At 70.6% G+C, this 55,615-nt stretch carries 54 protein-coding genes and 3 pseudogenes (2 of these 57 cut by a window edge); 33 read left to right on the top strand and 24 right to left on the bottom strand.

What is annotated here, in order from left to right:
* The 9 genes and pseudogenes from AB0M82_RS26590 to AB0M82_RS26550 all read left to right on the top strand — a co-directional run.
* A protein-coding gene (locus tag AB0M82_RS26590) for a TIGR02680 family protein (RefSeq protein WP_364727064.1) crosses the window boundary here: on the top strand, window positions 1–4,133 show its 3' portion. The gene continues 103 nt to the left of window position 1, outside the view; the window shows 4,133 of its 4,236 coding nt (coding positions 104–4,236); its start codon lies off the left edge, out of view; it ends in the stop codon at window positions 4,131–4,133.
* Window positions 4,126–5,349 (top strand): DUF2399 domain-containing protein, encoded by a 1,224-nt coding sequence (locus tag AB0M82_RS26585; protein WP_364727062.1) that lies wholly within the window; start codon window positions 4,126–4,128, stop codon window positions 5,347–5,349. Before AB0M82_RS26590 ends, AB0M82_RS26585 begins: the two co-directional genes overlap by 8 nt.
* A gap of 405 nt (window positions 5,350–5,754) precedes the next feature.
* Window positions 5,755–6,149: pseudogene (locus tag AB0M82_RS26580) on the top strand (23S rRNA (adenine(2503)-C(2))-methyltransferase RlmN); the annotation flags it as partial.
* Window positions 6,150–6,182: 33 nt separating this feature from the next.
* Window positions 6,183–6,449, top strand: a complete 267-nt coding sequence (locus tag AB0M82_RS26575) for a hypothetical protein (protein WP_364727060.1) — start codon at window positions 6,183–6,185, stop codon at window positions 6,447–6,449.
* 272 nt (window positions 6,450–6,721) lie between these two features.
* Window positions 6,722–6,946: a hypothetical protein gene (locus AB0M82_RS26570; protein WP_364727059.1), complete on the top strand. Its 225-nt coding sequence runs from the start codon at window positions 6,722–6,724 to the stop codon at window positions 6,944–6,946.
* 60 nt (window positions 6,947–7,006) lie between these two features.
* Complete coding sequence (locus tag AB0M82_RS26565; RefSeq protein ID WP_364727057.1) at window positions 7,007–8,854, top strand: RiPP maturation radical SAM C-methyltransferase; 1,848 nt, start codon at window positions 7,007–7,009, stop codon at window positions 8,852–8,854.
* 14 nt (window positions 8,855–8,868) lie between these two features.
* Window positions 8,869–9,495, top strand: a complete 627-nt coding sequence (locus tag AB0M82_RS26560; protein ID WP_364727056.1) for a DUF5825 family protein — start codon at window positions 8,869–8,871, stop codon at window positions 9,493–9,495.
* Window positions 9,492–10,742, top strand: coding sequence for an MFS transporter (locus AB0M82_RS26555; protein WP_364727054.1), 1,251 nt, complete (start codon window positions 9,492–9,494; stop codon window positions 10,740–10,742). The genes AB0M82_RS26560 and AB0M82_RS26555 overlap by 4 nt, the downstream gene beginning before the upstream one ends.
* A 66-nt stretch (window positions 10,743–10,808) precedes the next feature.
* On the top strand, window positions 10,809–11,312 hold the full coding sequence (locus AB0M82_RS26550) for a YcxB family protein (protein ID WP_364727052.1): 504 nt from the start codon (window positions 10,809–10,811) through the stop codon (window positions 11,310–11,312).
* A 30-nt stretch (window positions 11,313–11,342) separates the two neighbouring features.
* Here AB0M82_RS26550 and AB0M82_RS26545 read toward each other — a convergent pair whose 3' ends face one another.
* Window positions 11,343–12,023: a TetR/AcrR family transcriptional regulator C-terminal domain-containing protein gene (locus tag AB0M82_RS26545; protein ID WP_364727051.1), complete on the bottom strand. Its 681-nt coding sequence runs from the start codon at window positions 12,021–12,023 to the stop codon at window positions 11,343–11,345.
* Window positions 12,024–12,096: 73 nt separating this feature from the next.
* On the opposite strand from AB0M82_RS26545, the gene AB0M82_RS26540 reads away from it, so the two are divergent.
* Window positions 12,097–13,206, top strand: coding sequence for an FAD-dependent monooxygenase (locus tag AB0M82_RS26540; RefSeq protein WP_364727049.1), 1,110 nt, complete (start codon window positions 12,097–12,099; stop codon window positions 13,204–13,206).
* Between the two features lie 10 nt (window positions 13,207–13,216).
* On the opposite strand, the gene AB0M82_RS26535 is transcribed toward AB0M82_RS26540, so the two are convergent.
* Window positions 13,217–13,660: a MerR family transcriptional regulator gene (locus AB0M82_RS26535; RefSeq protein ID WP_364727048.1), complete on the bottom strand. Its 444-nt coding sequence runs from the start codon at window positions 13,658–13,660 to the stop codon at window positions 13,217–13,219.
* Between the two features lie 24 nt (window positions 13,661–13,684).
* On the opposite strand from AB0M82_RS26535, the gene AB0M82_RS26530 reads away from it, so the two are divergent.
* Window positions 13,685–15,052, top strand: coding sequence for an MFS transporter (locus AB0M82_RS26530; RefSeq protein WP_364727046.1), 1,368 nt, complete (start codon window positions 13,685–13,687; stop codon window positions 15,050–15,052).
* On the opposite strand, the gene AB0M82_RS26525 is transcribed toward AB0M82_RS26530, so the two are convergent.
* Window positions 15,027–15,311, bottom strand: a complete 285-nt coding sequence (locus AB0M82_RS26525; protein WP_364727044.1) for a ubiquitin-like small modifier protein 1 — start codon at window positions 15,309–15,311, stop codon at window positions 15,027–15,029. The genes AB0M82_RS26530 and AB0M82_RS26525 overlap by 26 nt on opposite strands.
* Before the next feature lie 2 nt (window positions 15,312–15,313).
* Window positions 15,314–16,396, bottom strand: coding sequence for an exo-alpha-sialidase (locus tag AB0M82_RS26520; protein WP_364727042.1), 1,083 nt, complete (start codon window positions 16,394–16,396; stop codon window positions 15,314–15,316).
* A 171-nt stretch (window positions 16,397–16,567) separates the two neighbouring features.
* On the opposite strand from AB0M82_RS26520, the gene AB0M82_RS26515 reads away from it, so the two are divergent.
* Window positions 16,568–16,939 (top strand): YciI family protein, encoded by a 372-nt coding sequence (locus AB0M82_RS26515; RefSeq protein WP_364727041.1) that lies wholly within the window; start codon window positions 16,568–16,570, stop codon window positions 16,937–16,939.
* Window positions 16,940–17,027: 88 nt separating this feature from the next.
* Window positions 17,028–17,915, top strand: coding sequence for a M48 family metalloprotease (locus AB0M82_RS26510; RefSeq protein ID WP_364727040.1), 888 nt, complete (start codon window positions 17,028–17,030; stop codon window positions 17,913–17,915).
* Here AB0M82_RS26510 and AB0M82_RS26505 read toward each other — a convergent pair.
* The 3 genes from AB0M82_RS26505 to AB0M82_RS26495 are packed head-to-tail and all read right to left on the bottom strand — an operon-like array spanning window position 17,905 to window position 19,534.
* A complete protein-coding gene (locus tag AB0M82_RS26505; protein ID WP_364727039.1) occupies window positions 17,905–18,867 on the bottom strand; it encodes an NAD(P)-dependent alcohol dehydrogenase in 963 nt (320 codons plus the stop codon). The two genes, AB0M82_RS26510 and AB0M82_RS26505, sit on opposite strands and share 11 nt — an antisense overlap.
* Entirely contained in the window at window positions 18,864–19,088 is a 225-nt protein-coding gene (locus tag AB0M82_RS26500) for a helix-turn-helix transcriptional regulator (protein WP_364727037.1), read from the bottom strand. The genes AB0M82_RS26505 and AB0M82_RS26500 overlap by 4 nt, the downstream gene beginning before the upstream one ends.
* Complete coding sequence (locus tag AB0M82_RS26495) at window positions 19,082–19,534, bottom strand: hypothetical protein (RefSeq protein WP_364727036.1); 453 nt, start codon at window positions 19,532–19,534, stop codon at window positions 19,082–19,084. Before AB0M82_RS26495 ends, AB0M82_RS26500 begins: the two co-directional genes overlap by 7 nt.
* A gap of 103 nt (window positions 19,535–19,637) precedes the next feature.
* Here AB0M82_RS26495 and AB0M82_RS26490 point away from each other — a divergent pair, with 103 nt between their 5' ends.
* Window positions 19,638–19,988: a YciI family protein gene (locus AB0M82_RS26490; protein WP_364727035.1), complete on the top strand. Its 351-nt coding sequence runs from the start codon at window positions 19,638–19,640 to the stop codon at window positions 19,986–19,988.
* Window positions 19,989–19,993: 5 nt separating this feature from the next.
* Window positions 19,994–21,238, top strand: a complete 1,245-nt coding sequence (locus AB0M82_RS26485; protein WP_364727034.1) for an RNA polymerase sigma factor — start codon at window positions 19,994–19,996, stop codon at window positions 21,236–21,238.
* A 48-nt stretch (window positions 21,239–21,286) separates the two neighbouring features.
* Here the strand turns inward: AB0M82_RS26485 and AB0M82_RS26480 are convergent, their stop codons facing one another.
* Window positions 21,287–21,916 carry an enoyl-CoA hydratase/isomerase family protein gene (locus tag AB0M82_RS26480; RefSeq protein WP_364727033.1) on the bottom strand — a complete coding sequence of 210 codons (630 nt, stop codon included), beginning with the start codon at window positions 21,914–21,916 and terminating at the stop codon, window positions 21,287–21,289.
* Entirely contained in the window at window positions 21,913–22,512 is a 600-nt protein-coding gene (locus AB0M82_RS26475; RefSeq protein WP_364727031.1) for a helix-turn-helix domain-containing protein, read from the bottom strand. Before AB0M82_RS26475 ends, AB0M82_RS26480 begins: the two co-directional genes overlap by 4 nt.
* Before the next feature lie 53 nt (window positions 22,513–22,565).
* On the opposite strand from AB0M82_RS26475, the gene AB0M82_RS26470 reads away from it, so the two are divergent.
* Window positions 22,566–22,919, top strand: coding sequence for an arsenate reductase family protein (locus AB0M82_RS26470; protein WP_364727030.1), 354 nt, complete (start codon window positions 22,566–22,568; stop codon window positions 22,917–22,919).
* Here AB0M82_RS26470 and AB0M82_RS26465 read toward each other — a convergent pair.
* Complete coding sequence (locus tag AB0M82_RS26465) at window positions 22,916–24,136, bottom strand: threonine synthase (RefSeq protein WP_364727028.1); 1,221 nt, start codon at window positions 24,134–24,136, stop codon at window positions 22,916–22,918. The two genes, AB0M82_RS26470 and AB0M82_RS26465, sit on opposite strands and share 4 nt — an antisense overlap.
* A 30-nt stretch (window positions 24,137–24,166) precedes the next feature.
* Here AB0M82_RS26465 and AB0M82_RS26460 point away from each other — a divergent pair, with 30 nt between their 5' ends.
* The 4 genes and pseudogenes from AB0M82_RS26460 to AB0M82_RS26445 all read left to right on the top strand — a co-directional run bounded on the left by AB0M82_RS26460 (window position 24,167) and on the right by AB0M82_RS26445 (window position 26,424).
* Complete coding sequence (locus tag AB0M82_RS26460) at window positions 24,167–24,955, top strand: DUF1295 domain-containing protein (protein WP_364727026.1); 789 nt, start codon at window positions 24,167–24,169, stop codon at window positions 24,953–24,955.
* The gene (locus AB0M82_RS26455) at window positions 24,952–25,764 is read left to right on the top strand and encodes a carbon-nitrogen hydrolase family protein (protein ID WP_364727024.1); all 813 of its coding nucleotides are present in this window, start codon (window positions 24,952–24,954) and stop codon (window positions 25,762–25,764) included. The genes AB0M82_RS26460 and AB0M82_RS26455 overlap by 4 nt, the downstream gene beginning before the upstream one ends.
* A gap of 140 nt (window positions 25,765–25,904) precedes the next feature.
* Window positions 25,905–25,949, top strand: a pseudogene (locus tag AB0M82_RS26450) (hypothetical protein); the annotation flags it as partial.
* Window positions 25,939–26,424: a transposase gene (locus AB0M82_RS26445; protein WP_364727086.1), complete on the top strand. Its 486-nt coding sequence runs from the start codon at window positions 25,939–25,941 to the stop codon at window positions 26,422–26,424. The pseudogene AB0M82_RS26450 and the gene AB0M82_RS26445, both read left to right, overlap by 11 nt.
* A gap of 162 nt (window positions 26,425–26,586) precedes the next feature.
* On the opposite strand, the gene AB0M82_RS26440 is transcribed toward AB0M82_RS26445, so the two are convergent.
* From AB0M82_RS26440 to AB0M82_RS26420, 5 genes and pseudogenes are all read right to left on the bottom strand, one after another.
* Window positions 26,587–27,816, bottom strand: a complete 1,230-nt coding sequence (locus tag AB0M82_RS26440; protein WP_364727021.1) for a DUF222 domain-containing protein — start codon at window positions 27,814–27,816, stop codon at window positions 26,587–26,589.
* 386 nt (window positions 27,817–28,202) lie between these two features.
* Window positions 28,203–28,448 (bottom strand): annotated as a pseudogene (locus AB0M82_RS26435) (DUF6444 domain-containing protein); the annotation flags it as partial.
* Window positions 28,449–28,744: 296 nt separating this feature from the next.
* Window positions 28,745–29,491, bottom strand: coding sequence for an SDR family oxidoreductase (locus AB0M82_RS26430; protein WP_364727019.1), 747 nt, complete (start codon window positions 29,489–29,491; stop codon window positions 28,745–28,747).
* A gap of 95 nt (window positions 29,492–29,586) precedes the next feature.
* On the bottom strand, window positions 29,587–30,507 hold the full coding sequence (locus tag AB0M82_RS26425) for a LysR family transcriptional regulator (protein ID WP_364727017.1): 921 nt from the start codon (window positions 30,505–30,507) through the stop codon (window positions 29,587–29,589).
* The gene (locus tag AB0M82_RS26420) at window positions 30,507–31,757 is read right to left on the bottom strand and encodes a cytochrome P450 (RefSeq protein WP_364727015.1); all 1,251 of its coding nucleotides are present in this window, start codon (window positions 31,755–31,757) and stop codon (window positions 30,507–30,509) included. The genes AB0M82_RS26425 and AB0M82_RS26420 overlap by 1 nt, the downstream gene beginning before the upstream one ends.
* Window positions 31,758–31,802: 45 nt before the next feature.
* On the opposite strand from AB0M82_RS26420, the gene AB0M82_RS26415 reads away from it, so the two are divergent.
* Entirely contained in the window at window positions 31,803–32,531 is a 729-nt protein-coding gene (locus AB0M82_RS26415; RefSeq protein ID WP_364727013.1) for an alpha/beta fold hydrolase, read from the top strand.
* 240 nt (window positions 32,532–32,771) lie between these two features.
* Window positions 32,772–36,011: a tetratricopeptide repeat protein gene (locus AB0M82_RS26410; RefSeq protein ID WP_364727010.1), complete on the top strand. Its 3,240-nt coding sequence runs from the start codon at window positions 32,772–32,774 to the stop codon at window positions 36,009–36,011.
* A 97-nt stretch (window positions 36,012–36,108) separates the two neighbouring features.
* On the opposite strand, the gene AB0M82_RS26405 is transcribed toward AB0M82_RS26410, so the two are convergent.
* Window positions 36,109–36,894, bottom strand: coding sequence for a methyltransferase domain-containing protein (locus AB0M82_RS26405; RefSeq protein WP_364727008.1), 786 nt, complete (start codon window positions 36,892–36,894; stop codon window positions 36,109–36,111).
* Between the two features lie 28 nt (window positions 36,895–36,922).
* Here AB0M82_RS26405 and AB0M82_RS26400 point away from each other — a divergent pair, with 28 nt between their 5' ends.
* A complete protein-coding gene (locus AB0M82_RS26400; RefSeq protein WP_364727006.1) occupies window positions 36,923–38,395 on the top strand; it encodes a PLP-dependent aminotransferase family protein in 1,473 nt (490 codons plus the stop codon).
* A gap of 262 nt (window positions 38,396–38,657) precedes the next feature.
* A complete protein-coding gene (locus AB0M82_RS26395) occupies window positions 38,658–40,415 on the top strand; it encodes an MFS transporter (protein ID WP_364727003.1) in 1,758 nt (585 codons plus the stop codon).
* Window positions 40,416–40,479: 64 nt separating this feature from the next.
* On the opposite strand, the gene AB0M82_RS26390 is transcribed toward AB0M82_RS26395, so the two are convergent.
* Entirely contained in the window at window positions 40,480–41,577 is a 1,098-nt protein-coding gene (locus AB0M82_RS26390) for an acyltransferase (RefSeq protein WP_364727000.1), read from the bottom strand.
* 330 nt (window positions 41,578–41,907) lie between these two features.
* On the opposite strand from AB0M82_RS26390, the gene AB0M82_RS26385 reads away from it, so the two are divergent.
* Window positions 41,908–43,443: a hypothetical protein gene (locus AB0M82_RS26385; protein ID WP_364726998.1), complete on the top strand. Its 1,536-nt coding sequence runs from the start codon at window positions 41,908–41,910 to the stop codon at window positions 43,441–43,443.
* A 741-nt stretch (window positions 43,444–44,184) separates the two neighbouring features.
* Here the strand turns inward: AB0M82_RS26385 and AB0M82_RS26380 are convergent.
* Window positions 44,185–44,841, bottom strand: coding sequence for a peptidylprolyl isomerase (locus tag AB0M82_RS26380; protein WP_364726996.1), 657 nt, complete (start codon window positions 44,839–44,841; stop codon window positions 44,185–44,187).
* 26 nt (window positions 44,842–44,867) lie between these two features.
* Window positions 44,868–45,125 (bottom strand): DUF2631 domain-containing protein, encoded by a 258-nt coding sequence (locus AB0M82_RS26375; RefSeq protein WP_043786955.1) that lies wholly within the window; start codon window positions 45,123–45,125, stop codon window positions 44,868–44,870.
* A gap of 94 nt (window positions 45,126–45,219) precedes the next feature.
* Between AB0M82_RS26375 and dxr the strand changes: the two genes are divergently transcribed.
* The 4 genes from dxr to AB0M82_RS26355 all read left to right on the top strand — a co-directional run bounded on the left by dxr (window position 45,220) and on the right by AB0M82_RS26355 (window position 49,362).
* On the top strand, window positions 45,220–46,422 hold the full coding sequence (gene dxr, locus AB0M82_RS26370; RefSeq protein ID WP_364726993.1) for a 1-deoxy-D-xylulose-5-phosphate reductoisomerase: 1,203 nt from the start codon (window positions 45,220–45,222) through the stop codon (window positions 46,420–46,422).
* Window positions 46,423–46,425: 3 nt separating this feature from the next.
* Entirely contained in the window at window positions 46,426–47,640 is a 1,215-nt protein-coding gene (locus AB0M82_RS26365) for a site-2 protease family protein (protein ID WP_364726990.1), read from the top strand.
* Between the two features lie 118 nt (window positions 47,641–47,758).
* Window positions 47,759–48,910, top strand: coding sequence for a flavodoxin-dependent (E)-4-hydroxy-3-methylbut-2-enyl-diphosphate synthase (gene ispG, locus AB0M82_RS26360; protein WP_364726988.1), 1,152 nt, complete (start codon window positions 47,759–47,761; stop codon window positions 48,908–48,910).
* Between the two features lie 53 nt (window positions 48,911–48,963).
* Window positions 48,964–49,362, top strand: coding sequence for a hypothetical protein (locus AB0M82_RS26355; protein ID WP_364726986.1), 399 nt, complete (start codon window positions 48,964–48,966; stop codon window positions 49,360–49,362).
* Here AB0M82_RS26355 and AB0M82_RS26350 read toward each other — a convergent pair.
* Window positions 49,351–49,605 carry a hypothetical protein gene (locus tag AB0M82_RS26350; protein ID WP_003057586.1) on the bottom strand — a complete coding sequence of 85 codons (255 nt, stop codon included), beginning with the start codon at window positions 49,603–49,605 and terminating at the stop codon, window positions 49,351–49,353. The two genes, AB0M82_RS26355 and AB0M82_RS26350, sit on opposite strands and share 12 nt — an antisense overlap.
* Before the next feature lie 79 nt (window positions 49,606–49,684).
* On the opposite strand from AB0M82_RS26350, the gene AB0M82_RS26345 reads away from it, so the two are divergent.
* Window positions 49,685–50,491: an AraC family transcriptional regulator gene (locus AB0M82_RS26345; RefSeq protein WP_364726984.1), complete on the top strand. Its 807-nt coding sequence runs from the start codon at window positions 49,685–49,687 to the stop codon at window positions 50,489–50,491.
* Window positions 50,488–50,880: a VOC family protein gene (locus AB0M82_RS26340; RefSeq protein WP_364726982.1), complete on the top strand. Its 393-nt coding sequence runs from the start codon at window positions 50,488–50,490 to the stop codon at window positions 50,878–50,880. The genes AB0M82_RS26345 and AB0M82_RS26340 overlap by 4 nt, the downstream gene beginning before the upstream one ends.
* A 41-nt stretch (window positions 50,881–50,921) precedes the next feature.
* Here the strand turns inward: AB0M82_RS26340 and AB0M82_RS26335 are convergent, their stop codons facing one another.
* A complete protein-coding gene (locus AB0M82_RS26335; protein WP_364726980.1) occupies window positions 50,922–51,128 on the bottom strand; it encodes a DUF4177 domain-containing protein in 207 nt (68 codons plus the stop codon).
* 100 nt (window positions 51,129–51,228) lie between these two features.
* On the opposite strand from AB0M82_RS26335, the gene AB0M82_RS26330 reads away from it, so the two are divergent.
* A complete protein-coding gene (locus tag AB0M82_RS26330) occupies window positions 51,229–52,083 on the top strand; it encodes a GNAT family N-acetyltransferase (protein ID WP_364726978.1) in 855 nt (284 codons plus the stop codon).
* Between the two features lie 77 nt (window positions 52,084–52,160).
* Window positions 52,161–53,018, top strand: a complete 858-nt coding sequence (gene map / locus AB0M82_RS26325; protein WP_364726976.1) for a type I methionyl aminopeptidase — start codon at window positions 52,161–52,163, stop codon at window positions 53,016–53,018.
* A 1-nt stretch (window position 53,019) separates the two neighbouring features.
* Here map and AB0M82_RS26320 read toward each other — a convergent pair whose 3' ends face one another.
* The 3 genes in view from AB0M82_RS26320 to AB0M82_RS26310 are tightly spaced (at most 26 nt apart) and all read right to left on the bottom strand, a layout consistent with a single transcriptional unit that may run on beyond the window.
* Window positions 53,020–53,823 (bottom strand): ABC transporter permease, encoded by an 804-nt coding sequence (locus tag AB0M82_RS26320; protein ID WP_364726975.1) that lies wholly within the window; start codon window positions 53,821–53,823, stop codon window positions 53,020–53,022.
* A complete protein-coding gene (locus AB0M82_RS26315; protein WP_364726973.1) occupies window positions 53,823–54,779 on the bottom strand; it encodes an ATP-binding cassette domain-containing protein in 957 nt (318 codons plus the stop codon). The genes AB0M82_RS26320 and AB0M82_RS26315 overlap by 1 nt, the downstream gene beginning before the upstream one ends.
* Before the next feature lie 26 nt (window positions 54,780–54,805).
* Window positions 54,806–55,615, bottom strand: the 3' portion of a protein-coding gene (locus AB0M82_RS26310) for a DUF4097 family beta strand repeat-containing protein (protein WP_364726970.1). 33 nt of this gene lie beyond the right edge of the window; the window shows 810 of its 843 coding nt (coding positions 34–843); the start codon falls outside the window, past its right edge; the stop codon is at window positions 54,806–54,808.

Raw genomic sequence — 55,615 nt, 5'->3', positions numbered from 1 at the left:
TGCGGGTGGGGATCGTCAACCTGTGGGAGTACGACAACGCCGAGTTCTGGTTCGCCGATGGGCGCTTGGTGCTTCGCGGAGGAAACGGTGCGGGGAAGACCAAGGTCCTGGAGCTGACCACTCTGATGCTTATGCGTGGTGAGATTGTGGCGTCGGTGCTCGACCCGTTCGGTTCGCAGCATCGCTCCATGCGGTTCAACCTGCTCCCCACCGGCGAGGGCGACGACCCGCGCGAACCCGCGGACGCCGGCCTCGGCTACGCCTGGGTCGAGTTCGGGCGCCGGGAAGAGTCCGGGCAGGCAAGGTTCTTCGTCTGCGGTATGGGCGCCAGCGCTCGTCGAGGTTCCGGCACAGTGAGCCCGTCAACCTGGCATTTCGTCACTGCCCAGCGGCCCGGCAAGGACTTCACGCTGCTAGCTGGCGGCCGGGCGATCGAGCAGAAGGACCTGAAGAAGATCGACGGGGTGTCGGTGCCGCCGAGTGCCGCCGCCTACCGCGCCCGGCTAGCGGATGAGCTGTTCGGACTCTCGATCGAGTCCTATGACAACGTCACGGAGCTGCTCAAACAGCTGCGTAAGCCCAAGCTGGGCGAACGGCTCAACCCCACCAGCCTGGCGGAGACTTTGCGAGAGGCGCTGCCTCCGTTGGCCGGGCACGAGATCACGCAGCTTGCCGAGGGGTGGGAGCACCTCGAACAGCTGCGCCGTGCCGTCGAGCAGACCGAGCAGGCGGCGACCGAGGTCGCGAAGTTCGTCCGCTCCGGATGGAAGCCGTGGGCCCGCATCGTCCTGCGTCGGCGCGCGGACGAGCTCACCGGCGCGACGACGATCTTGGACAATACGACCCGGGCCAAGAACGAGGCGCAGAAGACGCTCCGCACCAAGCAGGACCAGGTGGCGACGGCGGAAGTCGACCACCGGAAGTCCACTCAGGAGCGGGAAAAGGGCAATGTCGAGCTGCGCGAACTGCTGGAGTCCCAGTCCTATCGGGACGCCAGCGCGGCTGCTTCTCGAGTGGAATCGTTGCGTACGACAACACGTGATCTTCAGGCGCAGTGTGCGGCCGCTCGAAAACGTCTCCTTCATGAGGAACACGAAGTCAAGCGGACGAAAGCCTCCGTCGAGAAGGCTCGAAGTGAGGTCGAGCGGGTCGGTTCGCAAGCGCTGGCGGCCGGTGAGGAGCTCACGAAGGCCGCTGGTTCGGCCGGGTTGGACGAATCGGTGCGGCGGCATCTGCCGGATCGGGACGTGGAAGCGTTGACTGCCGACTACGGGATCCGCCAGGAGAGGTTCGCGCACCTTCGTGACCTCCGAACGGCGTTCGACAAGGCGGCGAATGAGGCCGAGCGGTCCGCCCAGGCCGTCGAGCAAGCCGATCGCGCATTCGCGACGGCGACGGAGGCCGAAGTGAAGGCGAGGGACAAGGTCGCCGCGCAGGTCGAGCTCCTGCAGCGGCGGATTCGGGACTGGGCCGAGGCTGCCACGGTTGCACACTGCGAGCCCGCCGCCGTGGAGTCGTGGTGTGACTCGGTCACGGAGCTGACGGTCCTCGACGAGGAAGTCGGTGTCGCCCGGCCGGGTTCGTCGATCGTCGACGACCTGCGCGAGCATGTCGACAGGGTTCGTGGCAGCCTCGTCAAGCAGCGGGAAGAGCTCCGGCTTCGCCAAGCTCCCTTCGCCGAGCGGCGGGCGATTGCCGAGGCACGGCTGATCGATGTACAGGGGCGTGCTGAAACCGTGCCGGACGCTCCGTCGCTGTGGCGCAGAAGGGACCGGCCAGAGCTCTCCGCCGGTCTCGGAGCTCCGCTCTGGCGCCTGGTCAACCCGGTGTCCGGCGTCGAAGACGAACAGCAGGCATTGGTCGAAGCGGCGTTAGGCGCGGCGGGCGTGCTCGATGCCTGGCTCACGCCGGACGGGAATCTTTCTACAGTAGAAGGAAAACTGATCGCCGACGTCCAGCCTGTCGCAGTCGTGGCCGAGCAGAGCCGGACCCTGCTGGAAGTGCTGGAACCGGATCCGGCGGGCGGGGTGGATGCCGCCGTCGTGCGCCGAGTGCTGCAAGGTATCCGGTGGTTCGACACCCGGCCAGACGAAGCGTCCGGGGACTGGTTGGCCGCAGACGGCAGCTGGCGGGTCGGTGGGCTCACCGGCCGAGCTGAGGCGGAGCACTCGGCATCCTATCTGGGGACAGCGGCGCGCGAAGCGGCCAGGCAACGGGAGATCACCCGGCTCACTGACGAGCTTTCCAAGCTGGACGCGCAGCTGGCAGGGCTGGCCGACGCACTGGAACGGGTGACCGAGGCGCTGCAGACTTTGGACACCGAGCGACGAGCGATCCCGGTGGACACTGAACGTGAACTGAACTCCGTCGTGACCATGCTGGCTGAGCGTGCTCGACACCGGGTTGCCTGCGCCCGGGAATCGAAGCAGCTGCAGGACAAACACAGCGAAGCCCTCACTCGTCGCGATGACGCGTGGGCGGGGTTCGCCGACTACGCCGGCACACACCTGTTCGGTCTGAACGATATCGACAGTCAGGCAAAGGCCTTGGGCGAGTTCGCGAGACTGCTGGGCTCCCTGAGAGGTCTGTTCGATTTGCTGGACGCGCGGGAAGATGCGCTGGACGTCGCCGAAGACGGGCTCACCAGGCAGGAAGCCGACCGCGAGACCGCCGCGGACGAGGTCGCCGGATTGACCGGGAAGCTGGAGGAGGCTGAAGTGCGCCTACGTACCGCGGAGTCGGCATTGGGCGGTGACAGCCAGACGGTGCTTCGGCGCAAAGACGTACTCGACGATGAGATCAAAGCGCTCGGTGCGAAGATCGAGCAGCTGTCCAAGTTGTTATCTGATGCGAAAGTCGCGGTGGGCCGAGCCGAAGAGGTCCTCAAGGGGCACGAAGAGCGACGCCATGACGCCGAGGAGAGCCGGGATGCCGCGATGGCGGCGCTGTGGGTGGCGGTGGACGCCCGGCTGACCGAGCCGCTGGACATTGTGCCGCCGGAGCGGCGCACCGTGCAGTCCGCCAGGGAACTGGCGACGACCGCGCGGCGGGTGCTCACCGTCCAGGCGGAGGCCACCGACGAGGATCGAGCGTGGCGACGCTGCTTCCAGCAGATGCAGGATCTGCGCAGCAAGCTGCTGCCCAACCGGGATGCCCGAGTCGCCGATGACGAGGATACCGGCGGTATCCAGCGGGTTGCCGTGCTGGCCGAGCCCGCCGCCGGATGGCAGGCACCTGATCTGGCCGCGGACGCCTTGGCTCAGCGTGTCCAGGCCCAACGGGACGGTTACGACGCGGAACAGCAGCGCGTACTCACCACGTTGCTCGGGTCGACCTTCATCGAGCATCTCAAGGAGCGGCTCGACTACACCGCGCACACGTTTGCCCGCATCAACGACCAGCTGGAGCGACACCCGACCCGCCACGGAAACGTGGTCAGGGTGCTCTGGGAGGCGGACCCGGCGGATCCGGACGCGAGTGCGGTCGTCGCCGCGCTCGGCAGGGGGTACGCGGAACTGTCGACCGCGCGGCAGGACATGATCAGAGGCTTCCTGGCCCGCAAGATCGACGAAGCGCGCAGCGAGGCGACCGCGGGCGGCGCCCCTGACTGGAAGGAGGAGCTCGCCCAAGCGCTCGACTACCGCGGCTGGTTACGGCTGTCCCTGCAACGCCGGACCGGCGCCGGGACTCCATGGTCGACGTTCGACGCGGCCAAACATGGCGCCAAGTCCGGCGGAGAGAAGGTCGTGCTGCTTTCCCAGCCGCTTTTCGCGGCGGCGGTGGTCGCCTACGACGCAGCCGGTCCGCTCGCGCCGCGCTGGGTGTGGCTGGACGAGGCGATGACCGGGGTGGACGCGGCGATCAAGGCTTCGTTCATGGGGCTGACCGTGGATTTCGAGCTGGACGTGATGCTCACCGCGCACGACGAATGGTGCAAGTACTCGACCGTGCCCGCGGTCGCAGTCTACGACCTGTACCGGCACGAACACCTCCCCGGAGTCGACGCGATGCCGTATCTCTGGTGCGGCGGCGAGCTCACTGCAGTCGATGTCGATCGACTCGGTGTCGCTTCGGATGAAGGAAAAGTGCCATCGGAGGGGCTCTTCGGCGACTTCGGCGGTGAGGATGCCTGAACTGCCGTCGGGTTTGGTGGCGTGGGCTCGCCGGGCAGGTCCGGCGATTGTCCTGGAGGCGGTCCGGCACCGTGCCAGGCGCGGTTTCGGGACTGAACGGGGAGCGCTTCGTCTGGCGTTGACCCCGGTACAGCGCACCGAGGTGGCGCGGTTGCTGGGGACCCGGTGGGACGTGGGCGGCGGGCCGGTGCGACTGCAGGATCTTGGCGCGACGCTCGCGGAGCACGGGTTGACCGTGCGCGAGTTCGTTGAAGCCCTAGACGGCAAGCCGCTGGTGGACCAGCGCAAGTTACGGGAGGACAGGAAAGCCGCTGCCGGCGCGGACGTTGCCAGAGCCGTCGAGCTGATGACGGCGTCCGGTGTGGATCCCGTCGTGGTGCAGACGTGGTTGGCCGATCCTGGTCTTCCGCGCGCTGAAGGCGGTGGCCTGCTCATCCTGGTTCAGCAGGCCGTCCGAGTCATGCGACGACTGCCGCTCGAGCCTCGGCAGAGACTTGCCCAACTGGCAGCCTCCGAGTTCTCGAACGCGCACGCGCTGGACTACCGGGAAGAGCTCGGCCGCGCCGTGTCCAGGTTGATCGCTCTGATCCACGGCCTGCCTCGGCCGATGCGCGCCGGGCGGGACTGGCGGCGTGCCTGGGCAACCGTGGGGGTGCTGTGCGATGAAGTTTCGTCGCGCGTGCTGACGCTCAACCTTCCACTCTCAGGTGACGCGGCTGCCGTGCGCTGGACGACCGTGGCCGAGGGGGAGCCCCTATGGCTGTCGTTACGGTCGATCAACGGAACCTGGACGGCTCCCGCCGGTACGGCGGTCTTTGTCTGTGAGAATCCGACCGTGCTCGAAGCGGCCGCGGACGAATTCGGGTCGAGATGCCCGCCCCTGGTGTGTACGGACGGCATTCCGGCGATCGCCGCGCTCGACCTGGTCTCCGGCCTGGCTGCCGCAGGGTGCGAGTTCGTCGTCCGTGCCGACATCGATGAGGCGGGGTTCGTTGTCGTGGATCAAGTCCGTGCCGCCGCGCCCGGCGCAAGGACGTGGCGTTTCGACTGCACGACTTACGCGCAGTACCTGGGGCTTGACGAGACCGGCGACTTGTCAGGCGGCACGGAGGCGGCTTTGCTACGACTGCGCGATCTCCATGCTCAGCACCACGTTGCGCTGCACGAGGAGGCTCTTCTCGATCACCTTCTGGCTGACCTGGGGGCCGTCGGGTGACGCTTCGGCAAGACCTCCTCGGCGATCCAGATGACATCCCCGACTGGGCGGCCCGCCTGCCGGTAGCCCAGAAGGGCCGGCTCCTGACCAGGGTCCTACAGGGGCGGGCCCGGGCGAGCGCGGCTCGAATTACGGAGCCGATTCCACCGCGAGACCGCCCATACCACCCGTTCCACCCTGCCGGTCCGTGGCTGAACTGCTCGACGCCGCTGCACGCCGACGAGGCTGATGGTCAGCGTCTGTTGGCTGCTCTGCGGGCCACAGAGTAGGTACGAGGGGTTCAGCTGCGCGTCGGCTGACAAGGGCCCTCGCGCGTGATCGATTCACTACTTTGGATGATCGTGGACTGGATCCGGTAGTCATCGCTGCACCGTTTCTGCAGATGAGCCGGTAGTTTGTAAGACAGTAGGCATGGGTGAGGCGCTCGCCAACTACAAGCGGGTGGTGGCCGCGGTGCGGCGGATCACGGATCCGGCTCCTGGTGGTTTGGGGATCGGTCAGCGTTCGGTGACGGTGTCCACGGTGGGATTGGCGCCGGCGATCCGGAAGCTGGCGGGCGAGAAGATGCAGGTGCGTCTGGCGGTGTCGTTGCACACGCCGGATGACGAGCTGCGGGACACGTTGGTGCCGGTGAACGCCCGTTGAACCCGACGCCGGGCAGCAAGTGGGACGCGTCGCCGAAGCCGGTGGAGCGGGAGTTCGTGCGGCTGGTGAACGCCGGCGGTGTTGCCTGTACCGTTCGGGATACTCGGGGCCAGGAGATCGCGGCGGCTTGTGGTCAGCTCGCGGCCGAAGGCTGAGTTGTTCGTTTCGATGATGGAGTGTTTGTCGTGATGTATGCCCCCAGCCTGCTCGACCCGGCTGCGGAATCGTTGAAGCTCTCGGACTTCACCGGTGCGACGGACCTCGCCCGCGAGGCGCGGACGTTGCTGGGTGAGCGGTTCAGTTCGGTGACGTTCATGTACGTGCTGATGCGCGCGTACGAGGTGGAGTACACGGCGGCGTGCGACGCGGCGCGGTGGCACGAGTTCCACGGTGGGCCGCGGGCGTTGTCGGACGCCGACCTCGAAGCGTTGCTGGCTCCGTGGCTTGACCGCTGACCTGGTTCAGCTGATCCGCGTGCTGATGCGCGCGTAGAAGGTCGAGTACACCGCGGCGTGCGACACCGCGCGGTGGCACGAATTCCACGATGAACCGGCTCCGTGGCTTGATCGCGGATCATTGCGATCTGCTATCCATGGAGGTCCTCGGTCGAGGAAGCGCTTTACCGACGAGGCTTGCGCAATTATCCTGTAGCTACGGGGCGGACAGCGGCCGATTTCTTCGGTGCGTCCCCACGTTTTCGGAATTCGTATCGAAACGAGGGGTAAAGATGAAATCCTCACCCGCTACGCCGCTCACGGCGACGAACCTCGCGCAATCCGATGATCGTCCCGGCGCTGATCGCGACGGCAGGTCTTCCGTCGCGCGGGGTCCCGCGCTCACCGCGACGCCACTGGCCGAGCGTGACGAACGCGGCGGCACCGGCCGCGGCGTGACCATGTACAACGAAGCCGGAAAGGCCGACGCCGGTTCGACCGCCGCGAAACCGCACTGACCGGCGGAACAGGCGTTTCCGATGCCCCGCGGGCCTGTTCCCCGTACCTGCCTGGTGTCGATGCCGTGGCACTCGCTGCACCGCCCCTCCCTCGCACTCGGCGTACTGCGCGCGGCGTGCGCACGGGAGGGGCTTCCGGTCCCGGTTTCCTACCATGGCAGTCTCGTCTTCGCCGACATGATGCTGCGGGCCGGTCTGACCGTGGGCGACTACGCGCAATTGGCTGACACCGGGTTCCACCATTCGCTCGGTGAATGGATCTTCGCGGGTGCGCTCAACGGACCCGATTTCGGCTATGCGGGTATGCGGGATCTGGCCCGCCGCGCCGGCCTGCCCTTCCGCATCGCCGCGGCGGTTCGTGAGCTCGCGGACGAATTCGCCGATCAGGCCGCCGACGCGATTCTCGCCCACGAACCGGCACTGGTCGGCTTCAGCGCGACCTTCAGCCAGACCATCGCCAGCCTCGCGGTGGCCCGGCGGATCAAGGACCGGCGGCCCGGCGTGCGGATCCTGGTCGGCGGTTACTCGACCGACGGCCCGATGGGCGTGGCGCTGCACCGGGAGTACCCGTTCGTCGACTACGTCCTGCGCGGCGAGGCCGACGTGACCTTTCCGAAACTGCTGCTGGCCCTCGCCGAATGCCACGCGACCGGAACCCGCGACGGCCTCGACGACGTGCCCCAGCTGTGCTGGCGTGACGACGACGGCGCCACCCGGGTCAGTCCGGGCCCGTCCCGGCTGGTCTCGCCGACGTCGATCACGACACCGGACTACGACGACTGGTTCGCCGCCGTTCCCGCTGCTGTCGCGGCTCGCGTCGAACCGGAGCTGGTCGTGGAGTCCTCCCGCGGCTGCTGGTGGGGCGCGAAACACCACTGCGTCTTCTGCGGCCTCAACGGCACCGCGATGACCCACCGGGCCAAGCCCGCCGAGTCCTTTGTGGACGAGGTGCTCGAGCTGGTGCGCCGGCACCGGATCCTCGACGTCACCACGATCGACAACATCCTGCCGAACGAGTACTACCGGTCGGCGCTGCCGGAGCTGGCCGGCGCCGGCCACGACCTGCGCATCCACTACGAGATCAAGGCCAACGCGCGGATCGAGGACGTGGCCGCGCTGCGGGCGGCCGGGGTGTGGGACGTCCAGCCCGGCATCGAGAGCCTGGTCGACGACGTACTGCACCGGATGCGCAAGGGCGTCCGCGGGGCACACAACGTGCGGATGCTGCGCGACGGCGCCTCGGCCGGGCTCAACATCACCTGGAACTGGTTGTACGGGTTTCCGGGCGAACGCGTGGCGGACTACGCCGCGGTCGTGGCCCAGCTGCCCGCCCTGGTGCACCTGCAACCGCCCAGTGGCGCGGCACGTATCGCCCTGCAACGGTTTTCGCCGAACTTCGACGACCCGCGGCAGGGCTTCACCGAGCGTCGCCCGGCGGCGGGGTCGCGCCTCGTCCACGACATCGACGACCCGGAGCGGCTCGCCGAGCTCGTCTACTCCTTCGACACCCCGGACCAGGGACTCACGGCCGAGGAGGTCACACCGCTGGTCGACGCGCTGGCCGCGTGGACCGCGGGCTACGCGGGGAGCGCGCTGATCGCCCGCACCATCGGCGACGTCGTGGTGATCCGAGACCGGCGCCACGGCTGGGCGCCGGCCGACCACGTGCTCGAGCACCCGCGTGAAATCGCGGCCTGGCGAGCACTGGAAACCGGCCGCGCCCCACTCCGGGTACTCGCCGATCAGAACCACGAATGGGACCCGGACGACTTCGACCGCTGGCTTCGCCGGCTCGGGGAGGCCGGCCTGGTCTTCACCGACGGCACCCTGTGGATCACCCTGGCCACCTCGCCCACCGTGGCGCGGAAGACCCACCTGCCGTTTTCGGTTCGCACGCCGTCCGCATGAGAAGAAGGAGCCACATGCGTACCCTGGCCGCTCCGCACCCAGCGTGGCCCGAAACGGTCGAGCTCGACCTCGGCCGGACCGACGCCGATCCCAGCGCCGTCCTGCGTGTCGTGGCCGAACTGGCCGGGCGTGCGCAGCGGCTGCGGCTGCCGGAGCCGTTCGCCTTCGGCGAATTCGCGCACCGCGACGCGACGATGGTGCGCTTGCTCGCCGCCGCCGCGGCGGCGTTCGTCCCGGTGGACTGGATCTTGCGGGAGTCGTTGCCGGACACCATTCCCGAACGCGCGGTGTGCCATCTGCCGCCACCACGGAACGAACTCGGCCGCCGCTGGCGTGAAGCCCACGACGTGGGCATCTGCACCTACCGGTACGGCCCCGGGTTCGTCCTCATCCACGACACCCGCCCGGGCGGGCCGCTCAATCGCGTCCACGTCGAAGCCGGCTGGGTCGACACGTTCCGGACCCTGGCCGGCACGGACCGGCCGCCGGCCGGCGGGGCCGCGGCGGATCTCGTCGACCAGCTGGCGGCCTACCAGCTCGCCCTGCGGTTGGACGACCGGTACGCCGTCGTACTGCCCTACCACGCGGATCGGCGTCCGCCACCCGGCCGGGTGGCCCCGGCGGGGAAGCCGCGCCCATGACCGACGCCTCGCCGGAGGTGTCGACGTCGGCGGCCGGACTGCGCGGGCATCGCGCGTTCCGGTTCCTGTGGACCGCCGACGCCGCCTCCCAGCTGGGTACCGCCGCCGCGACCGCGCTGGTGCCCCTGCTCGCCGCGACCACCCTCGGCGCCACTCCACTGCAGATGGGACTGCTCACCGCGGCGGAGACCGTGGCGTTCCTGGTCATCGGCCTGCCCGCCGGCGCCTGGATCGACCGGACCCGCCGCCGTCGCGCGGTGCTCGTCGGCGCCGACCTCGTCCGGGCCCTGCTGTTCTTCGGGCTTCCGGTCGCGGGCTGGACCGGTGTGCTGGACTTCGGGCAGCTGCTCGTCACGGCTGTTCTCGTCGGCGTCGCGACCGTGTTCTTCGACGCCGCCTACCAGGCGTACCTGCCGGTGGTGATCGGGCTGGAGAATCTGGAAACCGGCTACGCGCGCCTGCAGATCACCCTGTCGGTCGCCGCGGCCGCCGGGCCCGGCATCGGTGGCGTGCTCACTCGCTTGATCGGTGCCGCCTCCGGGCTGGTGCTCACCGGGGCGGGCTACCTGGCTTCGGCCGCGCTCGTGTCGCGCGTCCGGGCCGACGAGCCGCCGATACCGCCGCGGCGGAAGATGCTGCTGCGCACCGAGATCGCCGAGGGTCTCCACTACATCGTCCGCCACAGCCAGCTCCGCTCGCTGGCTGTCGCGAGTTCCATCGCCGCGTTCTTCACCGCGGGCATCGTGTCCATGGAAGTCCTGTTCTTCACGCACGACCTGCACCTGGACGCGGCGGGTGCGGGCGTGCTGCTGGCGCTGTCGGGCGTGGGCAGCGTCATCGGAGCCGCGACGACCGGCCGCTGGACCCGCCGCATCGGGGCGGCTCGCGCCAACTGGCTGGTGCCGGTGCTGACGTGGCCACCCCACCTGCTGCTCCCGCTCGCCCAGCCGGGCCCGATCGGCCTGGCCCTGGCAGCGACGGGAATCGTCATCCACGCCGCCGGCGGCACGACCTACAACGTGATCGTGATGACCCGCCGCCAGCACCTGACACCGGACGCACTGCGCGGCCGCGTCCACACGAGCATGCGCGTGCTCATCTGGGGAACCATGCCACTCGGCGCGCTGGCCGCGGGGGTCTTCGCCGAGTCAGTGGGTACGCGCGCGACCCTGACCGTCGCCGTCGCCGGAATCCTCGTCGCGATCGTGCCCGCGGCCTGGTCCGCCCGCGAACACCCGGCCTCTTGACGTCCCGCGGGAGGGGGCAGGACAGGCAAGGCCATTGCCGCGCGATCGGCTAACTATGCTGCGGCGGTGCAGATCTCGATGACGGTCCCCTACGACGAGGAACGGCTGCGGCGCACACTCCGGTTCATCCTCCGTCCGCAGCTGAAAACCGTCCGCGTTCTCGGCGGAGTGGTGACCGTCCTCGGCATCGCCCTGGTGGCGCTGGACCCTGCGAACCCGATGTCCTACGCCATGGTGCTCCTCGGGTTGCTGTTCGTGACAGCGATCGCGCCGATCACGCTGGCCCGCTTGATGCGGATGCAGTCCGGCGTCATCAAGGACGGATGCCACATAACGCTGGACGACGAGTGGGTCACGGTCGCCTACCCGCTCGCCGAAACGCGGTTTCGGTGGGCCGGTCTCGACCGTGTCATCGAGACCCCCGAGGTCTGGTACATCATGTTCGGCAAGATCCAGGCGACCACCATCCCGAAGACGCCGATGACCGGGGAGCAGCAGGTCGAGTTCGCCGCGTTCGTCACCAGATTGCCCGCCTCGATCGGCCGGTCCCCGTCCCGGAACCGTCGTTGACCAAGGCCCGGAAAGCCGCGCGCCGCTGAACTACTGCGCGATGCGGGCTTCGATGCCGTCGAGCAGGCAGTCGAGGCCGATCCGGAAGGTCTCGTCGGCGTTCAGGTGGGCGGCGTCGCGCACCACCGTCTCCAGCGCCGGGTACCGGCCGGTGGCGAAGGCCCGTTCCAGATACGGCCCCAGTAAGGCCTGCCAACGCTTCTTGTCCAGTCCGGTGGCCCGCTCGGCCCGCCGCTCGGCGATCTCCCGGCGCACCGCGCCGATCACGTACGCGTTGACCGCACCGGCCACCGGCATGACGGCGTCGACGTCGACGCCGCCGAGTGCGGCCGCCACGATCTCGCCGCCGGCCAGCGCGTTCGGCCCGAGCTGGGGGCGGCCACCCAGGAGATCGGCGAGCCATTCGTGCTCGTGAGCGGCGTGCCGGGTGGCTTCGGCGAGTGACCGCAGCACCTCCCGCCAGCCGTCTCCGGACGGCCGGATCTCGGCGTGGACGGCGTCGACCATCAGGTCGAGCAGCTCCTGCTTGCCGTCGATGTAGCCGTACAGCCGCATCGGGCCGACCTCCAGCGCGGTGGCGACCTTGCGCAGCGACACCGCGTCCAGACCGTCCGCGTCGGCCAGCCGGATCGCCGCCCGGACGATCCGCTCCCGGCTCAGCGGGGCCGGCGTGGGCCGTTCCGGGGGCTCTGGCCTCTCCCACACCAACATGCCGTTGACAATACAACGCATCACTGCGATACAGTGTATTGATCAGTACGGTGTATCGAAGGAGGGGGCGACCATGACCATCGCCATCGTCGGAGCCGGTCTCGGGGGCCTGGCGCTCGCCCGTGTGCTGCACGTGAACGGCATCGACGCCGTCGTGTACGAACGCGAACCGTCGCGCGATGCGCGCGATCAGGGCAGCATGCTCGACATCCATTCCGGGCAGCGCGCGCTGCGCGAGGCCGGCCTGATCGAAGGGTTCCACGCGATCGCCCGCGGGGAAGGCCAGGACATGCGGCTTCTGGAGTCGGACGGCACCCTCCTGCTCCAGGAGGACACGCCCGACGACGCCCCGCTCCTGCGGCCCGAGGTCGACCGCGCCGACCTGCGCGACCTGCTGCTGGACTCTCTTCCCGAACACGCGGTGCGCTGGGGGCACGCGTTCGAATCCGCCGGCAACGGCGTGCTGCGCTTCGCCGACGGCAGCAGCGCGACCTACGACCTGCTGGTCGGCGCCGACGGCGCGAACTCCCGGGTCCGTGCCCTGCTCACGGACGCCCGGCCGGCGCACATCGGCCAGAACGTCGTCGAGGTCGGCATTCCCGACATCGACCGCACCCACCCGGACCTCGCGGCGATGGTGGGGCGCGGCAACTACTGGGTGCTCGGCGACGGAAAATCGCTGGCGGCGCAGCGCAACGGCGACGGCCGCGTGCGCATCGGCATCAGCTTCTACAACACCGGCGAGGACTGGTTCGCCACCAGCGGGATCCCGTTCGACGACCCGGCCGCCGCCCGGGCGCGGCTGATCGACCTGCTCGACGGCTGGGACCCACGGTTCACCGCGCTGATCGCGGCCTGCGACGACACGGTCGTGCCGCGGTCGATCACCACCCTCCCGATCGGCCTGACCTGGCCGTCGGCGCCGGACGTCACGCTGGTCGGCGATGCCGCGCACCTGATGCCGCCGACGGGGGAGGGGGCCAACATGGCGCTGCTCGACGGCGCTCTGCTCGCTCTCGCGCTGGCCGCGCACCCGGACGACTACCCGGCCGCCGTCGAAGAATACGAACGCGAGATGTTCGAACGCACCAGCGCCGCCGCCCGGATGTGCGCGGACATGAAGGAACTGCTGATGTCGCCGGACGCCGCCCAGCGAATGCTCGAGTTCTTCCAGCCGGGCTGATCGGTGGCCTTCAGCCGCTTCCTGGCAGCGGTTCGGCCGGCGCCCACAGGCCGTCCGCGTCGCCCGCTTCCAGGCGGCCGCGGTACACCCCGATCTTGCGGTCGATCAGCTCCAGGTTCTCCCGCAGCTCCGCCAGCCGCGCCAGTACCTCGAGGCGATGCTCCTCCAGCAACGCCAGCCGCTCCGGCTCGTTGCCCTGGCCGGCCGACACCAGCTCCGCGTAGCGGCGGATCATCTTGATCGGCATGCCGGTCGACCGCAGCTTCGTGCAGATCTTGATCCAGTCCAGGTCCAGCTGCCGGTAGCGGCGACGGCCACCCGAGGTGCGGTCGACCCGCGTGACCACCAGGCCCGCCCGTTCGTAGTAGCGCAGCGTGTGCGCGCTGACCCCGGTGCGGCGGGCCGCGTCCGCGATGGTCAGGCCCTCCGCCGGGATCGGGTTGACTTCGAGCACGCTCTAAATCCTAGCGTCGTTCGCATGAATGTTCCGACCTCGCGCCGCCCGGCGCTCGTGCTCGCGATCTGCTGCGCCAGCATCCTCGTCGTGGTGATGGACATTTCCATCGTCACCGTCGCCCTGCCGTCGATCCGCCGTGACCTGGGCGCCTCCGTCTCCGGTCTACAGTGGACGGTCGACGCCTACACGCTGGTGCTCGCCGGGTTCCTCGTGCTCGCCGGGTCGACCGCTGACCGGATCGGCCGCAAGCGCGTCTTCCAGTGCGGCCTCGTCGTCTTCGGCGCCGGGTCGCTGCTGTGCGGCCTGGCTCCCGGCATCGGCTGGCTCATCGCGGCCCGCGCGGTGCAGGCCGTCGGCGGCACCATGCTCAACCCGGTCGCGATGGCCATCGTCGTCAACACCTTTCCCGTGCCGGCCAAGCGCGCCCGCGCGATCGGCGTTTTCGGCTCGATATCCGGGCTCGCGCTGGTGATCGGGCCGATCCTCGGTGGCGCGCTCGTCGACGGCCTCGGCTGGCGGGCCGTTTTCTGGGTCAACGTCCCGATCGTCGCCGTCGCGTTCGTCGCCACCTCGCTGTTCGTGCCCGAGTCCCGCGCGGCCCGGGCGCGCCGGTTCGACCCGGTCGGGCAACTCCTCGTGCTGGTGGTGCTCGGCAGCGTCGTCTACGCCCTGATCGAGTCGCGCGCGCTGGGCTGGACGTCGCCGGCGATCCTCGGCCTGTGCACGCTCGCCGCGCTCGGCGTGGCGGGCCTGCTCGTCCACGAACCGCGCCGGGCCGACCCGCTGCTCGAGCTGCGCCTGTTTCGCGGCATCGCGTTCAGCTCGGCGATCCTCATGGCGGTGCTCGCCCTGTGCGGGTTCGGGATCTTCCTGTTCGCCGCCACCCAGTACCTCCAGGACGTCCGCGGGATGACACCGCCGGCGGCCGGGTTGTGCCTGTTCCCCGTCGGGCTGCTGGTCCTCGTGCTGTCCCCGCACACCGGACGGCTGGTCGGCACGCGGGGCCCGCGGCTGCCACTGGTCGTCGCCGGGGTCGCGCTCGCGGCGGGCGGCGTCGCGGCGGCGTGGCTCGGCCCGGCGACGCCGCTGCCCGTGGTGCTCGCGACCTTCGCGCTGTTCGGCGTCTTCCTCGGCACGGTCAATCCGCCGATCACCAACGCCGCCGTCTCCGGGATGCCGGGTTCGATGGCGGGGGTGGCCGCCTCGCTGGTGTCCACCGGCCGGCAGACCGGCACCACGTTGGGTGTCGCGATCGCCGGCACCGCCCACGAGGTGTGGTGGCTGGTCGCCGGGCTCGGTGCCGGGTTGCTCGCCCTCGCCCTGGCCGGCACCGGACGCCGGGCCACGGCACTGTCCGAGGAGCTCAGCCTCCCGCGACCGACGGGATGATCTGCACTTCGGCGGCGTCGCGGAGCACCGTCGCGGTGCCGTCGCGGCGGCGGCACTCCTCGCCGTCGACGTAGAAGTTGACGTACCGGCGCAGCCCCGCCTGCTCGTCGCGCAGCCGCCGTTCCAGCGCCGGGTAGCGCTCGGCGAGCACGTCGAGCACCGCGCCGAGCGTGGCAGGCTCGCCGACTTCGACGTCCAGCCGGGACTCGCCGCCGGCCTTGTCCCGCAGCGTCCCGGGCAGCAGCACGGTGATCCGCACGGTCACACCGTCGCGGCGCGGACGCACAGCACGTCGGGCAGGTGCGCCGCGACGAGCTGCCAGCTGTCGCCCTCGTCCCGGCTGGCGTAGACGTCGCCGGCCCGCGAGCCGAAGTACACCCCGGCCGGTTCGGCGTCGTCGGCGCACATCGCGTCGCGCATCACCCCGGCCCAGTACCCGTCCGGCAGGCCGGGGCCAACGGCCTCCCACGACTTCCCGGCGTCCTCGCTGCGGTACACCCGGCACCGGCCCTCCGGCGGGAACCGCATGGCGTCGGCCACCAGCGGGAAGGTGTAGATCACCTCGGGCCGGTGCGGGTGGACGACCACGGGGAAGCCGAAGTCGCTGGGCAGCCCGTCGGCGATGGACTGCCAGCTGGCCCCGCCGTCGTCGCTGCGGTAGACGCCGTGGTGGACCTGCGCGAAGAACCGGTCCGGCGCGTCCGCGTGCGTCGCGACCTTGTGCACGCACTGGCCGTATTCGGGGAACGGGTCGGGCACGTGGACCGCCTTGATGCCCGTGTTGCTCGCCTGCCACGACTCGCCGCCGTCGTCGGTCCGGTAGACGCCGCCGGTCGACATCGCCACGGTGATCCGGTTCGGTTCCGTGGGGTGCGGGAGCACGGTGTGAATCGCCTTGCCGCCGCCCCCGGGCGTCCAGTGCTCCCGGTGGGGGTGGTCCCACAGGCCGCGGACCAGCTCGTAGGTGCGGCCGCCGTCGGTGGAGCGGAACAGGGCCGACGGCTCGGTGCCGGCGTAGACGACGTCCGGCTCGCTCGCCGGGCCGGGCGCGAGCTGCCACGCTCTGGCGAGGGATTCGCCGGTGTCCGGCGGGAACGCGATCGGGGCGTGGTCCGGTTCGTCCCAGGTCTCGCCGAGGTCGTCACTGGTGGCCACGCTCGGCCCGAAGTGCTCGCTGGTCACCCCGGCCAGCAGCCGGGGGGCGGCGCGGCGCGTGTCGATCCCGACCGCGTACACCTCGGTCATCGGATGAACAGGCCCGGTCACCTCCCAGCTCGTCCGGTCGTCCGTGCTGGTCGCCAGCCACAGACCCTTGCGCGTGCCGATCGCGAGCAGGACAGACATCCGACACCTTCCCTCAAGTGACCCGTGTCACAAACGGACAGTACTCTGCCACGGAAAATCCGCCCGGGAAAAATGTCGAGCGTCGCGTGCGGCTGATCGACGCGGTGATGAAGGCCGGTCACCGCGCCCGGGAGTGAACCGGGCCCCGGCCGAGAACACCAGGGAGCAGACATGCGTTTCCTCATGATGCACCGCCTCGACGAGCGTGAGCCGGAGGCGTGGAACCCCAGCCCCGACTTCGTCAAGACGATGGGCGCGTTCATCCAGGAGTCGGTGGACAAGGGCATCCTGATCACGGCGGAGGGCGTCCACCCCTCGGAGAGGGGCGCGCTGGTCCGCAAGCCCCGCGGCGCGGCGATCCGCGTCACCGACGGGCCGTTCGCCGAGGCCAAGGAGGTCATCGGCGGGTTCGCGCTGATCAACGCCGCGGACCGGGCGGAGGCCGTCGAGTTCGCCAAGAGCTACGTCGAGCTGTTCGACAGCGAGATCGAGGTCGAGGTGCGCGAGGTCGTCGAGTTCGACGACCTGCCGCCGCAGGAGTGACCGCGGCCGGTGGCGACGCCGGTTGTGCTCGGGCGCGTCGCGGGCCAGGGTGGTGCTGCTGTCGGCCACCAGGCGCGGGGGAGTGGACGTGATCGAGGACGAACCGGCCCGGCCGCGCCTCCGGTCGCGACCGGACCTTTCCGCGGTGCTGGCCGTCGTGCTGGCGCTGCCGGGCGTTGCCAGCAGCCTGGTGGTGCTGACGCTGATCGGGAAGCTGGCCTGGCCCGAGTACCTCTGGGTGGTTCCGGTCGCCTGGGTGGTGGCCGGCGCGATCACCTTCGTGCCCGCCTTCGAGCACTTGCTGCTGCCGCCGATGTTCGGGGTGCAGCGGCCGACCCCGCGGCAGCGGGACCAGCTCGCCCCGAGCTGGCAGGCCGTCTGCGCGGCGGCGGGCGTGGACAGCTCCCGGTACCGGTTGTGGGTCGACCGGTCCCGGGAGCTGAACGCCTTCGCCGCGGGCGGCCGGGCGGTCGCGGTGACGCGGACCGCACTGGACCTCGAGGCGCCACGCCTGGAGGCGATCCTGGCGCACGAGCTGGGCCACCACCTTTCCGGGCACACGGGGGTTTCGCTGTTGATCGCGTGGCTCGAGCTCCCGGCCCGGGTCCTGGCCCGGCTGGTGCGCCTGCTCGCCGACGCGCTGCCCCACGTCGCCCGGGCGTTCGGTGCGTTCGGCCGGCCGGTGGCCGCGCTGCTCGGGCTGGGGATCCTCGCCGTGCTCGCGTTCCTCGACCCCTGGCTGCTGCTCGCGCCCCTGCTCGGCCCGGTCCTCGCCTGGTCGAGGCGGCGCGGCGAGTACCGGGCCGACCGGATGGCGGCGCAACTGGGATATGGCCCGGAGCTGGTCGCGCTCCTCAAGGAGTGGATCGTGCGGCACCGCGGGGACGAGCGGCGGTGGTGGGACCGGCTGCTGTCCGGCCACCCGGCCGACATCGACCGGGTCAAGCGGCTGAAGGACTTCGGCGTCAGACCGTGAGCACGACCTTGCCCGCGGAGTGTCCTTCGTGGACATAGCCGATCGCGGTCACCGCGTCGGCGAGCGGGTACGTGCGGTCGAGCACCGGAGTGAGCCGTCCCGCCTCGATCGCTTCTCGCAGCACCTCGAGGTCCGCGCCGCGGACCGTCGAGACGAGTCCCCGCAGCTGGTGCCGCACGAACGGGTTCAGCAGCGCCGCCCGCAGCACCCGCTGGACGCCGCCCAGCCACTTGCCGCCTTCGCCGCCGACGATCACGAGCGTGCCGCCCGGCGCCAGCGCGCGGCGCAGGTGGGTCAGCGAGCGCAGGCCCGCCGTGTCGAGGACCAGGTCGTACTGCCGCTCGGCGAAGTCCGCGCGTGTGTAGTCGACGACGTGGTCGGCGCCGAGCGTGCGGACCAGGTCCGCCTTGCCGGGGCCGCACACCGCGGTGACCTCCGCGCCGGACGCCTTGGCCAGCTGCACGGCGAACGATCCGACGCCGCCCGCCGCGCCGATCACCAGCACGGTCTGGCCCGGCTGGACGCGACCCGCGTCGCGCACGCCCTGCAGCGCGGTGCAGCCGGAGACCGCGACGGCCGCCGCCTGCTCGAACGAGAGCCGGGCGGGTTTCGCCGCGATCAGGTTCTCCCGGGCGATGGCGTACTCGGCGAACGAGCCGGTGCAGGTGCCGAACACCTCGGCACCGGCCTGGAACTTCGTGACGCCGTCGCCGGTTTCCTCGACCGTGCCCGCGAAGTCGAGGCCCCGCACCGGGGTCTTCGGTGCGCGCAGGCCGAACCCCAGCAGGCGCAGCAGGTACGGCTGCCCGGTGGCCAGGTGCCGGACGCCCGGGTCGACGCCGGCCGCGTGCACGCGCACGACCACCTCGCCGGCCCCGGGCGCCGGTCTGGCGATGTCCCGCAGCTCGAGGACGTCGGGGTCGCCGTAGCGGTCTTGGACGAGGGCTTTCACGGGGTCTCCTCCGGGTAATGGAACACGTCTTCGAGCGGAACGCCGAACACGCGCGCGATCTGGAAGGCCATCTCCAGCGAAGGCGAGTAGCGCCCTTGCTCGATGGCGATGACGGTCTGGCGGGTGACGCCGATCCGGTCGGCGAGGTCGGCCTGGGTCAGCCGGCCGTGCTCGAACCGGAGGGCGCGGAGCGAGTTGGTGACGCGGGTCGGTTTCACCACGGCTGGAAACCCCGCCGGTAGGCGAAGATCCGGGCGACCGACCCGAGGATCGCCGAGAGCGTGAACGCCAGATAGACGGCGTTGGCGATCCAGAAGTGCGGCGCCCGCGCCATCGCCAGCAGCAGCGCGGCGACGGCGCCGATGACGACGAACGAGTGGCCGACGTACTCGCCGAACCGGCCGATTTCGTGGTCGCGCTGGTCCTTTCCGCTGTCCTTCGAGATCACCGCGGCGAGGATGCTCAGCACGATCGACGCGACGATCGACGCCCCGACCGTCCAGAGCAGCGCCGCGACGTAGGGGACTTCGGCCAGCGGTCGCTCGCCGGCCCGGCCGAGGACCACCACGAGGTACACCGCGTAGCTCACTATCGCGGCGATCCCGAGGATCCAAGCTCGCTTCTCTTCGTGGGTCACCGCGTCAAGGTAAAACAAACTAGACATCATGTCAAATTTTCTTGACATGAGAAAATCTTCGGCGAGGGTGTCCAAGGTGGCGCCGGCCGTTCGTAGTCACCGCGTACGGCAACCGAGCCACAGGAGGATCCCCGTGAAGTACCTGATGCTGATCAACGCCGCTCTCGACGCCGACGGCGAGGCCATGGGCGGCTGCACGCCCGAGGACTGGCAGCTGTTCGACAAGACCGTCAAGGAGTCCGGGGTCTACGTCTCCGGGAACGCGCTCGCCGACTTCACCACGGCCACCACGGTGCGGGTCGACGAGCGCGGCGAGCGGGTCGTCACCGACGGGCCGTTCGCCGAGTCCCGGGAGGTGCTCGGCGGCTACTTCGTCGTCGACGTGCCGGATCTCGACGTCGCCCTCGACTGGGCGGCGCGCTGCCCGGGGTCCCGCGGCGGCGGCTCGATCGTCGTGCGGCCGCTCGCTTCGTACGGGGACTGACGGCGGTGACGGGGCGGGCGGCTGCATCGATCGAAGCGGTGTTCCGGGAGGAGCGCGGGCTGCTGCTCGCCGCGCTCGTCCGCCGGTTCGGCGATCTCGACCTGGCCGAAGAGGTGACGTCGGAGGCGATCGAAGCCGCGCTGGTGCACTGGCCGGCGGACGGCGTGCCGCCGAAGCCGGGCGCTTGGCTGATGACGACGGCGCGGCGCAAGGCCGTCGACCGGCTGCGGCGCGACCAGGCCTACGCGGCCCGGCTCGCGGTGCTGCAGGTCGAGGCCGAGCGGGCGCCCGCCCCGCCGTCCGCCACCGGCGGCGACCTGCCGGACGAGCGGCTCCAGCTGTTCTTCACCTGTGCCCACCCGGCGTTGCCCGCCGAGGACCGCACGGCGCTGACGCTGCGCTGCCTCGCCGGGCTGACCACGCCGGAGGTGGCGCGCGCGTTCCTGGTGCCGAGCGCGACGATGGGCAAGCGGATCGTGCGGGCGAAGAACCGGATCCGCACGCTGCGGATCCCGTTCCGGGTGCCGGACGCGGACGAGCTGCCCGGGCGGCTGCCGGGCGTGCTCCAGGTCGTCTACTCGATCTTCACCGAGGGGTACGCGGCGAGTTCGGGGCCGGACCTGCAGCGGCTCGACCTGGCGGAGGAGGCGATCCGGCTGGCCAGGATCCTGCGCCGGCTGCTGCCCGGTGAACGGGAGGTCGCCGGGCTGCTGGCGCTGATGCTGCTGGTCCACGCGCGCCGGGACGCCCGCACGGGCTCGGACGGCGACCTGGTGCTGCTCGACGACCAGGACCGCGGCCGCTGGGACCGCGCGATGATCGAGGAGGGGGCCGCGCTGGTCGAGGTCGCTTTGCGCGCGGGCCCGCCCGGGCTGTACGGCGTCCAGGCCGCGATCGCCGCGCTCCACGACGAGGCGCCGGACGTGGCGAGCACGGACTGGCCGCAGATCGTGGCGCTCTACGACGTGCTGCGCGGGCTGGCGCCGTCGCCGGTGGTGGAGCTGAACCGCGCCGTCGCGGTGGCGATGCGCGACGGCCCGGCGGCGGGCCTTTCACTCCTCGACGCCTTGGCGGACGAACCCCGCCTGCGGGAGTACAGCCCGTTCCCGGCGGCTCGGGGCGACCTGCTCAGCCGCCTCGGCCGTCACTCCGAAGCGGCTGAGGCTTACGGGGAAGCGCTGGCGCTGGCCGGAACCGAGCCGGAACGCGAGCACCTGCGCCGCCGCCTCGCCGAGATCGCAAGTCCGTGAATGTCGCATTGAGAGACTCTGAGTCCCTCAATGCGACATTCACGGCTTTCAAGCCGGGGTGCGCAGAGCTGTCACCGCCGGGGCGAACATCGTCGCCTTGATCGTGCCCAGGATGCCGCGGTCCTTGCCCGCCAGGGCCCGCACCCGCTCGCTCGCCACCTTCACGACCTCGCCCTCGGCCGCGATCTCGTCCACCAGACCGGTTTCGAGCGCTTCCGCACCGCCGAAGCGCCGTCCCGTCGTCATCGACGCGATCGCCGCCGACGGCGTCAGCTTGCCCTGGATCAGGGCCGCCATCCCGGGGGTGAACGGGATGTTGATGTCGGCTTCCGGGAAGCAGAAGAACCCCCGGTCGGCGCGCATCACGCGGAAGTCGTGCGCCATGGCGAGCATCGCGCCCGCGCCGAAGGCGTGGCCGTTGACCGCCGCCACCGTCGGCACCGGCAAGGTCAGCACCCGCGCGAACAGCTCCTGCACGTCGGCGACGTACTGGGATGCCTGGTCGCTGTGCGCCGTCAGCCATTCGAGGTCGAGGCCGTTCGAATAGAACCTGCCGCCGCCGGTCGTCACCAGCGCGCCCTCGACACCGTCCAAAAAGGAATGCACCCGTTGCAGCCAGTCCGGCGAGAACCGGTTTTCGTCGTCACCCAGGCGCAGCACGGAAACGGGGTCGGTCACGGTCGGTCCTTCTCTCGAGGGGGCACGGTCAGCACGGCCCGCACGGCGGCGGCGAGCCTTTCCCGTACCAGGGGGTCGGTGATGTCCCGCCGGAACAGGGCGGTCGGCAGGTCGACGACGCAGGTGGTGACGACCTCGACGGCCAGGCCGTCCCCGCGGTCCCACAGCAGGCGCGCGAGCCGGACGAGCAGCGCGACCAGGCGTTTGTCCAGCGCGTGCAGGGCGTCGGCCAGCTCGTCGGGCAGCTCGGGGCCGAAGAGCCGGTCGGCCTTCACCGTGAGCAGCATCCGCGCCGCGGCGGGACGGCGGGTCGCGAACACCGCGGGCGTGCCGGCCGCCGCCACCACGGCGTCCACGGCGTCCGGCGCCTGGTCCACCAGCTCGGTCTGCAGGTCGAGGAACGCCGTCGCCGCGCGCAGCCAGACCCGGGCCAGCAGTGCGCTGAGCGAGCCGAAGGCGTGGTAGATCGTGCCGTTCGGCACGCCCGCGGCCGCGGCCAGCCCGCGCACCGTGACGTTCCCGGCGCCGGACTCGGCGACGAGCCGCTCGGCGACGTCGAGGAGCGCGTCGAGGTCGTGAACGCGGGGGCGGGGCATGCCGCGACAGTAACAGAACGAATGCTCCAAAACCATGGCGGTAAGCTGCCGCTGTGGAGATCTGGATCAACCCGGCGTGCGCGAAGTGCCGGTCCGCGGTGTCGATGCTGGACGAAGCGGGCGCGGAGTACACCGTGCGCCGCTACCTCGAGGACCCGCCGACGGCGGCGGAGCTGAAAGACGTGCTGAAGCGCCTCGGTCTCGAGCCGTGGGACATCACGCGCACCGCCGAGCCGATCGCGAAGGAACTGGGCGTCAAGGCGTGGGGTCGCGCCCCGGCCGACCGGGCTCGCTGGATCGCGGCGCTGGCCGAGCACCCGAAGCTGATCCAGCGCCCGATCATCACGGCCGACGACGGCACCACGGTCGTCGCCCGCGACCCCGAAACGGTGCGGTCGGTCCTCTAGGGGATCGCGTCGGTCTTCGCGAGCAGCGGGACGTCGAGCGGCACCGTCTCCGGGTACTTGAGCCCGGCGCCGGTGTTGAGCACGACGACGTCTTCGTCGCCTTCGAGCCACCCCGACTCGCGAAGATGCCTCAACGCGGCGAAGCACGCGCCGCCTTCCGGACAGACGAAGGTGCCTTCGCGTTCGGTGAGTTCCCGTTGCGCCGCAATGAGTTCCTCGTCGGTGACGGCGACCGCGGTGCCGCCGGTGGCGTACACGGCGTCGAGGACCAGGAAGTCGCCCAGGGCCTTCGGCACGGTGATGCCGAAGGCGACGGTGTGCGCGTCGGCGACCGGTGCGCTTTCGCGGGCGCCGCGCTCGAACGCCGTGACGATCGGCGCGCACCCGGTCGCCTGCACCGCCACCAGCCGTGGCAGGGCGCCGGAAACCCAGCCCAGCTCACGCAGTTCGAGCAGGGCCTTGTAGATGCCGATGATGCCGACCCCGCCGCCGGTGGGGTAGAGGATGACATCGGGCAGCCGCCAGCCGAACTGTTCGGCGATCTCGTATCCCATCGTCTTCTTGCCTTCGATGCGGTATGGCTCCTTCAGCGTCGAGACGTCCTGGACGCCTTCGCGGCGCTGCACCGCCGCCGCGACGAGCTTGCCCGCGTCGCCGATCAGGCCGTCCACGCGGTACAGCTCGGCGCCGGCGGCGACGCACTCGCGCATGGTGATCGGCGGCGCGTCGTCCGGCATCGCGATCAGGCTCGTGAGTCCGGCCCGGGCCGCGTACAACGCCCATGCCGCGCCGGCGTTGCCGTTCGTCGGCATGCCGATCCCGCGCACGCCGAGCTCGGCCGCGCGGGAGACGCCGACCGCGGCGCCCCGCGCCTTGAAGGTGCCGGTCGGGACCAGGCCCTCGTCCTTCATCCACAGCCGGGAAAGCCCGAGTTCACGGCCGTAGCGCGGCAGCCGCAGCAACGGCGTCATGCCCTCACCGAGGCTCACGACGTGTTCGGGCGACCGCACCGGCAGCACCTCGTGGTAGCGCCACAGCGTCGGCTCCCGCCCGGCGATCTCCTTCGGTGTCACGGCTTCGCGGACGCCGGCGAGGTCGTACCGCGCGAGCAGCGGCGCACCGGCCGGGGAGAGACCCTGGACGACGTCGGCGTCGAGGCGCTCGCCGGTCCGGGAGCATTCGAGGTGGCTGAGGAACGAATACGGCGACACGCGCATGACAGCGATCGTAGGTCCTATTGTGACGGCATGGACGCGCTGCGGGTCTGCCTGTACGTCTTCGCCGGGGTGACGCTCGGTACCTGGCTGCTGTCGGTGCTGACCAGGGAGTACTCCTGGGTCGACCGGATCTGGTCGCTGGTCCCGATCGCCTACGTGGGGATCTTCGCCGGCGCGGCCGGGTTCGCCGACGCCCGGCTGGACGTGCTGTTCGCGCTGGTCACCTTGTGGGGCGTCCGGCTGACGTTCAACTTCGCCAGGAAGGGCGGCTACGCCCGCGGCGGCGAGGACTACCGGTGGGCGGTGCTGCGCGAGCGGATGGCGCCGTGGCAGTTCCAGCTGTTCAACTTCTTCTTCATCTCGCTCTACCAGAACGCGATCCTGTTGCTGATCACGCTGCCCGCGTACACCGCGTTGGAGCACCAAGGCTCATTCGGTGCCGCGGATGTCGTGGTCGCGGTGGTCTTCGCCGCGTTCCTCGCCGGGGAGACGGTCGCCGACCAGCAGCAGTGGGCGTTCCACCGGGAGAAGCACGCGGGCCGGGCCCCGGCCCGGTTCCTCCAGACCGGGCTGTTCCGCTACTCGCGACACCCGAACTTCTTCTTCGAGCAAGCGCAGTGGTGGGCGGTGGCGGCGTTCGGCGTCGTCGCGGGCGGTCCGCAGTGGACCGTCGTCGGCGCGGTCCTGCTCACCCTGCTGTTCGTCGGGTCGACGCGGTTCACCGAGAGCATCAGCAAGGGGCGCTACCCGGAGTACGCGGACTACCAGCGGCGGACGTCCGCGGTGGTGCCGTGGTGGCCGAGGGCGGTGCGAGGGTGACCGTGGTCGCCGCCCTGCAGATCGCCACGGGTGTTCCGCTGGAACGGATCCTCGCTTTCGAGGACGAGATCCGCGGCGCCGCATTGGTGGTGCTGCCCGAGGCCGTCCTCGGCGGGTATCCGCGCGGGGAGCCGTTCGTCCGGTACTTCCGTTCGTCGGTGACCGTGCCGGGGCCCGAGGTGACGGCGCTGGCCGGGCTCTCGGCGCGGACCGGGGCGAGCCTGGTCGCCGGCGTCATCGAGCGCGACGGCTCGACGCTGTACAGCACGGTGGTGTTCCTGGACCCTGTGCTGGGATTGGTCGCCAAACACCGGAAGCTGGTGCCGACCGCGCGGGAACGCCTGGTCTGGGGCCGCGGCGACGGCTCGACGCTCCCGGTGGTCCCGACGGCGGCGGGCCTCGCCGGGGCGGCGATCTGCTGGGAGAACCACATGCCGCTGCTGCGCGCGGCGATGTACGCGAAGGGCGTGGAGATCTGGTGCGCCCCGACAGTGGACGACCGCGACGTCTGGCAGGCGTCGATGCGCCACATCGCGAACGAGGGACGGTGTTTCGTGATCTCGGCGTGCCCATATGAGACCTCGGGCGACGACCCGTTCCGGGGCGGCAGCGTGATCGTCGGCCCGCTGGGCGACGTCCTGGCCGGCCCGCTGCACGGCTCGGAGGGCTTGCTCACGGCGACGATCGACCTCGAGGACGTCGTCGCCGCACGCCACAGTCTCGACGTCTCGGGGCACTACGCGCGACCGGATGTCTTCGCGCTGACGGTGGACGAGCGGCCCCAGGACGGCGTCACCTTCCTGCGGTGACGACAACGGGCTTTTGTCATGGCCCCGCGGGCTGCGGGCGACTACTGGCCAGGCTGGACCGCCGCTCAGTGGGCGGTGTTGGAGCCGTTGCTGCCTGCCCCGCCGCGGTCGGGTCGGCCGCCGTCGTGGAGTAGGCGGCAGTGATCGACGGGATCCGATGGCGTGTCCGGACCGGTGCGCCGTGGCGGGACATGCCGGCGTTGTACGGGCCTTGGGCTGCGGCTTATCTGGGGGTGCGAGCAGGGGCAGAAGCTGTTGCCGATCGTGCTGACCGCCGGGCAGCTCGGGGACAGCCCACAGTTCATCCCCGTCCTGAGCGGGATACGGGCGCCGAGGCTGGGAGGTGGTCGGCCACGGACCCGTCCGGATCACGTGTTGGCGGACAAGACCCATACTTCCACGGCCAACCGGGCTCACCTGCGCCGTCGCGGGATCAAGGCGACTATTCCGAGCAAGGCAGACCAGGACGCGCATCGCAAGGCCAAGGGATCGAAGGGCGGCCGGCCACCGGCCTTCACCCCGAGGCCTATAAACAGCGCCATGCGGTGGAGTGCGGCATCAACCGGCTCCAACGCCACCGCGCCGCGATCAACGATGGCTCTGACCTACTTCGATACAGGCCCTAAGCGTCCGAGCGGGTCACCGTCTCGACCATTGTAGGTAGTCAGCGGACTCGGGTGAGTTCGACGCGGTCCCCTCAAGCTTGCTCCAGGGTGCTGCTCGACGAGGTGCCAGAAGAACGACGCCACCGCACCGGTGACCTGGCGGCGTGGGTGTGGGCCCGGAGCCGGTGGCTGCGGGCCTTTCCCGTTGTGTGGTTGGTCAGGCTGCGAAGGGCAGTGGTTGGTGGAGGTTGTTGCGCCGGGGTTTTCGTTGTTTGTCCAGGAATGCTGGTGGGAGAAATTCAGGGAGTCCGTCGGTGGCGATGCGGGCTTCCCACCCGGAGCGGTGCAGCAGCCGGTGATGGTGAGAACACATCAACGCCAGGTTGCCCAGGTTCGTCGGACCGCCGTCGGCCCAGTGCCGGAGGTGATGCCCCTGGCAATGCCGGGGCGGACGATGACAGCCGGGGAACGCGCAGCCACGATCCCGTAGATACAGGGCGCGGCGGAGCCCGGGCGAGATCAGCCGGCGGAAGCGGCCCAGGTCCAGGGGTTCACTCTTCGCCCCGAGAACTGCGGGGATGACTTTGCAGTCGCAGGCGTGGATGCGTGCTTCGGCCGCCGACATGGTGCCGGCATCGCCGAGGATGGCTTTCCCGACACCGGTCTTGAGGTCTTCGAGTGACACCGCGACCATCACGTGGGCCCGCTCACCGGCCTGAATCGGCAAGTCCGGTGAGTTGAGGGCGAGGTCGATGGTGTCGGAGAAGGCGTCGCCGTAGCGTTCTTGTGGGGAGCGGAGGTCGGGGCCTTCGTCGCTGCTGCGGCGCTGGGCGAGGGCGTCCAGCACGGCGCTGGCGCGGGTGCCGGTCTCGTCGTCGAATGTGCCGTGCAGTTCCCAGATGCCGGAGCGTTTGCGGCGGAGGGAGAGTTCGCGGGTGGGGGTGGCGGGTTCGGCGTCGTCGGGTTCGGAACCGTCAGGATCGAGGTGGGCGAGGATTCGGGTGCCGAGGGCGGCGACCTGCTTGTGCCCGGCGTCCTCGGCGAAGGCCAGTAGATCCTGTTCGACGCGGTCGCGGTGCTCGGGCGGGGCCAGTTTCACCACGTCGACGATCGCATCGATCGTCGGGTTGCTCAACGCACCAGTCGAGGCGGTGGCACCGGTGGCCGGGGCGAGGGCGGGGATCGGAGAACCGTCCAGGTTTTGGCCGGCGTTAAGTGCCCGCGCTCGTTTCACGACGTGCTCGGCGGCGGCTTTCGGGACATCGGCCAGATGTTCCAGCAACCGGGCCACAGACCGATACCCGAACAGGTCCATCACTCCGCGGGTTTCGATCTCGACGAGGAGGGTGCCGAGTTCGGCTTCGGTGGCTCGCATGCGCGTGAGCAACTCACCGACGCGGTCGGCGAGAGCGACCGCATCGGCTTGCCACGCAGCAACACTGGACATAACTCAAGAATACCGGCGACCGAACGTGTGTTCATCACACGATCGGGTTAACTGTTCAGGCTGTTTCGGTGTTCGTTGGCAGTCAAGGGTTTCCGGTGACGGCGCCGCGTAGCGCGGTGATGATGTGAAGACCATTCTTGCGCGCGGTGGAGATGTAGCCGCGCACACGTAGCCACGCGTGGGCGCCGTGCCGTGTGCGCCAGCCGCCGGAAACCTTCAGCTGCGCCTTGATCGGTGGTGATGCAGCGGCATCCGCGGCACCGCAACCGGTGCAGGCGATGCTCGGTCACCGACGGACGCACCGGGGGCAAACGACGACCTGCCGCCGGATCATCCCCGCAGAGTGGGCGCGGCTCAGACCCGCGCCGCACCCCCGAGCACGCAGACGGTGCGTGCTCGACGATTGTGTCCGGGTTCTCCACCAGGGACAGATTCGCTCCGGGCGCACCGGGCTGCTTGCCCTGTTTACGTCCGGTCTTGCCGCGCAACGACTTGGGAGCAGGTTTGCTGAACCGGTCCGATGATGGTGGTGGCATCGAGGAGTTACCCGAGTTCGTGCCCAACCAACGCTTGAGCGCGGCGACTTCGGCCCGCAATGCGGTGATCTCCTCCCGCGCATGCGCGAGCTCCACGGCCTGCGCTGCGACCAGCGCGGCCAGCTCGTCATACGACGGACGAACACCTTCCCCCACAACAAGATCATCCCACAGGCCCGCTCATGGCCCGACAACGACCTGAACAGTTAACGATCAGGTAGTCATGAGATCGAATGTCCTTGCACCACAACACTTAGCCACGATCGTGAAGGCGGCGGGGGACCATTGCGTGGGGAATCGGCGCTGCCGACCACAGCGCGAAAGCAACCACGAGGAGCGCCGATTCCCCACGCCACGGCGAAGCCGTCTCTTGAAAACCCAGCCACGCGAGCTCACACAGCCAAGCGCCCACCATCGACCGGAAGCACAACACCCTGGACGAAACTCGAGCCACTCCCAACCAGAAACGCGATCGCCGCCGCGATCTCCTCCGGTGCCGCCACCCGGCCTGCCGGACCCGCCGCCGCCAGCTCGTCGAGGCCATCGCCGAAGGCGGCCGTGCCTTCGGTGCGGGTCGGGCCGGGGCTGACCGCGTTGACGCGCACGCCGGACGGCCCGAACTCCGCCGCCCACGCCTTCGTCATCAGCTCGACCGCCGCCTTGGACGAGCCGTAGAGCGCCATCCCCGCCATGCCCCTCGCCGCGACCAAAGTGGACACGTTGACGATCGCGCCGTGCCCGCGCCGGGCCATCTCCGGCGCCAGCTCGGCGACGAGGAAGAACGGCACCTTGACGTTCGTCGTGTAGACGCGGTCGAAGCCGGCCTCGGTGGTGTCCGCGGAGGGCCCGGTGGGGAAGATCCCGGCGTTGTTGACCAGCACGTCGACGTGCCCGCCCAGCTCACGCGCCCTGGCCGCGAGGGAACGCGCCGACGCGGCGTCCTTCAGATCGGCCGCGACGAAGCCGGCCTTGCCGCCCGCCGCGCGGATGCGCTCGACGACCTGCTCGCCGCGCGTGGCGTCCCGGCCGGACAGCACGACGTGGGCCCCGAGCCCGGCCAGCGCGATCGCCGTCGCCCGGCCGATCCCGCTGGTTCCGCCGGTCACCAGCGCCGTGGACCCGGACAGTTCTGCAGCCATTGCTTCACTCCTGCTCGCCCGCCGGGGTGCTTCCCCGGTCACCTGGTTGAAGGCGGACCGGCGAGCAGGCCTTCCGCCCGGGCGTTCGGCGCTCCTTATGCCGGGCATCGGCCGGGGTGATGGCCACCGGCGTCTTCCAAAGCCGCGACGAATCGGGCCAGGTCACGCCGGTGCGAGGTCGCGGGCCAGACAGCCCAGGTCCGCCGGACGATCGGGTTTCCCGCCAACGGCATCCACCGCACCGTGTCCGGCAACGGGTACGGCCACTCGGGTGGGGCGAACGCGTAGGCGCCGCCCGCGCTGACCGCCGGGATCTTGAGCTCGACGATCAGCCGCTGCTCTTCCGGGATCTCCGGGCCGACGTCGAGGCCGTGGCTGCGGAGGATCGCCGCCAGCTCGTCGTGCCACACCGGGCTGCCCGCGCGGGGGAAGGCGAACCAGTCCAGCCCGGCCAGTGCCTCCAGGCGCACCCCGTCCGGTCCGGCGAGCTTCTCGGCGACGTCCGCCGCCAGCAGGACGCCCACGTTCTCCGCCACCACGAGCACCGCGTCCAGGTCCGGCCCGGGCGGGCGCTCGCGCACCAGCCCGACGTCCAGTTCGCCCGTCCGCAACGCGGCCACCTGCGCGACCGACGACAGGTGCCGGGCCTGCACCCGCGTGTCCGGGTAGTCGTCCGCCAGCCGCGCGAGCGCCGACGGCAGCAGGTCCGGCGGCAGTTCCAGCGGGACGCCGACGCGCAGCACGCCGCCGCCGGTCTTCGTGTGCCGGGCCATGGCGGACAGCGCCTGGTCGTGCCGCGCCAGCACCGCGCGGGCCTCAGCGAGCAACGTCGTCCCGGCGTCCGTCACCCGCACGCCCGTGCTGGTCCGCACCAGCAGCTGGACGCCGAGGCGCCGTTCGAGAGCGGTGATCGTCTGGGACAACGCCGGCTGGCTCACGTGCAGCTGCCGTGCCGCCTTCGACATCGTCCCGGCCTCGACGACCGCGACGAACGCCCGCATCTCGCGGATCTCCATCAGCGGGTCCACCGGATCGGCAGCGACTTCAGGCCGTTCTGGAAGTTCGACCGCAGCCGCACCGGCTCGCCGGCCAGGGACACCTCGCCGAGCAGGTCGAGCACCGCGCCGAACATCGCCCGCAGCTGCACCCGCGCCAGGTGCGCGCCGAGGCAGAAGTGCGGCCCGTGGCCGAACGTCAGGTGGTCGTTCGGGGTGCGGCCGATGTCGAAGACGTCCGGCTCTTCGAACACCTCCGGGTCGCGGTTGGCCGCGGAGAACCAGACCACCACCTTGTCCCCGGCGCGAATGTCCACTCCGGACAATCGCACGTCCGCCGTGGCGGTGCGCCGGAAGTGCATGACCGGCGTCCACCAGCGGAGCATCTCCTCGACCGCGGACGGCAGCAGCGACCGGTCCGCCAGCAACCGCTGGTACTGCGCGGGATGGGACAGCAGCGCGAGCAGCCCGCCGGGCAGGCCGTTGCGCAGGGTTTCGTTGCCCGCCACGGAAAACAGCCAGAAGAGATTCTCGAACTCGGCCAGCGAGACGCGATCACGGTGCCGCATCAGGTTGCTCATCACGTCGTCGCCCGGATGCGAGCGCTTGTGTTCGCCCAGCGCGTTCGCGTACGCGTAGAGGTCCGGCATCCCCGCGCGGGTCCGCGGGTCCGGCATCGAGCCGTCCGGGCCGGGCGCCGGACGGACCGCCAGCGCGGCCCGCGCCAGCTCGCTCACCGAAGAAGCGTCGACGGTCGCGCTCACCGCGTATTCGGCGTCCTGGTAGCCGATCACGCGGTTGCTCCAGTCGTACATCAGCCGCCGGTCCTGTTCCGGCACCCCGAACACGCCCGCCAAGGTCACCAGGGGCAGATCGGCCGCCACCGCCGCGAAATCACACGAGCCGCGGTCGGCGACCGCCGCGACGAGGTCCCGTGCCCAGCTTTCGATCTGCGAAGTCAGCTTCGCGACGGCGCGCGGGGTGAACGCCTTCGTCAGCAGCCCGCGCAGCCTGCCGTGTTCCGGCGGGTCCATGTTCAGCATCATCCGCCGCACGTAGGCCAGATCCGCGGAAGTCGCCGGGTCGCGGATCTGCGTCCCGCCGAGCTGTGAGGAGAACAGCCCGGGGTCGCGCAGCACCCGCCGCGCGTCGGCGTGCCGCAGCACCGCCCAGAAGTCGTCGACGCGCACCACCGGCGACTCCCGCCGCAGCCGCGCCAGCTCCGCGTACGGGACGCCTCGCACGTAGGTGCCCGGATCGGTGATCCCCACGAGCCGACCCTAGCCGCGGACGGCGACCTGGTGCAGGCTGCTGCGATGGACACGCTGAACATGCGCACCGGCGGCCAGGGCGAACCGGCCGTCCTCCTCCTGCACGGCCTCGGCGCGACCGGCGCGGTGTGGGCCCACTTCTCCGTCCTGCTCGACCGGCGCGTCCTGGTCCCCGACCTGCCCGGTCACGGCCTGTCCTCGCCGTTGCCGCACTACAGCTTCGAGACGCTCACCGCGGCGGTCGCCCGCGCGCTCCCGGACGGCGGGCCGCTGGTCGTCGCCGGGCACTCGCTCGGCGGGGTGCTGGCGCTGGAGCTGGCGTCCGGCCGGTACGACGTCGAGGTCGCCGGGGTGCTGGCCCTCGGCGTGAAGGTCGAGTGGAGCCAGGACGACCTGGGCCGCGCGGCGACGTTCGCGGCCCGGCCGGCCCGCGTGTTCGAGACGCGCGAGGACGCCGATCAGGCCTACCTGAAGGTCTCCGGGCTGCTCGGGATCGCGCCCGCGGACCCGGCCGGGCTTCGCGAGACCGAGGGAGGTTGGCGTCTCGCGATGGACCCGGCCGCGTCCGGCGTCGGCGCGCCGGACATGCCGGCGCTGCTCGACGCGGCGCGGTGCCCGGTCGTGCTGGCGGCGGGCGAGACCGACCCGATGAGCCGTCCGGAGCAGCTGCGCGCGCTCGACCCGGACGCGATCACTCTCGCCGGCCTCGGGCACAACGCCCACGTCGAGGACCCAGCCGCGGTCCGCGCCCTGCTGAAGCGCTTCCGCGTCTGACGGTCCGGGCGCAGCCGTCGTACCCCAGGCGACGGCTGCTCCTCGAACCCCTCGTCACCACCGGACCCGAGAAAGCCTAGGAACTCGTGGTGGACGAGCGCCTGTACTCGCGCAATATGCCGCTGTCACCCTCGGTACCTGCGAAAACGGACATCTTCGCCGATCGGTGGTACAGCTGGACCGGCACGATCGTGATGCTGAAGAGGTACGTTCCGCTCGGGCACGCGGGAGAGGACGCCTGTGGACGAAGGCCTGTCGTTCGCCGGATGGCTGCGGGAACGGCGCGTGCTCGCCGGACTGACCCAGGCCCAGCTCGCCGAGCGCGCCGGGCTGAGCCTGCGCGCGGTCCGCAACGCCGAGCTCGGCAGCGTCCGCCGTCCCCGGCCGGAGACCGCGCGGCGGCTGCGGGAAGCGCTCGCCGAAGCGCCGCCGGAGGCGGTGCGGATCGGCGTGCTGGGCCCGCTCCTGGTGCGGCGCGGGGAGTCCGAGGTCGAGATCGGGGCGGAGAAGCAGCGCCTGCTGCTCGCACTGCTGGCCCTGCAGCCGAACCGGACCGTGCGGCGCGAGGACCTCGTCGACGTCATCTGGGACGAGCCGCCGCCGTCGTGCCTCGAGCTGCTCCACACCTACGTCGCGCGGCTGCGGCGGGCGCTGCGGCCCGCCGGCCTGATCGCCACCGACAAGGGCGGCTACCGGCTCTGCGCCGGTGAGGACGAGCTCGACCTGCTGCGCTTCGAGGCGCTCCTCGAACAGGGCGAATGCCGCGAGGCACTCGAACTCTGGCGCGGCCCGGCGCTCGCCGACGTCGGACGGCTGCGCCAGCACCCCGCGCGGCTGGCACTCGCGATGCGGCGCGCCAAGGCGGTGATGACCTACGCCGGGATCGCGGACCCCGAGGACGCGGTCGTCCAGCTGCGGGTGCTGACCGCCGAGGAACCGCTGAACGAGTCCGCGCACGCCCGGCTGATGGTGGTGCTCGCCGCGTCCGGGCGGCAGGCCGCCGCGCTCGACGTCTTCGAGGAGGTCCGGCGGCGGCTGGCCGAGGAGCTCGGCATCGAACCCGGCCCGGAGCTGCGCGCGGCCCACCACCAGGTGCTGCGTCAGGACTTCGCCGCCCCGGAGCCGCCGGCCCGCGTCCCCGCCCAGCTGCCCGCGGACGTCGCCGGCTTCCGCGGCCGCACCGCCCAGCTGGCCGAGCTGGACGCCCTCCTGGCCGGCGGCGGCACGGGCGCGCGCATCGCCGTCCTGTCCGGCACCGGCGGCGTCGGCAAGACCGCCCTCGCCGTCCACTGGGCCCAGCGGCGTCGTGACGAGTTCCCGGACGGCCAGCTCCACCTCGACCTGCACGGCTACGGCCCGGTCCGGCCGGTCGACCCGGGCGACGCGCTGTCCGGGTTCCTGCGCGCCCTCGGCGTCGACGGCGCGGACATCCCGGCCGAGCCGGACGAGCGCGCCGCGAAGTTCCGCACCGTGCTCACCGCCCGGCGGATGCTGCTGGTGCTGGACAACGCGGGCTCGGTCGGGCAGGTCCGGCCGCTGCTGCCCGGCTCGCCGTCGTGCCTGGTGCTGGTGACCAGCCGGGACGCGCTGCCCGGGCTGGTCGCCCGGCACGGCGCCCGCCGGGTGCTCGTCGACCTGCTCACCGGCGACGAAGCCCGCGACCTGCTGCGGACGCTGCTCGGCCGGCGCGTCGACGACGAACCCGGCGCCACCGACGCGCTGATCGGGTACTCGGCCGGGCTGCCGCTGGCCCTGCGGCTGGTCGCGGAGCTGGCGCTGAGCCGGCCGGGCGAGCGCCTCGCCGCCCTATCCGCCGAGCTGGCCGACGAGCGGCGGCGGCTGGACCTGCTCGACGGCGGCGGGGACCCGCTGACCGCCGTCCGCGCCGTGTTCTCGTGGTCGTACCGGCACCTGGCGGCCGACGCCGCGCGCGTGTTCCGGCTCTGCGGCCTGCACCCGGGGCCCGACCTGACCCCGGCCGCCCTTGCCGCGCTCGCCGGCGTCGCGCCGCCGGAGGCGGAGCGGCTGACCGCCACGTTGGTGCGCGCCCACCTCGCCGAGCAAACCGGCGACGACCGCGTCCGGCTGCACGACCTGCTCCGCGTCTACGCCGCCGAGCTCGCGGCCGGGGAGCCGGCCGAGAGCCACGCGGCGCAGGAGCGGCTGTTCGACTTCTACGTCCGCTCGGCCGCGCAGGCCATGGACGTCGTCCTCCCGCAGGAACGGCACCTGCGCCCGCAGGTGCCGGAGCCCGACGTCAAGGTGCTCGACGCACCGGCATGGCTGGAGGCCGAGCGCCGCAACCTCCTGGCGGTCGCCGCGCACGCCACCCGGCACGGCTGGCCCGGCCACCTGCGGCTGCTGTCCGGGATCCTGTGGCACTACCTCGACGTCGGCGGCTACCACGAGGAAGCGCTGGTGCTGCACACGCACGCGTCGGCGCTGGCCCACGACGCCGGCGACCGGGTGGCCGAGGCCGAGCCGCTGACGCTGATCGCGCTGGGCCACTGGCGCGTCGGCCGGTCACGGGAGGCGTTGCGGTACCTGGAGGAAGCGCTCGTCATCGTCCGCGAGACCGGTGACCGGCGCACCGGGATCCACGTGCTCAACACTCTCGGCCTGGTCTGCCGGGCGCTGGGCCGGTTCGCCGAGGGCATCGCCTATTCGACGGAGGCGCTCGCGCTGGCCAGGGAAGCGGGCGACCGCACCAGCGAGGGCCTCGTGCTGGTGGTGCTCGGCTGCGCGTGCCGCGGCATCGGCCGCTACCGGGAAGCGGCCGGATACCTGGAAGAGGCCCTGGAACTCGCGCACGAAACCGCCGACCGGACCAGCGAGGGCTATGCGCTGGTGAACCTCGGTGACGCGTTGTCGGCGCAGGGGCGGCACGACGAAGCCGCGCGGGCCTTGGCGGACGGGCTGGAGCACTTCCGGGCCATGGGGGTGCGGGTCAGCGAGGGGTACGCGCTGCACATCCTCGGTGACGTCGAGCACGCGCGCGGCCGGTACGCCGAGGCCGCCAGGCACCTGGAGCGGGCCCTGGAAATCGCGCAGGAGACCGGAAGTCTCCCGAACCGCAGCATCGCGTTGAAGCACCTCGGCGACGTCCGGCTCGCGCAGGACCGCCCGGCGGAAGCGGCCCAGCACCTCGAAGAGGCGCTGGGCCTCGCCCGCGAATGCGGTGACCGGGGGGTGGAATCCCGTGTGCTCAACAGCCTCGGCACGCTGTCGGCCGCACGCGGCGCGAGCGCCGAAGCGCTCACATATCACCGCGAAGCCCTTGCCGTGGCGAAGGAAACGGGCTGCCGTCCCGAGCAGGGCAAGGCGCACTGCGGGCTCGGCGAAGTCCACTATGGACTCGGCGAGCCGGAGGTCGCGCGCGAGCACTGGGAACGCGCGCTCGCTTGTTACGCCGGCGAACGCGTGCCGGGCACGATCCGCGTCCAGGACCACCTGGCGGCGCTGGGCCGGCTGGTGGGGTAGCGGCGCTCGACGGCGGCGAGGTCGCTTTCGATCCGCTGGAGGTCCCGGTCGACGACGTCGCTGCTGCCCGCCAGGCGCGGTCGTCGCCGGCGGATGATCACCGCACACCTCCGGTGGCCTTGAAGAACGTGTAGTGGAAGGTGCCGTCCGCTGCGGCCGTGCGGTGGAGATCCGCGACGCCGCGGGCCCAGCCGGCCTCGTCGAGCAGCCCCCTCGCGACGGCCGTTTCGCCGACGCCTTCGACCATCGCGGTGAAGGTGTCGCGGGTGAACCCGGTGACCAGCTCGGGGCGGGACGCGTCGACGTAGACCGTCCGGGGTTCGACCGTGACGTCGCCGAAGCCCGCGTCGGCGAGCAGCGGGTACAGGCGCCGCCCGATGAGCGCGTCGCCGCCGGCGTCGGCCTGCAGACGGACGAGGCAGTCGATGGCGGCTTGGGCGTGGGCGCTGCGCGGGTGGAAGAACGCCGAGCCGTGGTCGCCCTCGATCACGGTGATCGTGCCGCCCGGCCGCAGCAGGGTTTTCAAGTGGGAGAGGGCTTTCACCGGCTCCGGCAGGTGTTCCAGCACGAAGCAGACGAAGAGGTGGTCGTACTCGCCGTCGAGATCGAACAGATCGGCCTGGTGGAAGCCGACGCCCGGCCCGACCCTCGCTCGGGCCTGGGCCAGGGAGTCCGCGGAGACGTCGACCGCGGTCAGGTGCGCGTCCGGGCTGCGGGCCACGAGGTGGACGGTCTGGGCGCCGACGCCGCAGCCGACCTCCAGCACGCGGCTGCCGGCGGGGTAGGCCGTTCCGGCGTGCAGCAACTCGGCCAGGGTGTCGGCCTGGTCGCCGAGGCGGCGGGCTTCGGGAGCGGTGTATCCGTGCACGTAGGTGGTGTCCATGAGACCAGCGTGCTGCGACAATGGCCTGATGGACAGAGCCAAACCGACGCCTGCGAAGTGGTCCATAACCTCGGGGTCGGACTTCCTTCAGCTCGACGTCCGCGAGGCGCCGCCGGGCGGGCTCGCGGACTGGCTCGCCGGCCGGCTGCGTGCCGCGATCGCCGACGGCAGGCTCCCGGTGGGCGGCCGGCTGCCCGCGTCCCGGGTGCTGGCCACCGAGCTGCGCGTGTCGCGCGGCGTGGTCACCGAGGCCTACCAGCGGCTGATCGACGACGGGCACGCCGCGGGCCGCGGCCGGGCCGGCACCGTCGTCGTCGCCGCGCCGGTGCTGCCGCCGTCACCCGCGCCCGCCCGGCCGGTGCCGGCCACGGTGATCACGCCGATGCCCGGCGTCGAGGTCTTCGACGAGATCCGCGCGGCCCCGGCCCGGATCGACCTCACGCCCGGCGTGCCCGACCTGACGGCGTTCCCGCGCGCGGCCTGGCTGCGGGCGGAGCGCGCGGTGCTCGACGAGCTCGAGCCGTCGCACTTCGGCTACGGCGACCCGCGCGGGGCGCCGGCGATGCGGCTGGCGGTGTCGCGCTGGCTGGCGCGCAACCGCGGCATCCGCGTGGACCCGGGCGAGATCATCGTGGTCGCCGGGGTCGCGCAGGCGCTGACCCTGCTCGGCGAGGTCCTGCGGCAGCACGGTCTCTCCGAGATCGCCGTGGAGGACCCGAGTTCGCTCGGCGCGCGCCAGCACCTGCACCACTGCGGCCTGGCGACGCCGCCGGTCCCGGTGGACGACGACGGCCTGCGGGTCGCCGAGCTGCGCGCTCTCGGCGCTCCGGCGGTTCTCCTGACGCCCGCCCACCAGTTCCCGACGGGCGTGGTGCTCGGTGGCGAGCGCCGTCGCGACCTGATGCGCTGGGCGGCCGACGGCGGCGTCGTCATCGAGGACGACTACGACGCCGAGCACCGGTACGACCGCGCGCCGGTGCCCGCGGTCCGGTCGATGCTGCCCGAAGTTTGTTACACAGGCAGCGTTTCGAAGCTCCTGGCGCCGGCGCTGCGCGTCGGCTGGCTGCTCGCGCCGCCCCGGTTCCACGCCGATCTCGTGGCGGCCAAGCGGTTCGCGGACCTCGGCAACGCGGTGCTCGCGCAGCTGGTGCTGGCGCGGCTCATGGAGACCGGCGAGCTGGAGCGGCAGCTGCGGGTGGTCCGGGCCCGCCATCGCCGTCGCCGCGACGCGATGATCCGTTCGCTGTCGGCTTCCGTGCCGTCCGCGGTGGTCCACGGCGCGGCGGCCGGTCTGCACCTGACGATCACGTTCGACGCCGAGGTGGACGACGTCGCGGTGGCGGCGGCCGCGCTGGCGGAGGGGGTGAAGGTGCAGCCGCTGTCCTGGCACCGGCTGCGGCCGGGACGGCCGGGGCTGGTGCTGGGGTACGCGGCCCGGACGGCGGGGGAGATCGCCGAGGGAGTCACCCTGCTCGGCCGGTTGGTGCGGTCCTCGCTTTGAGGGGCGCCGTGAGGGGGACCCCCGGTTTCAACGTTACTCGCGAGCACCGACAGTTCCGGAGCCGCGCGCCCGGGTAGTCCACAGGCCCACCGCCTCGGTGCTCAGTTGTCCACAGGCACCGTCGGTCCCGTCGGTAAAGAGTCCGCAAAGGACAGTCAAGCGAGTGTGACCACGCTCTCCCATGCGTTTCGCGACGTTGGTTGCCATACGCAAGCAAGTTGCTTAGCCTAGCTAAGGGACTGGCGAGCGGAAAGGTTGCACAGTGGCGGAACGCCGGACGTATTCGATCGCGGAACTGGGGCCGCGGTACAAGTGGATCGCGCTGTCCAACACGACGCTGGGCATGCTGATCGCCACGATCAACTCGTCGATCGTGCTGATCGCGCTGCCCGACATCTTCAAGGGCATCGGCATCAACCCCCTGGAGCCGGCCAACACCAGCTACCTCCTGTGGATGATCATGGGCTTCCTCGTGGTCACCGCGGTGCTGGTGGTGAGCTTCGGCCGGCTCGGCGACATGTACGGCCGCGCGAGGATGTACAACCTCGGCTTCGCCGTCTTCACCGCTTCCTCGATCATGCTGGCCGTGACCTGGTTCGACGGCGACGCGGCCGCGTTGTGGCTGATCGGCTGGCGGATCGTGCAGGGCGTCGGCGGCGCCTTCCTGATGGCGAACTCCTCGGCGATCCTCACCGACGCCTTCCCGGCCAACCAGCGCGGGCTGGCGCTCGGCATGAACGGCGTCGCGGCCATCGCGGGCTCGTTCCTCGGCCTGGTCGTCGGCGGGGTGCTCGCCCCGGTCGACTGGAACCTGATCTTCCTGGTCTCGGTGCCGTTCGGTGTCATCGGCACGATCTGGGCGTACCTCAAGCTGCACGACACCGGCGTCCGCAAGCACGCGCGGATGGACTGGTGGGGCAACATCACCTTCGCGGTCGGCCTGGTCACGGTGCTGATCGGCATCACATACGGCATCCAGCCCTACGGCTCCTCGCCGACCGGCTGGGGCAGCCCGTTCGTGCTGAGCTGCCTGATCGGCGGCCTGGCGGTGCTGGTCGTGTTCGTGATCATCGAGTCGAAGGTCGACAACCCGCTGTTCCGGCTGTCGCTGTTCCGGATCCGGTCGTTCACCTGGGGCAACGTCGCGAACCTGACGGCGTCCCTCGGCCGCGGCGGGCTGCAGTTCATCCTGATCATCTGGCTGCAGGGCATCTGGCTGCCCCAGCACGGCTACACGTTCGAGCAGACCCCGCTGTGGGCGGGCATCTACATGCTCCCGATGACGGTCGGCTTCCTGCTGGCGGCCCCGGTGTCCGGCGTGCTGTCCGACCGGATCGGCAGCCGCCTGCTCGCCTCGGGCGGCCTGCTCATCACGGCCGTGACGTTCCTGCTGCTCATCCTGCTGCCGGTGAACTTCGACTACTGGGCGTTCGCGGCGATCCTGCTGCTCAACGGCATCGGCATGGGCATGTTCGCCTCACCGAACCGCGCCGAGGTGATGAACAGCCTCCCGGCGGACGCCCGCGGTTCCGGCGCGGGCATGATGACGACGTTCCAGAACGCGGCGATGGTGCTCTCGATCGGCTTCTTCTTCAGCTTGATCATCGCGGGCCTGTCTTCGAGCCTGCCGTCGACGATGAGCCAGGGCCTGATCGACCACGGCGTCCCACCGGCCTCGGCGGCGGAGATCGCCAACCTCCCGGCGGTGGCGGTGCTGTTCGCGGCGTTCCTGGGCTACAACCCGATCCAGCAGCTCCTGGGCAGCCAGCTGTCGTCGCTGCCGCCAGATCAGGCGTCGTTCTTGACGGGCCGCAGCTTCTTCCCGAACTTGATTTCAGGCCCGTTCCAGTCGGGCTTGGCGGTGGCGTTCGGCTTCGCGATCGTGGTCTGCCTGATCGGCGCGGTGGCGTCCCTGCTGACGAAGGACGCCCGCCCCGCGGACGGCGAATCGGCGGGCGAAGAACTGGCGGCGGTGGCCGGGGAGCCGAGCGAGCTGGTGATGCCGGCGCACGAGCGCTGACGGTGGTTTCGAAGCCGGGGTGCCGCGAACGTGCGGCACCCGGCTTCTTCGCTCTGGCGCTGGTTCAGGCCGCGGCGAGCGCGGGCTCGGCCACCTCGGTCACCGGGGGAGCCTGCTTCGCGCGTCGCCGGACGATGATCCGGCGTCCGACGTCGATCATCGGGAGTTCGACCCAGCGGTAGAGCAGATCGGCGGCCATCAGCCCGACGATCGTCACGGCGACCGCGGTGAGCGTCCGGTGCGGCGCGAACTGCGGGATGGCCCCCGCGAGTGCCACCGCGACGACGCCCTGCATCAGGTAGAGCGAGTAGGAACGCTCCCCGATGAACCGCATCGGCCGCAGCGACAGCACCCAGGCCAACGGGCCGCCGCCGGCGACCAGCGACGGCACCAGCAGCGCGGCGAGCAGGACGTAGCCCGTGCCGGTGATCGAGCCGCCGTCGTCGTGCAGCAGTTCGGTGATCTCGCCGAACATGGTCTGGACGGCGATCAGCGCGGCGGCGACCACAAGCCCGGCGACCGGGTGCGTGAACACCCGGAGCGCGGCGAAGCCCTTGCGGTGGTGCAGCACGATCGCCAGCGTGCAGCCGATGAGGATCGGCGAGTACGCGCCCGCGTAGGGCATAAAGGGGATCAGGGCGAGCATGACGGCGACGAGGCCGACGGCGAGGCTCAGGCGCTTCACGAAGCCCAGCGCGCCAAGGCCGAACGCGAGCAGCGGCCACACGAGGTAGAACTTCTGCTCGACGCCGAGGGTCCAGGCCTGGCCGAACCAGGTCATCTGGTGGTACTCACCGACGAAGGCGACGTTCCAGGGCAGCGCCGCCACGATGCCGCTGTGCCGCAGGCCCAGGCCGCGGAAGTAGGCGAAGACGACGACCACGCCGATCACGACGTAGTAGACAGGAAGAATGCGGAACGCGCGGCGGATGTAGAACTCCGCTAGTGATACCCGGCCTGCGCGGGCTTCCTCGCGCAGTGCCAGGGTGGTGATCAGGAAGCCGGAGAGCACGAAGAACAGGTGCACCCCGATCCAGCCGTTGGCCCTCACCCAGTTGGGTCCGCCGTAGTGGAACACGACCACGAGCACGGCGGCGACGGCGCGTACGCCGTCGAGGGCCGGGAATCTTCGGGTGGCCAGATACTGGTCGTGCGTCATCATCGCTTGATCCCCCACGAGGCCTCAGCCGACTGAACCTGCCCAATGTAATCGGACGATCCACGCATTCACTCGTTGGGGTGGCATTTCGGCTTGGGGCCGCGCGCTAGCGTGCCTGACAGTGATCGGAAGTGCTGCCAAGGTGGCGGCCGTGGCGGCGCGATGTTCAAGCGGGTTTCGCGCCTGCCATGACGGCAAGAACCCGGCAGTTACTCGCGGTCGGCGCGGCCCCGGAGACCGGAATCGTCTGGGGATTTTCCGAAGGTCGTCACCGGTTATGACACCTTCGGCGAGCAGACCGAAACCCGCGACCCGAATGGGAACGTCGGGACGGTGACCTACGACCGGGCGGGCCGCGCGGTCAAGACGGCGTCCCCGGACTACCGGAAGCCGGGGGAGGCCACCGCGGCGAAGGTCGTGACGACCAAGCAGTACGACGCGCTCGGCAACCTGCTGAGCGTGACGGGCCCGGACGGCGTGATCACCCGGTACCGGTACGACCAGCTGAACCGGCCCGTGGAGCGCACCGACCCGAACCCGGAGGCCGGCGATCAGCCCGGCGGCGTGTGGCAGTACGGCTACACGACCGAAGGCGAACTGCGCTTCACCACGGATCCGACGGGTTCGCGGGTGGAAGCGACCTACGACGACCTGGGCCGGCAGGTGACGGCGACCGAACTCGGGCGTCGTCCCGCTCCGGCCGCCTACACCACCAAGCTGCGGTACGACGACGCCGGGAACCTCGTCTCTTCGACGGCACCGACCGGTGAGCTGACGAAGAACGAGTACGACGTGCTCGGGCAGCGGATCGTCACCAGGGACCCGGCGGGCGTGGTCTCGCAGTACGGATACGACTTCGCCGGACGCCAGGTGCGGCAGTCCGACGGTCACGGCCGGACGGGCTACGTGAGCCACGACCCGGCGGGGCGGGCGACCGGCTTCTACAGTCTCGATCCCGGCGAGCACGTGCTCCGCAAGAGTGCCGCCGGTTACGACGCGGACGGCAACAAGGTCTCGGTGACCGACGCACTGGGCCGCACCACCCGGTTCGGGTACGACTCCCGTGGTCTCCTGGTCCAGCAGCAGGAGCCGGTTTCGGACACGTCCTCGATCACGACGTCGTTCGGCTACGACGCAGCTGGCAATCGGACGAGGTCGACCGACGGCCGCGGCAACAGCACCATCGAGACGTACAACGTCCTGGGCCTGTCCGAGTCGGTGATCGAACTGGCGACGGCGGCACATCCGGCCGCGGCGGATCGCACGTGGACGACCTCGTACGACCTCGCCGGCCAGCCGGCGCGCGTGCAGGCACCGGGCGGCGTGGTCCGTGAGCGGACGTTCGACGCGCTGGGCCTGCTGCGACTGGAGACGGGTAGCGGCGCCGCGCAACCGACACCGGATCGCGTCCAGCGGTTCGACCTGACCGGGCGGCTGCTGGCGGTGAACGCACCGAGCGGCGAGAAGACGTTCACGTACGACGATCGTGGCGACCTGCTGACCAGCACCGGGCCGCTGTCGGGCACGGCGACCTACTCCTACGACGGCTCCGGGCGTGTCGACGGTTCGGGCACCGCGGTGTTCGGCTACGACAAAGCGCGTCTGTCGACCCAGAAGGACGGCCTGACGGGCGTCGAGCAGAAGCTCGGCTACGACGACGCGGGCAACCTCGGCTCGATCGACTACGGCGGCGGTCGTATCCGCACGTACGGATACGACGACCTCGGCCGGCAGAAGAGCGACGGTCTCAAGGGCGCCGACGGTACCCCGCTCGCCACGCTCGAGTACGACTCCAAACGCTCACTTTCCGCCGAATCAACGCGTCTTGGATGCAATGAAACAGCAGCCTATCGACGTATGTGGATTTGATTGCTCCGAGATATCTGAAAACTTGCTGGCCGCAGCCGGGCAAGAGGGGAAGATCGTCGCTTTCAAGGGGAAGGGGAAGACCTTGCTGGTTCCGGAAGGTTCGAGCACGGTCGAGTATACGTTCCACCACGTGTACACTGACGGCAAGTACGCGTATGATCCGCGGCTGAGTATGAACGCGATCCCGTGGGGAGACTACATGAGGAGAATGAAGTCCCTTAATGACGGCTTGCGGTGGGGAAGGCGAGGATTTGCGGGGCCGTTCTCGTGATCGATTCGACGTTGGTTCTGGAAGCACTTTCAGCTCGCGGAGTGGTTTCCTGGGCGCGTATGTCCGTGGGTGCTGACCCTGTCGACGGGTTGGTTCGACCGCCTTTTGTGGTCTGGAGATACAGTAATCCGAATTCTGGCTTGGACGATCGATTCAATAGGATTACAGAAGAGTTTTCCGGGTCCTTTGAGTGGCGGTTCGACAGTTCAATGCGAAATTGGACTCTGACCCCGAACTTCGTGCGACTGGGATTGTTGGCCGCAGATTCGCAAGATGTCGATGCGTTGACTCGGATCAAGAGAACATCTCAGTCGGCCTGTATTGCTGCAACTGATGAGTTGGAGATTCTCATGGATGAATTTGCTGGCTGCTGATGACTGTTGAGTGCCATGTGAGAACCGGTGGCCGACGCGAAATTTCACGACGGCGATGATCCAGTGTGGTGGCGAGATGGCCGAAATTCTGATTTATCAGCCGACGATGGCTCGCTGGATCTTCACCGGGTGTGCCGGCGCCCCGTCCAGCGGTCCGTTCGGATCGGTGGGGATGATCCCGTCCTCGACCATCCGGTCGATCGCCGACATCCCTTGAACGACCCGCCCCATCACCGAGTAATTCGCCGGGATGTTCGCGAACGAGTGCACGATGAAGAACTCCGACCCGTTCGTCCCCGGCCCCTGGTTCCCCATCGCGATCGTTCCGCGCGGATACGTCTCCGTCCCGGTCACCTCGTCCGGGAACTTGTACCCCGGCCCGCCCTTCTCCACCTCATAGATGTCCCCGCACTGAAGAACACCAAGCCGAGCGGAGTTGGAAAGCCGCCAGCACTGAGACCGGTCATAGAACCGCTGCAAAACCAGCGAAACCATGTTGTGCACCGCGCAAGGCGCAGCCCCGCCACGATCCAGCCGCACGGTCACCGGCCCGTAGTTGAAGCGGAACGTCACATCCACGGTCCCGCGCGTCGAAGCGAACGGCAAAGGACGCACCACTGGCCGCGCAGCAGGGTTGTCGGGGGTCGGCGTGAACGTGCACCGGACCAACGGCACCGAAGCCGACGCCGGAGCGGCAGGCGCCACCAAGGCGTCCAACACGAAAAGAACAGCCAGACCCCAGTGCAGCTTCATGACCCGCGACGTTAGCGGGTCACCAACTACTTGCGCCAGGCCGTGCGCTGCTTGCGGATGTCCAGCACCAGCAGCAGGACCAGGAACGCCGCCAGGCCGACCAGCCAGACGTTCTCGGTGTTGTTCTCGTGGTTGCCCTTGATCATCACCAGCAGGATGATCGCGCTGACCCAGCCGGCGATGCGGGTGGCCTTCGGGAACGAGCCGTGCCAGCCCCAGGCCGCGGACGGCTCGTCGCGCGGGTCGACCTCGGGCCGCCTCTTCTCGACCGCCTTGCCTGCCACGATGAACTCCTCAAACCCCGTGAACCTCGGACCCGCCGATGATCCCACACCTCCGGGTGCGCCGCGGACACGGCCCGCGCGACAATGACCGGCGATGACTACCTCGCGAAGCGTTCTCGTGCTCGGCTCGACCGGGTCCATCGGCGTGCAGGCCCTCGACGTCGCGGCGCGCAACCCGCACCTGTTCCGGGTGGCCGGGATCGCCGCGGGCGGCGCCGATCCGGCGGCCCTCGCCGCGCAGGCGCTCGCCCACGGCGTCGACGCCGTCGCCGTGACCCGGGCCACGGCCGCCGAAGACGTGCAGCTCGCGCTGTACGCCGAGGCGCAGAAGCGCGGCTACGACCAGGGCGAGTTCAAGCTCCCGAGGCTCTTCGCGGGCTCCGACGCCGTCACCGAGCTGATCGACGCCATCCCCGTCGACACCGTCCTCAACGCGCTCCCCGGCTCCCGGGGCCTCGAGCCCACGCTCAAAGCGCTCGCCACCGGCGCCACGCTCGCGCTCGCCAACAAGGAGTCGCTCATCGCCGGCGGGCCGCTGGTCCTCGCCGCGGCGAAGCCCGGCCAGCTGGTGCCGGTCGACTCCGAGCACTCGGCGATCGCGCAGGCGCTGCGTGCCGGGCACCGGAGCGAGGTCGCCCGGCTCGTCCTCACCGCCTCCGGCGGCCCGTTCCGCGGGCGCAAGCGCGCCGAGCTGGCCGGCGTCACCGTCGAGCAGGCGATGGCGCACCCGACCTGGTCGATGGGCCCGCTGATCACCATCAACTCCGCGACCCTGGTCAACAAGGGGCTGGAGCTGATCGAGGCGGCGCTGCTGTTCGACATCGAGCCGGCGCGGATCGACGTCACCGTGCACCCGCAGTCGATCGTGCACTCGATGGTGACGTTCGCCGACGGCTCCACGATCGCCCAGGCCAGCCCGCCCGACATGCGGCTGCCGATCGCGCTCGCGCTGCACTGGCCGGACCGGGTCCCCGGCGCCGCCCCCGCGTGCGCCTGGGACAAGGCCGCGACCTGGACCTTCGAGCCGCTCGACGACGAGGCCTTCCCGGCCGTCGAGCTGGCCCGGCACTGCGGCAGCGTGGGCGGCTGCCTGCCCGCGGTGTACAACGCCGCGAACGAGGAGCTCGTGGCCGCTTTCCTCGCGCAGAACACCAGCTTCACGTCGATAGTGGACACTGTTTCCGAGGTGGTGGGAGCCGCCGACGAATGGCGTCGCGAACCACGCGACGTCGAGGACGTACTCGCGGCCGAGCGCTGGGCTCGCGCGCGGGCCGGTTCGATCATCGAGGGGAAGTAGCGGGTGCTCGCCTACATCATCGGTGTGGTGCTCTTCGCACTGGGGATCTGTGTCTCGGTCGCACTGCACGAGGCCGGTCACATGATCACCGCGAAGGCCTTCGGCATGAAGGTCCGCCGGTACTTCGTGGGCTTCGGGCCCACGGTGTTCTCGTGGCGCCGCGGGGAGACCGAATACGGCCTGAAGTGGATCCCGCTCGGCGGGTTCTGCGACATCGCCGGCATGACCGCGCTCGACGAGGTGACGCCGGACGAGGCGCCGCGCGCGATGTGGCGGTTCAAGACCTGGAAGCGCACCGTCGTGATGTCGGCCGGGTCGATCACCCACTTCATCCTCGGTTTCGTGGTGCTCTACCTGATGGCCGTGACGATGGGGCTGCCGAACCTGACTCCCGCCGATCCCTCGCCGGTGCTGGCGTCGACGTCCTGCGCGCGGACGGCGACGACCGAGGCCCAGGCCAAGGACACCACCTGCCCGCAGGGTGCCGCGCGCCCGGCGGAGGCGGCCGGTCTGCGGGCCGGCGACAAGGTACTGGCGGTCGGCGGCAAGCCGGTCGCGACCTGGCAGGAGATGCTGGCCGCCGTGCAGGCCACCAGCGGCCCGACGGTGTTCGCGGTGCAGCGCGGCGACCAGCGGCTGTCGCTCGTCGTCGACGTGCCGAAGGTGCAGCGCTGGAGCAGCGCCGGCGTCCGTGAGGTCGGCATGATCGGCGCGTCGCCGGTGGTGCCCGCGATCACCACGCAGTACGACCCGGTCGCCGCGATCGGCGCCACGTTCAGCTTCACCGGCACGATGTTCGCCGAGACGGCCCAGCGGCTCGTCGAGTTCCCGGAGCGCATCCCGGCGGTGGTCACCGCGATCTTCGGTGGCGAGCGCGACCCGAACACCCCGGTCAGCGTCGTCGGCGCGAGCCGGATCGGCGGCGAGGCGGTCGAGCAGGGCATCTGGGTGCTGTTCTTCTTCCTGCTGGCCAGCCTGAACTTCTTCATCGGCGTGTTCAACCTGCTGCCGCTGCTGCCGCTCGACGGCGGCCACATCGCGGTGGTCTGGTACGAGCGCGTCCGCGACTGGATCCGCGGGCTGCGGGGCAAGGCGGCCGGCGGCCCGGTGGACTACACGAAGCTGTCCGGCATCACGATGGTCCTGGTGCTCATCGGCGGCGCGGTGACCCTACTCACGGTGACGGCGGACATCGTCAACCCGATTCGTCTGCAGTAGTGCCCCGCCACGGAGGGATTCCGGTCCCTCCGTGGCGGTTCACTCCGCGCGTAACGCTGCTCACCGTGACGGTTGACATGGTGACGGTGGCCCAGTAGGGGTAGGTACGCTGGAGGCCGTGACCGTCGCACTCGGTATGCCCGCCCTGCCCCCGCCCGTCCTGTCCGAGCGCCGCAAGACCCGCCAGCTCCAGGTGGGCTCGGTCGGCGTCGGGAGCGACTTCCCGATCTCCGTCCAGTCGATGACGACGACGCTCACCTCCGACGTCAACGCGACCCTGCAGCAGATCGCCGAGCTGACCGCCGCGGGCTGCGACATCGTCCGCGTGGCGTGCCCGTCGGCCGACGACGCCGAGGCGCTGCCCGCGATCGCGCGCAAGTCGCAGATCCCGGTGATCGCCGACATCCACTTCCAGCCGAAGTACGTCTTCGCCGCGATCGAGGCCGGCTGCGCCGCGGTGCGCGTCAACCCGGGCAACATCCGGAAGTTCGACGACCAGGTCAAGGAGATCGCCCAGGCGGCGAAGGACCACGGCACGCCGATCCGGATCGGCGTCAACGCCGGCTCGCTCGACAAGCGGATCATGGACAAGTACGGCAAGGCGACGCCGGAGGCGCTGGCCGAGTCGGCGCTGTGGGAGGCGTCGCTGTTCGCCGAACACGACTTCCACGACATCAAGATCTCGGTGAAGCACAACGACCCGGTCGTCATGGTGCGCGCCTACGAGATCCTCGCCGAGCAGTGCGACTACCCGCTGCACCTCGGCGTCACCGAGGCGGGCCCGGCGTTCCAGGGCACGATCAAGTCGGCCGTCGCGTTCGGCGCGCTGCTGCGCCAGGGCATCGGCGACACCATCCGCGTTTCGCTGTCCGCGCCGCCGGTCGAAGAGGTCAAGGTCGGCATCCAGATCCTGCAGTCGCTGAACCTCAAGCAGCGCAAGCTGGAGATCGTGTCGTGCCCGTCGTGCGGGCGCGCGCAGGTGGACGTCTACACCCTCGCCGAGCAGGTCACCGCCGGGCTCGAGGGGATGGAGATCCCGCTGCGTGTGGCCGTCATGGGCTGCGTCGTCAACGGCCCCGGCGAGGCCCGCGAGGCCGACCTCGGCGTCGCTTCGGGCAACGGCAAGGGCCAGATCTTCGTCAAGGGCGAGGTCATCAAGACCGTGCCCGAGCACGCGATCGTGGAGACGCTCATCGAAGAGGCCATGCGCATCGCCGAGGCGGCGGGCGAGTCCCTCGGCGAGGGCGCGCCGGTGGTCACCGCTGGCTGAAGCTGCTGACGGACGTTGTCCTCGAGGCATCGTCCGTTGTGGCCAACCGGGCCATGAACCGCGAGCGCCGGCTGGCCGGCCGCGACGGCTATTCGCGCGTCCTCGGATTCGACATCCTGGGCCTGCCGCCGGGCGCTCGCTGGCTCGATCTCTGCTGCGGCAGCGGGCGCGCGCTGCTGCGAGCGGCGTCGTGGCTGGACGAAGACGGCGTCTTCGTGGCGAACTTCGACGCGGCCTCCCTTCGCCTGCCGGATGGTGCTCCGGCGGCCCGGCGGGTCCTCCCGGCGTTGCGCGAGGCGGGCTTCGCGTACGACTCGCGGGCCCGCCGCGTCCGGCGCACCGGCCGGTTCACCGGCGCCCTGCCGTTCCGGTACCTCGGCGCGGACGACCGGGCCGGCCCGAACTACACGGGCCAGCCCGCGGTCCACTCGTACTACGAGTCAGCCCTGTAGGTGGTGCTGGGCGGCGTCGCGGATCTGGAGGCGGACGTTCTCCAGCGCGGCGGCGACCTCGTCGATCTGCTGCGACGCCAGCTGGATGGCCCCCTGGATCGCGGTCGCGGTCGAGGTCTCCCCGAGCAGACCGAGCACCTGCGCCTGCAGGTCTTCGAGGTCGCTCTTGGTGGCGAGTGCGATGCCGGTGGGCACCTGGTCGGCGAGCAGCTCCAGCTGCTGCGCCTGCTCCTGGATCGTCATCGGCGTTCCTTCCGCGGTGGGGACCACCTCCGTGTTAGCAGACCCCCGAACTGCCGGTGGTGACGGTTAGGCTGGCATCGTGAGCGTGACCTGGGCCGTCCGCGAGCCGCACCCGGCGGTGCGGCCGCTGGTCACGCGCTATGTCGGGTACGCGCAGGACGACGTGACGCTGGCCGTCCACCGCGGTCTGCCGTCCCGGCATGTGACGCTCGTCATCAGCCTGGCCGGGCCGGTCCGGATGGCCGGGCACAGCCTGCAGGCGCTGGTCGGCGGCCTGCACACGCGTGCGGTGCTGATCCGGCAGGACCGCGTGCAGGAGGGGCTTCAGCTGGAGCTCGACCCGCTGGGCGTGCGCACGCTCTTCGGGGTCGCCGCGGCGGAGCTGAGCGGCGAGGTGTGTGATCTGGCCGAGTTCGGCCTGGGCTCGTTGCCGGACCGGCTGCGGGAGCTGCCGACCTGGCGGGCGCGGTTCGCGCTGCTCGACGACGTGCTGGCCGCGCGGGCGGTGGAGCCGGTCGCGCCACCGCCCGAGCTGGGGGAGGCGTGGCGCCGGATGCGCGGGGCCGACGGCCGGGTGCGCGTCGCGGACCTGGCCGGCGAGGTCGGCTGGAGCCGCCGTCACCTGGGCGAGCGGTTCCGCGTGGAGCTGGGCCTGGCGCCGAAGCAGGCGGCGCGGGTGCTGCGGTTCGAACGGGCCGGGCGGCTGCTGCGGCGGGGGCACACCGACCTGGCCGCGCTGGCCGTCGAGTGCGGGTTCTACGACCAGGCGCACCTGACCAACGAGTGGCGCGCGCTGGCCGGGTGCACGCCGGGGACGTGGATCGCCGAGGAGCTCCCGTTCCTCCAAGACGAGCGGGTCCCGGCCGGGCGAGACTCGCCGGCATGACTCCTGTTCCGAACGTGTGGCCCGCCCTGCGCTACGACGACGCTCCGGCGGCGGTCCGTTTCCTCGTCGACGTCCTGGGTTTCACCGAGACGCTGGTGGTGCCCGATGGCGATCTGATCGCGCACGCGGAGCTGCACTGGCCGGAGGGCGGCGCGGTGATGCTGGGCAGCGTCCGCCCGCCGGACGGCGTGCACGACGCGATGAAGCCGGGCGCGAGCGCGGTGTATGTGGTGTCCGACCAGGTGGACGAGATCTACGCGATGGCGCGGGAGGCGGGCGCGGAGATCACGGCGGAGCTGACCGACACGGACTATGGCTCGCACACGTTCAGCCTCCGCGACCCGGAGGGCAACTCCTGGACGATCGGCACCTACCGCGGCGCTCCCTGACCGGAGCCGGCCGGCCGAGGGGCGGCGACCGGACCCGTCCCTCAGCCCACCGGCTTCTCGAAGGTGACCAGCAACCCGTCGACCCCGCCGGGTCCCACGCGCCCCTTCACCTCCGCCGAGGTGATGGTCTTCAGCTGCCAGCCGTCGGCGGCGTGGTCGTTGAGCAGCTTCTCGAGCTTCCCGCCGGACATCTTGCCCCCGACGAGCTTCTCCCGGACTTCGACGACCTTGTATGTGTACCGCTGCATGGCTTCGATTCTGCCCGTAAGCCCCGACCTGGGCTGTTCAGCTCCCGGTGTCGACAGGCTCGCGTTCCGTTTACGAGCCGGATCTGGCACCCTGGAGCCCGTGTTGCGGCTTGCAGGTGCACGGCTGCTCGATGATCGGGACTATCCGGCGGTCCGTGCCGCGCTCGGCGCCGACCCGGTGGGCAGCTGCATGGTCAGCGCCCGGGTCGAGGCCGCGGGCCTCGATCCGTGGCGGCTCGGCGGTGAACTCTGGGCCGCCGACAGCCGTCCGGTCCGAGCCGGGCGGCTCCAAGGGCTGTGCTTCTCCGGGCCCAACCTCATTCCGCTCCGCGGCAACGCGCCCGCGTTGCGCTCCTTCGCCGATCGCGCCCTGCGCCGGCAGCGAACCTGTTCCTCGCTGGTCGGACCGGCCGAGCAGGTGCTCGGGTTGTGGAACGAACTCGAAGACGAATGGGGCCCGGCCCGCGAGGTGCGGGACGACCAGCCGCTGATGGCGCTCGACAAGACACCACTCGTCAAAGCCGACCCGCTGGTCCGCGCCGTGCGGCCGGACGAGCTCGAGCGGTACCTCCCGGCCGCCGTCGCGATGTTCATCGAGGAGGTCGGCGTCGACCCGCGCAGCGGCGACGGCGGGGCCAGCTACCGCGCCCGCGTCACGGAGCTGATCGGCGCCGGGCGGGCGTTCGCCCGGTTCGAGAACGGTGAAGTCGTCTTCAAGGCCGAGATCGGCGCGATGTCGGCGGCCGTGGGGCAGATCCAGGGTGTCTGGGTGCACCCCGAACGCCGGGGTGACGGCCTCGGCACCGCCGGCACGGCCGCGGTGGTGAACCGCCTCGTCCGCGGCTTGGGCCGCACCGCGAGCCTTTACGTCAACGCGTTCAACACGCCCGCCCTCGCGGCCTACCGCAAGATCGGGTTCCAGCAGGTCGGCCAGTACGCGACGGTGCTGTTTTAACGACGGGCCGGGTCGTCGAAACCCGCGGTGCGGTTCCTGACGGGGATCGGCTGAGGCGGCCGTCGTAAGGTGGAGGCATGTCCGTTCGTGCCCCGCTGGTTCCCGGCGTCCAGACGCCGCGCCGTGACGTCCCCAGTTCCATCGCCCGTCCCGAGTACGTGGACAAGCCGGCGCCGAAGCGGGACACCGGCAACGGCGTGCGCACGCCCGAGGTGATCGAGGCGATGCGCGTCGCGAGCAAGATCGCGGCGCAGGCGCTGGAGGAGGGCGGCAAGGCCGTCAAGCCGGGCGCCACCACCGACGACATCGACAAGGTGGTGCACGAGTTCCTGCTCGACCACCACGCCTACCCCTCGACGCTGGGCTACCGCCGGTTCCCGAAGTCGTGCTGCACCTCGCTGAACGAGGTCATCTGCCACGGCATCCCCGATTCGACGGTGATCGAGGACGGCGACATCTGCAACATCGACGTCACCGCGTTCATCGGCGGCGTGCACGGCGACACGAACGCCACGTTCCTCGCCGGCGACGTCTCCGAGGAGGCGCGCCTGCTGGTGGAGCGCACGCGCGAGGCGACCATGCGGGCGATCAAGGCGGTCCGGCCGGGCCGGCAGCTCAACGTCATCGGCCGCGTCATCGAGGCCTACGCCAAGCGCTTCGGCTACGGCGTGGTCCGCGACTTCACCGGCCACGGCGTCGGCCCGGCGTTCCACACGCCGCCGACGGTGCTGCACTACGAAGAGCCCTCCGTCGACACGATCATCGAGGAGGGCATGACCTTCACGATCGAGCCGATGATCACCCTGGGCACCATCGACTACGACATCTGGGCCGACGACTGGACCGTCACCACGAAGGACAAGAAGTGGACGGCCCAGTTCGAGCACACCCTCGTGGTGACGGCCGACGGCAGCGAGATCCTCACGCTGCCCTGAGTCAGCTGCTCGTCGCCTTCTGGTAGCAGCGCACCGAAAGCGGCACGAACACCGCCAGCAGCACCGCGATCCACAGCACCGATGCCAGCACGGCGTGCTGCATCGGCCAGGCGTCGTGCATCGGCATCGCCGCGCTCGTGTTGCCGAACAGCTCCCGCGACGCCTGGGTGATCGCCGAGACCGGGTTCCAGTCCGCGATCACCCGCAGCGGCGTGGGCAGCCGCCCGCTGTCGACGAACGTGTTGGCCAGGAACGTGAGCGGGAAGATCGCCACGCTCGAGACGTTGTTGAACACCTCGGGCTTGCGCACGGCGAGCCCGAGCGTCCCCATCACCCACGACAGCGCGTAGGCGAAGGCGAGCAGCAGGAGCACGCCGCGCAGCGCCTCCAGGGGACCGGTGTGGACGCGCCAGCCGACCAGCAGGCCGACCAGGCCCATGATGAGCAGGCTCGTCACGTTGAGGATGAGGTCGGCGGTGGTCCGCCCGATCAGCACGGCGGCGGGCGACATCGGCAGCGAACGGAACCGGTCGATGATGCCCTTCTGCAGGTCGTCGGTCAGCCCGTAGCCGGTGACGATGCTGCCCATGGCCACCGCGAGGGTGAAGATCCCCGGCAGCATGAACTCGCGGTAGGACATGCCGGGGATGTCGATCACGCTGCCGAACACGTAGCCGAAGAGCAGCACGAACATCACCGGCATGAACACGATGGACCCGAGCAGGTCAAGCGACCGGAGGATCTTGATCGAGTTGCGCTTGGCGACGGTCACGCCGTCGGTCACGGCCATCTGCACCGCGTTCATCACACGGCCTCCTTCGCGGTTTCGGCCGGCTCGTGGCCGGTGAGAGTCAGGAAAACGTCGTCGAGGGTGGGGCGCCGGACACCGACGTCGCGGACGTCGACGCCTTCGGCGGCCAGCAGGGCGAGCGCTTCGGTAAGCGCTTTCGCGCCGTGGGTCACGGGCACGGTGAGCTTGAACGCCTCGGCCTGCGGCTCGCCGCTGGCCAGCCGGGCCAGCGCCCGCCGCGCGGTGGCGACGTCGGCGTGCGTGCCGACGGTCAGCTCGATCCGCTCGCCGCCGACGAGGTCCTTGAGTTCGTCGGCGGTGCCGCGGGCGATCACGCGGCCGTGGTCGACGACGGCGATGCTGTCGGCGAGCCGGTCGGCCTCTTCGAGGTACTGCGTGGTGAGCAGCAGCGTCGTGCCGCCCGCGACCAGCTCGGTGATGACCTCCCACAGCTCGGTCCGGGCCCGCGGGTCGAGCCCGGTCGTGGGCTCGTCGAGGAACAGCACCGGCGGGTTGGCCACGAGCGCGCCGGCCAGGTCGAGCCGGCGCCGCATGCCGCCGGAATAGCCCTTGACCGGGCGGTCGGCGGCGTCGTCGAGGCTGAACCGGGCCAGCAGCTCCCGGCCGCGGGCCTTGGCCCGCTTGGTGCCCAGGTGGTACAGCCTGCCGACCATCTCCAAGTTCTCGGCCCCGGTGAGTTCCTGGTCGACCGCGGCGTACTGGCCCGAAGCGCCGATGCGCGAACGCAGCTCGTGCGCGTCCTTCACGACGTCGAACCCGGCGACCGTCGCGTGACCCGCGTCCGGCTTCTGCAGGGTCGTGAGGATCTGGACGGTGGTGGTCTTCCCGGCGCCGTTCGGCCCGAGGACGCCGAGCACCGTGCCTTCCGGTACCGCCAACGTCATCCCGTCGAGCGCGGTGACCTTGCCGTACTTCTTGACCAGTCCCTCGGCCACAATGGCGTCTGGCATGGACTTCCCCTTCGTGTGTGGAGTCTTCAGGCGCGGCGGATGACGATGTCGCCGGTGTAGCTGTGGGCTTTGACCTCGACGGTCTCGGTGTTGCCGCCGGGTCCGTCGGCGGCGCTGAGCGTGTTGCGCACGGACCCGACCAGCGAGTTCAGTTCGAGCCACGCGGCGCTGCCCTCGCGGATGCCGACTTCGATCTCACCGACGGCGGTTTCGAGGACGACCCGGTCGCGGACCACCTCGCCGAGCCGGATGTCGCCGGAGGCGGTCTTGGCGTGCACGCCGGCGTGGGCGAGGTCGACGAGGATGTCGCCGTTGGCGGCGCTGACGCGCAGGTCGCCGGTCACTTCGCCGACGCGGGTCTCGCCGTTGGAGTTCTTCAGTACGGCGGTGCCGTCGATCTCGCGGATCCGCAGTTCGCCGGACCCGGTACCGAGCTCGGCGTGCCCGGTGGCCCGCTCCACGGTGACGTCGCCGGTCGCCGTGCTCGCCTCGAGCCGGGCGGCTTCGTCGAGGTGGATGTCGCCGACGGAGGTCTTGAAGCGGCTGTGACCGACCCGGCCGGTGACCCGGAAGTCGCCCATCGCGGCGGTGCCGGTGATCTGCGAACCGGCGGGCAGCTCGACCGTGATGTGCAGGGCACCGCCCCGGCCCCAGAGCTTGGTGACGTACTTCGGGCCCTTGACCAGCAGTTCACCGCCGGCGAACTCGACGCGGGTCTTCGCGACGGCCTTGACGTCCTCGTTTTCGGCCGGGTCGGCCGGGGTGACCTCGACAGTCGTTTCCGTGCCGTCGCCGGCGACGATCCGGACGTCGGCGATGCTGACGTCGATCGTGGC

This window comes from Amycolatopsis sp. NPDC051128, from assembly GCF_040682715.1.
GTDB lineage: Bacteria > Actinomycetota > Actinomycetes > Mycobacteriales > Pseudonocardiaceae > Amycolatopsis.
Note: the sequence above shows the minus strand (reverse complement) of the source record. Positions and strands in the feature narration are given on the sequence as shown.

Excerpts from the sequence above, each read along its gene's own strand:
- AB0M82_RS26585 (WP_364727062.1), top strand. The coding sequence starts at position 4,126 with ATGCCTGAACTGCCGTCGGGTTTGGTGGCGTGGGCTCGCCGGGCAGGT.
- AB0M82_RS26575 (WP_364727060.1), top strand. The coding sequence starts at position 6,183 with ATGTATGCCCCCAGCCTGCTCGACCCGGCTGCGGAATCGTTGAAGCTC.
- AB0M82_RS26570 (WP_364727059.1), top strand. The coding sequence starts at position 6,722 with ATGAAATCCTCACCCGCTACGCCGCTCACGGCGACGAACCTCGCGCAA.
- AB0M82_RS26565 (WP_364727057.1), top strand. The coding sequence starts at position 7,007 with ATGCCGTGGCACTCGCTGCACCGCCCCTCCCTCGCACTCGGCGTACTG.
- AB0M82_RS26560 (WP_364727056.1), top strand. The coding sequence starts at position 8,869 with ATGCGTACCCTGGCCGCTCCGCACCCAGCGTGGCCCGAAACGGTCGAG.
- AB0M82_RS26555 (WP_364727054.1), top strand. The coding sequence starts at position 9,492 with ATGACCGACGCCTCGCCGGAGGTGTCGACGTCGGCGGCCGGACTGCGC.
- AB0M82_RS26545 (WP_364727051.1), bottom strand. The coding sequence starts at position 12,023 with ATGTTGGTGTGGGAGAGGCCAGAGCCCCCGGAACGGCCCACGCCGGCC.
- AB0M82_RS26540 (WP_364727049.1), top strand. The coding sequence starts at position 12,097 with ATGACCATCGCCATCGTCGGAGCCGGTCTCGGGGGCCTGGCGCTCGCC.
- AB0M82_RS26530 (WP_364727046.1), top strand. The coding sequence starts at position 13,685 with ATGAATGTTCCGACCTCGCGCCGCCCGGCGCTCGTGCTCGCGATCTGC.
- AB0M82_RS26520 (WP_364727042.1), bottom strand. The coding sequence starts at position 16,396 with ATGTCTGTCCTGCTCGCGATCGGCACGCGCAAGGGTCTGTGGCTGGCG.
- AB0M82_RS26515 (WP_364727041.1), top strand. The coding sequence starts at position 16,568 with ATGCGTTTCCTCATGATGCACCGCCTCGACGAGCGTGAGCCGGAGGCG.
- AB0M82_RS26495 (WP_364727036.1), bottom strand. The coding sequence starts at position 19,534 with ATGATGTCTAGTTTGTTTTACCTTGACGCGGTGACCCACGAAGAGAAG.
- AB0M82_RS26475 (WP_364727031.1), bottom strand. The coding sequence starts at position 22,512 with ATGCCCCGCCCCCGCGTTCACGACCTCGACGCGCTCCTCGACGTCGCC.
- AB0M82_RS26465 (WP_364727028.1), bottom strand. The coding sequence starts at position 24,136 with ATGCGCGTGTCGCCGTATTCGTTCCTCAGCCACCTCGAATGCTCCCGG.
- AB0M82_RS26460 (WP_364727026.1), top strand. The coding sequence starts at position 24,167 with ATGGACGCGCTGCGGGTCTGCCTGTACGTCTTCGCCGGGGTGACGCTC.
- AB0M82_RS26440 (WP_364727021.1), bottom strand. The coding sequence starts at position 27,816 with ATGTCCAGTGTTGCTGCGTGGCAAGCCGATGCGGTCGCTCTCGCCGAC.
- AB0M82_RS26430 (WP_364727019.1), bottom strand. The coding sequence starts at position 29,491 with ATGGCTGCAGAACTGTCCGGGTCCACGGCGCTGGTGACCGGCGGAACC.
- AB0M82_RS26425 (WP_364727017.1), bottom strand. The coding sequence starts at position 30,507 with ATGGAGATCCGCGAGATGCGGGCGTTCGTCGCGGTCGTCGAGGCCGGG.
- AB0M82_RS26415 (WP_364727013.1), top strand. The coding sequence starts at position 31,803 with ATGGACACGCTGAACATGCGCACCGGCGGCCAGGGCGAACCGGCCGTC.
- AB0M82_RS26405 (WP_364727008.1), bottom strand. The coding sequence starts at position 36,894 with ATGGACACCACCTACGTGCACGGATACACCGCTCCCGAAGCCCGCCGC.
- AB0M82_RS26400 (WP_364727006.1), top strand. The coding sequence starts at position 36,923 with ATGGACAGAGCCAAACCGACGCCTGCGAAGTGGTCCATAACCTCGGGG.
- AB0M82_RS26390 (WP_364727000.1), bottom strand. The coding sequence starts at position 41,577 with ATGATGACGCACGACCAGTATCTGGCCACCCGAAGATTCCCGGCCCTC.
- AB0M82_RS26380 (WP_364726996.1), bottom strand. The coding sequence starts at position 44,841 with ATGAAGCTGCACTGGGGTCTGGCTGTTCTTTTCGTGTTGGACGCCTTG.
- dxr (WP_364726993.1), top strand. The coding sequence starts at position 45,220 with ATGACTACCTCGCGAAGCGTTCTCGTGCTCGGCTCGACCGGGTCCATC.
- AB0M82_RS26355 (WP_364726986.1), top strand. The coding sequence starts at position 48,964 with ATGAACCGCGAGCGCCGGCTGGCCGGCCGCGACGGCTATTCGCGCGTC.
- AB0M82_RS26350 (WP_003057586.1), bottom strand. The coding sequence starts at position 49,605 with ATGACGATCCAGGAGCAGGCGCAGCAGCTGGAGCTGCTCGCCGACCAG.
- AB0M82_RS26340 (WP_364726982.1), top strand. The coding sequence starts at position 50,488 with ATGACTCCTGTTCCGAACGTGTGGCCCGCCCTGCGCTACGACGACGCT.
- AB0M82_RS26335 (WP_364726980.1), bottom strand. The coding sequence starts at position 51,128 with ATGCAGCGGTACACATACAAGGTCGTCGAAGTCCGGGAGAAGCTCGTC.
- map (WP_364726976.1), top strand. The coding sequence starts at position 52,161 with ATGTCCGTTCGTGCCCCGCTGGTTCCCGGCGTCCAGACGCCGCGCCGT.
- AB0M82_RS26320 (WP_364726975.1), bottom strand. The coding sequence starts at position 53,823 with ATGAACGCGGTGCAGATGGCCGTGACCGACGGCGTGACCGTCGCCAAG.
- AB0M82_RS26315 (WP_364726973.1), bottom strand. The coding sequence starts at position 54,779 with ATGCCAGACGCCATTGTGGCCGAGGGACTGGTCAAGAAGTACGGCAAG.